At 69.2% G+C, this 45,326-nt stretch carries 34 protein-coding genes, 5 tRNA genes, 1 other RNA gene and 2 pseudogenes; 9 read left to right on the top strand and 33 right to left on the bottom strand.

Annotated elements, in window-relative coordinates; all coding sequences use genetic code 11:
* Nucleotides 1-105: 105 nt before the first annotated feature.
* The 14 genes from Q664_RS22290 to mglB all read right to left on the bottom strand — a co-directional run bounded on the left by Q664_RS22290 (nucleotide 106) and on the right by mglB (nucleotide 15,537).
* A complete protein-coding gene (locus tag Q664_RS22290; protein WP_043399086.1) occupies nucleotides 106-717 on the bottom strand; it encodes a polysaccharide biosynthesis/export family protein in 612 nt (203 codons plus the stop codon).
* 14 nt (nucleotides 718-731) lie between these two features.
* The gene (locus Q664_RS22285) at nucleotides 732-1,775 is read right to left on the bottom strand and encodes a porin family protein (protein WP_235216825.1); all 1,044 of its coding nucleotides are present in this window, start codon (nucleotides 1,773-1,775) and stop codon (nucleotides 732-734) included.
* Nucleotides 1,776-2,094: 319 nt separating this feature from the next.
* A complete protein-coding gene (locus Q664_RS22280) occupies nucleotides 2,095-2,652 on the bottom strand; it encodes a hypothetical protein (RefSeq protein WP_152622270.1) in 558 nt (185 codons plus the stop codon).
* A gap of 73 nt (nucleotides 2,653-2,725) precedes the next feature.
* On the bottom strand, nucleotides 2,726-3,175 hold the full coding sequence (locus Q664_RS22275) for a cyclic nucleotide-binding domain-containing protein (protein WP_043399082.1): 450 nt from the start codon (nucleotides 3,173-3,175) through the stop codon (nucleotides 2,726-2,728).
* Nucleotides 3,176-3,213: 38 nt separating this feature from the next.
* Nucleotides 3,214-4,575 carry an AgmX/PglI C-terminal domain-containing protein gene (locus Q664_RS22270; RefSeq protein WP_043399080.1) on the bottom strand — a complete coding sequence of 454 codons (1,362 nt, stop codon included), beginning with the start codon at nucleotides 4,573-4,575 and terminating at the stop codon, nucleotides 3,214-3,216.
* Nucleotides 4,576-4,599: 24 nt separating this feature from the next.
* The gene (locus tag Q664_RS22265) at nucleotides 4,600-4,869 is read right to left on the bottom strand and encodes a hypothetical protein (RefSeq protein ID WP_043399074.1); all 270 of its coding nucleotides are present in this window, start codon (nucleotides 4,867-4,869) and stop codon (nucleotides 4,600-4,602) included.
* Nucleotides 4,870-4,877: 8 nt separating this feature from the next.
* A complete protein-coding gene (locus Q664_RS22260) occupies nucleotides 4,878-6,155 on the bottom strand; it encodes a tetratricopeptide repeat protein (RefSeq protein WP_043399072.1) in 1,278 nt (425 codons plus the stop codon).
* On the bottom strand, nucleotides 6,152-9,427 hold the full coding sequence (locus Q664_RS22255) for a tetratricopeptide repeat protein (RefSeq protein ID WP_052518500.1): 3,276 nt from the start codon (nucleotides 9,425-9,427) through the stop codon (nucleotides 6,152-6,154). Before Q664_RS22255 ends, Q664_RS22260 begins: the two co-directional genes overlap by 4 nt.
* 106 nt (nucleotides 9,428-9,533) lie before the next feature.
* Entirely contained in the window at nucleotides 9,534-10,229 is a 696-nt protein-coding gene (locus Q664_RS57920; RefSeq protein WP_152622269.1) for a hypothetical protein, read from the bottom strand.
* Nucleotides 10,226-10,876, bottom strand: coding sequence for a hypothetical protein (locus tag Q664_RS22250; RefSeq protein WP_052518499.1), 651 nt, complete (start codon nucleotides 10,874-10,876; stop codon nucleotides 10,226-10,228). The genes Q664_RS57920 and Q664_RS22250 overlap by 4 nt, the downstream gene beginning before the upstream one ends.
* Before the next feature lie 458 nt (nucleotides 10,877-11,334).
* Nucleotides 11,335-13,698: a tetratricopeptide repeat protein gene (locus tag Q664_RS22245; protein WP_043399070.1), complete on the bottom strand. Its 2,364-nt coding sequence runs from the start codon at nucleotides 13,696-13,698 to the stop codon at nucleotides 11,335-11,337.
* Between the two features lie 10 nt (nucleotides 13,699-13,708).
* On the bottom strand, nucleotides 13,709-14,413 hold the full coding sequence (locus tag Q664_RS22240; protein WP_084610234.1) for a dihydrolipoamide acetyltransferase: 705 nt from the start codon (nucleotides 14,411-14,413) through the stop codon (nucleotides 13,709-13,711).
* Nucleotides 14,414-14,458: 45 nt separating this feature from the next.
* The gene (gene mglA, locus Q664_RS22235) at nucleotides 14,459-15,046 is read right to left on the bottom strand and encodes a gliding-motility regulator Ras-like GTPase MglA (protein ID WP_043399067.1); all 588 of its coding nucleotides are present in this window, start codon (nucleotides 15,044-15,046) and stop codon (nucleotides 14,459-14,461) included.
* Between the two features lie 11 nt (nucleotides 15,047-15,057).
* Complete coding sequence (gene mglB, locus Q664_RS22230; protein WP_002626753.1) at nucleotides 15,058-15,537, bottom strand: gliding-motility regulator GTPase-activating protein MglB; 480 nt, start codon at nucleotides 15,535-15,537, stop codon at nucleotides 15,058-15,060.
* 382 nt (nucleotides 15,538-15,919) lie between these two features.
* Between mglB and Q664_RS22225 the strand changes: the two genes are divergently transcribed.
* The 3 genes from Q664_RS22225 to Q664_RS22215 are packed head-to-tail and all read left to right on the top strand — an operon-like array spanning nucleotide 15,920 to nucleotide 21,172.
* Nucleotides 15,920-17,377, top strand: coding sequence for an MSCRAMM family protein (locus Q664_RS22225; RefSeq protein WP_235216823.1), 1,458 nt, complete (start codon nucleotides 15,920-15,922; stop codon nucleotides 17,375-17,377).
* A 20-nt stretch (nucleotides 17,378-17,397) separates the two neighbouring features.
* Complete coding sequence (locus tag Q664_RS22220; RefSeq protein WP_235216822.1) at nucleotides 17,398-19,350, top strand: FecR domain-containing protein; 1,953 nt, start codon at nucleotides 17,398-17,400, stop codon at nucleotides 19,348-19,350.
* A gap of 7 nt (nucleotides 19,351-19,357) precedes the next feature.
* A complete protein-coding gene (locus Q664_RS22215) occupies nucleotides 19,358-21,172 on the top strand; it encodes a protein kinase domain-containing protein (RefSeq protein WP_043399062.1) in 1,815 nt (604 codons plus the stop codon).
* Between the two features lie 10 nt (nucleotides 21,173-21,182).
* Here Q664_RS22215 and recR read toward each other — a convergent pair whose 3' ends face one another.
* From recR to dnaX, 4 genes are all read right to left on the bottom strand, one after another.
* Nucleotides 21,183-21,776, bottom strand: coding sequence for a recombination mediator RecR (gene recR / locus Q664_RS22210; protein WP_043399060.1), 594 nt, complete (start codon nucleotides 21,774-21,776; stop codon nucleotides 21,183-21,185).
* 7 nt (nucleotides 21,777-21,783) lie between these two features.
* Nucleotides 21,784-22,101: a YbaB/EbfC family nucleoid-associated protein gene (locus Q664_RS22205; protein ID WP_043399057.1), complete on the bottom strand. Its 318-nt coding sequence runs from the start codon at nucleotides 22,099-22,101 to the stop codon at nucleotides 21,784-21,786.
* Between the two features lie 88 nt (nucleotides 22,102-22,189).
* Nucleotides 22,190-23,110 carry a DNA polymerase III subunit gamma/tau gene (locus Q664_RS52485; RefSeq protein ID WP_235216821.1) on the bottom strand — a complete coding sequence of 307 codons (921 nt, stop codon included), beginning with the start codon at nucleotides 23,108-23,110 and terminating at the stop codon, nucleotides 22,190-22,192.
* Nucleotides 23,111-23,186: 76 nt separating this feature from the next.
* Nucleotides 23,187-24,404: a DNA polymerase III subunit gamma/tau gene (gene dnaX, locus Q664_RS22200; RefSeq protein ID WP_052518498.1), complete on the bottom strand. Its 1,218-nt coding sequence runs from the start codon at nucleotides 24,402-24,404 to the stop codon at nucleotides 23,187-23,189.
* Nucleotides 24,405-24,603: 199 nt separating this feature from the next.
* On the opposite strand from dnaX, the gene Q664_RS22195 reads away from it, so the two are divergent.
* The gene (locus tag Q664_RS22195; protein WP_043399055.1) at nucleotides 24,604-26,049 is read left to right on the top strand and encodes a glycosyltransferase family protein; all 1,446 of its coding nucleotides are present in this window, start codon (nucleotides 24,604-24,606) and stop codon (nucleotides 26,047-26,049) included.
* Between the two features lie 49 nt (nucleotides 26,050-26,098).
* On the opposite strand, the gene ffs is transcribed toward Q664_RS22195, so the two are convergent.
* From ffs to Q664_RS22155, 9 genes are all read right to left on the bottom strand, one after another.
* An RNA gene (ffs, locus tag Q664_RS54145) (signal recognition particle sRNA small type) lies at nucleotides 26,099-26,191 on the bottom strand.
* Between the two features lie 24 nt (nucleotides 26,192-26,215).
* A tRNA-Ser gene (locus Q664_RS22190) sits at nucleotides 26,216-26,302 on the bottom strand.
* Between the two features lie 15 nt (nucleotides 26,303-26,317).
* A tRNA-Ser gene (locus Q664_RS22185) sits at nucleotides 26,318-26,404 on the bottom strand.
* Nucleotides 26,405-26,409: 5 nt separating this feature from the next.
* On the bottom strand, nucleotides 26,410-26,877 hold the full coding sequence (gene tadA, locus Q664_RS22180) for a tRNA adenosine(34) deaminase TadA (protein WP_043399052.1): 468 nt from the start codon (nucleotides 26,875-26,877) through the stop codon (nucleotides 26,410-26,412).
* A gap of 25 nt (nucleotides 26,878-26,902) precedes the next feature.
* A tRNA-Arg gene (locus Q664_RS22175) sits at nucleotides 26,903-26,979 on the bottom strand.
* 80 nt (nucleotides 26,980-27,059) lie between these two features.
* Nucleotides 27,060-27,149, bottom strand: a tRNA-Ser gene (locus Q664_RS22170).
* Between the two features lie 43 nt (nucleotides 27,150-27,192).
* Nucleotides 27,193-27,279 (bottom strand) — tRNA-Ser (locus Q664_RS22165).
* Nucleotides 27,280-27,385: 106 nt separating this feature from the next.
* Nucleotides 27,386-28,666, bottom strand: a complete 1,281-nt coding sequence (gene serS, locus Q664_RS22160) for a serine--tRNA ligase (RefSeq protein WP_043399049.1) — start codon at nucleotides 28,664-28,666, stop codon at nucleotides 27,386-27,388.
* A gap of 89 nt (nucleotides 28,667-28,755) precedes the next feature.
* Entirely contained in the window at nucleotides 28,756-33,054 is a 4,299-nt protein-coding gene (locus Q664_RS22155; protein WP_043399046.1) for a tetratricopeptide repeat protein, read from the bottom strand.
* A gap of 219 nt (nucleotides 33,055-33,273) precedes the next feature.
* Here Q664_RS22155 and Q664_RS22150 point away from each other — a divergent pair, with 219 nt between their 5' ends.
* The 3 genes from Q664_RS22150 to Q664_RS22140 all read left to right on the top strand — a co-directional run bounded on the left by Q664_RS22150 (nucleotide 33,274) and on the right by Q664_RS22140 (nucleotide 36,328).
* Entirely contained in the window at nucleotides 33,274-34,587 is a 1,314-nt protein-coding gene (locus Q664_RS22150) for a protoporphyrinogen/coproporphyrinogen oxidase (protein ID WP_043399044.1), read from the top strand.
* A 72-nt stretch (nucleotides 34,588-34,659) separates the two neighbouring features.
* Nucleotides 34,660-35,373, top strand: coding sequence for a glycosyltransferase family 2 protein (locus tag Q664_RS22145; protein ID WP_043399041.1), 714 nt, complete (start codon nucleotides 34,660-34,662; stop codon nucleotides 35,371-35,373).
* A 10-nt stretch (nucleotides 35,374-35,383) separates the two neighbouring features.
* Nucleotides 35,384-36,328: a polysaccharide deacetylase family protein gene (locus tag Q664_RS22140; protein ID WP_043399039.1), complete on the top strand. Its 945-nt coding sequence runs from the start codon at nucleotides 35,384-35,386 to the stop codon at nucleotides 36,326-36,328.
* Between the two features lie 129 nt (nucleotides 36,329-36,457).
* Here Q664_RS22140 and Q664_RS22135 read toward each other — a convergent pair whose 3' ends face one another.
* Nucleotides 36,458-39,424, bottom strand: coding sequence for a serine/threonine-protein kinase (locus tag Q664_RS22135; RefSeq protein WP_052518497.1), 2,967 nt, complete (start codon nucleotides 39,422-39,424; stop codon nucleotides 36,458-36,460).
* Nucleotides 39,425-39,602: 178 nt separating this feature from the next.
* Between Q664_RS22135 and Q664_RS22130 the strand changes: the two genes are divergently transcribed.
* Entirely contained in the window at nucleotides 39,603-40,310 is a 708-nt protein-coding gene (locus Q664_RS22130) for a YcnI family copper-binding membrane protein (RefSeq protein ID WP_043399037.1), read from the top strand.
* A gap of 14 nt (nucleotides 40,311-40,324) precedes the next feature.
* The gene (locus Q664_RS22125) at nucleotides 40,325-40,516 is read left to right on the top strand and encodes a hypothetical protein (protein ID WP_043399035.1); all 192 of its coding nucleotides are present in this window, start codon (nucleotides 40,325-40,327) and stop codon (nucleotides 40,514-40,516) included.
* A gap of 389 nt (nucleotides 40,517-40,905) precedes the next feature.
* Here Q664_RS22125 and Q664_RS22120 read toward each other — a convergent pair whose 3' ends face one another.
* From Q664_RS22120 to Q664_RS57910, 5 genes and pseudogenes are all read right to left on the bottom strand, one after another.
* Entirely contained in the window at nucleotides 40,906-42,162 is a 1,257-nt protein-coding gene (locus Q664_RS22120) for an imm11 family protein (protein WP_043399033.1), read from the bottom strand.
* Between the two features lie 15 nt (nucleotides 42,163-42,177).
* Nucleotides 42,178-43,518, bottom strand: a complete 1,341-nt coding sequence (locus tag Q664_RS22115; RefSeq protein ID WP_052518496.1) for an AHH domain-containing protein — start codon at nucleotides 43,516-43,518, stop codon at nucleotides 42,178-42,180.
* Nucleotides 43,519-43,668: 150 nt separating this feature from the next.
* Nucleotides 43,669-44,232 (bottom strand): DUF2381 family protein, encoded by a 564-nt coding sequence (locus Q664_RS61120; protein WP_052518495.1) that lies wholly within the window; start codon nucleotides 44,230-44,232, stop codon nucleotides 43,669-43,671.
* A gap of 61 nt (nucleotides 44,233-44,293) precedes the next feature.
* Nucleotides 44,294-44,977 (bottom strand): annotated as a pseudogene (locus Q664_RS61115) (serine/threonine-protein kinase); the annotation flags it as partial.
* 41 nt (nucleotides 44,978-45,018) lie between these two features.
* Nucleotides 45,019-45,147: pseudogene (locus tag Q664_RS57910) on the bottom strand (helix-turn-helix domain-containing protein); the annotation flags it as partial.
* Between the last annotated feature and the right edge of the window lie 179 nt (nucleotides 45,148-45,326).

The following is a 45,326-nucleotide window of genomic DNA, read 5'->3' as shown; positions in this document are numbered from 1 at the left end:
TATCCGGGCCTGTTCTTCAATCCGTGGCCCCCAGTGTGGACAGAGGGTTCAACCCGGGATGCGTGGCACCCTCACCCCGTCCCTCTCCCGGAGGGCGAGGGGAAATTAGAAGAAACTCTCCGGCACGTAGACGATGTCACCTGGCCGCAGGGCGAAGTTCTTCTCCGCTCCGTCGCGGATGTCCTTCACCGGCACGCGGATCTTCATCTGCTGCCCCGCGTCCTGCCTCGCTACCTGTGTTCCGTTGGGCGAGGCCAGCTTCGTGAAGCCTCCCGCCATCGTCACCGCCTCGATGATGGTCATGCCCTCCTCGTAGGAGAACGTGCCCGGCTTCTGCACCTCGCCGAAGACGAAGACCTTCTTCGAGTTGTACTCGCGGATGGCGACGGACACCTCGGGGCGGCGCAGGTAGCGGGCAAGACACTCTCGCAGCGCGTCCGCGGCGGTGCCCGAGGTCCGTCCCGCCAGATGCACCTTCCCACACAGCGGGTAGTCGATGGTGCCCTCGGGGGACACGGCCCACACGCCCGAGTGGTCCGGCTCCTGGAAGACGCGCACGTCCACCAGGTCTCCCGGCCCGAGCGTCCGCTGGGTCTCGGAGATGGCGGAGGCGGGAGTCGCGGGCAGGGCCGAGGCGTCGATCGCCTGGGTGGGAGCGGTGGTGCGGCACGCGGTCACCGCACCGAGCAGCAGCACGAAGAGAAGGAAGGAGCGCATCACGGAGGGCCGTCTCAGTACGACACGGTCATCCGAACATACCCTTCGTGGCGCGAGTAGTTGATGCCCGTGCCCGGGGCCGTCGACGTCCGTGTATTGAGCAGGTAGCCAGCCCCGCCGACGAGCCACTTCTCGAACTGGTACTGGGGGCCCACGTCCAGCTTGAAGAGGGTGTCGCGCCGGTCCCCCTCGAAGCGCAGGAAGTCCATGGCGGTGGTGGCCCGCAGGGTGAGCCGCCCGCCGAGCAGGGCCTGTCCCTCCAGGTACCCGCGGTCATCCCGGAACTGGCCGAAGGCCGCCACGGGCTCCAGGGTCCGCGCATAGCCGGCCTTCACGGTCGTGGTCGGGCTCACCAGGTAGGTGCCCTCCACCTGGGAGATCAACGTGCCCCCCGAGGCGCCCTGGAAGTCCTGGCCCCAGCCCAGCGTGGCCGTGACGGCGATCTTCGGCGTCACCAGGCCCGCCAGGCCCGCCTTGCCCCGCAGCAGCAGGGCGTTGGGGCTGCCGCCGCGGCTGTAGGTGCGCAGGTTGAGGTCCACATCGACCACCACGGCCGTCTTCGGCAGGAAGCGCCAGCGGCCCTCGACGCCTGTCCGCAGATCGTCGTAGTCGAAGCGGTTCACCAGGGCCGGGTCGCACTCGGGGCCGTCGCAGCCAATCGGGGCCAGGGCGCCCATGGGATGGAAGCGCTCCAGCGCCCACCCCACCTGGGGTACCACCTCCAGGGCGCCACCTCCGGGCCGCAGCGGTACGCGCAGCTTCAGCTCGTTGTAGAGCGACAGCACGCCCGCGCCAATGGCCGCGCTGCGCGTCCGGTCCGAGCGCTGGAGGGTGTCCACCAGCTCCACCCCCACCTGCGCCTCCTTGTTGAAGGCGACATTCAGGTCCACCAGCGCCTGCACGTGCGAGGTGTTGGTCGAGCCGGGGGTGAAGAGGCCGGTGTAGTGGACGTAGTCGGCGTAGCCCTTCAGCTGCACGTCCACCTTCTTGCCGGGCAGCTCCAGCCTCAGCCCGGGGCGGATGTGCAGCAGGGCCTCCCCGGACAGCTGGTCCGACACCACGGTGGGGTCCGTATTACCCGGGGGGGGAAGTAGCCGGCGGCGCTGTCGTAACGCGTCTCGAAGTCGAAGGTGGCGTGCAGCCTGCCGTCGCCCACCTTGAGGCCGTTGCCACCCGGCGGAGCCTGGCCGGACGCTGGCCATGCCGCCACCATGGCCAGCAGGCACCAGGCCCTCCACTTGTTGGCAGGCTGCGTCATGAAACGGTCAACACCCCGGGCTCCCGGTCATAGCACGTGCCTCGTCCGTGCTCGAAATGACTTGGTTTTCTCCCCAACGGTCACGGCCGGCCGGGGAGCGGGGGGACAACCCGGTGCGCTCATTGCACCGCGCTGGCGGGCGGCGGACGGACGACGATCCCCTCCACGGGGGCCGGCTGGGTGGGGTCTCCCCCGGGCAGGTTCGTGGGCTCCTCCACCTCCACGGCCATGTTCTCGTCCGCCTGGAATGCCAGCTGCCCGATGCACTTCTCCACCTCGGTGCGCAGCTGGGCCACCTTCTGCTGGGCGATCATCACCTTGGTGTACTCGTGCGCACTGGAGGTGGGGTCCCGGGTGGACACGGCCTCCTGGAGCGACACGTCCGACTGCTCGGAGATGCGCAGCAGGCCCTTGATCTGCGTGAGCTTCTCGTTGACGCAGTTGAGCTTCACCACGTCCTTGGCGCGCCGGGCCTCCTCCAGCTTGGACAGCACGTCCCGGAGCACCTCGCGCATGGAGCCGATCGCCTTGCTGCTGCGCTCGAGCTTCTGCGTGTCCGGCACGTCGCTGGCCTTCTCCGCCGACAGGGCCACCGGGGCCGGGGGCGGACGGGGGGCCGTCTGTGCCAGGGCGAGCCCACTGGCGAGCACCATCACCAGCACTCCGATGTAGCGCATGTCCTCTCCAGGCCCGCGGTGCATGCCCCCGACGCTAGAGAGGCGGGCGGGGGGTGTCAACGCGCGGGGATGCTCAGGCCTGCCTGGCCGTGAGCCGGGCGTTGGCCTCGCGCACCCGGGCCGACAGGATGCGCGCGATGTTGATGACGACGAAGGTGAAGCCGTCGCGGTGCGTCTGGCGGAAGGTGGCCAGGTGCTGGGTGGTGAGCCGCAGCAGCACCGCCTCCGTGCGCGCCCGCACCGTGGCCGAGCGGTACTCCTTGTCGATGAGGCTCATCTCCCCGAAGAAGTCCGGGGCGGTGAGCACCGTGAGGGGCCGGGGGACTCCGCCGCTGTCGCGCCGCACCACCTCCACCTCCCCACGGACGATGACATAGAGGCTGTCGCCTGGCGCGCCCTCCTCGAAGACGGGCTCCCCGGCCTCGTAACGCTGTTGCTCGGCCAGCTCGGCCAGGTAGGCGAGCTCCGTGCTGGAGAGCATCTCGAACAGCGGCGAGGATGAAATGACGGCCAGCTTCTCCATGACCCCGACCCCCCGGGATGCAGGTTGCTGGCTCCAGTCTACCCCGCCGGGGTGAAGACGAACGGGTAGGCCACCGGGACTTCGTCATCTGGTTTGAAGGGGAACACCCAGCCGCGCACCACTGTCCGGATACAACTGCCCACCGCGTCGCTGCCCAGGGTGTTTTCCTCGATTTCGATGTCCCCGGTGCGGCCGGAGGGGAGGATGTTGAAGCGCACCATCACCTTGCCCTTGAGGCTGGGGTTGCGCTTGAGCTCCTTCTCGTAGCAGCCCTGGATGGCCTTGAGGCGGGTCTTGATGTAGCGGGCGAGCGCCTCACGGTCCACGTCGGAGCTGTCCACCTCGGGGGTGGCGGTGGAGACGCGGCCGGAGATCTCCACCTCCTTCTTGGAGCCGAGGTCCACCTTGCCGCCGCCGCTGGTGCCGAGGTCGCCGATGCCGGCCACCTTGCCGGAGCCACCGCCGCGGGGGCCGTTGGCGCCCACGGAGGCCTCGGTGGCGATGCCCACGCCGCCCGCGCCGGCCAGCGCCTGGGCGATGTCCCCGCCGCCGGTGCTGCCGCCGAGCACGTCCGAGAACGCGCCTCCACCACCGCCCGAGGAGCCGAGAATCTTGAGCAGGCCCTTGCCGGCGACCTTCTTGGCCACCGCGGCGCGCCGGGCGGCGGCCTCCTCGGGGGTGGAGGGCTTGGAGGCACTGTCCGAGGCGGGCTTGTCGTCCGCGTCGTTCGCCTTGGGCTTGTCCTTCTCGGTGTCGGCGGCGGCCTGGGCCGTGTCGGTGGCGGGCTTCTTGGGCTCCTCCACCTTGGGAGGCATGAGCACCCGGGCGAAGCGGTCATCCAACTGATCCAACTCCAGCTCGGGCTCGGGGGGAGGCTCGGAGGAGATGATGAGGGCGGCGCCGGAGAAGTGGAGCAGCAGCGAGGCGGCCAGGATGCCGAAGAACATCCGGTCCATGCTCCGCCACGAGCCGCCCTGGAGATCCGGCGGGAGCCGGGGCGCATCGGAGGGGAGCGGGGGCTGGATGAACTGGAAGAAGAGGCGGAGGCCCGTGTCGAGCTCCACCACGCCGCGGGCGCTCTCCTGCAGGGGCAGGACGTACTGGATGCCCCGCTCCATGGCCATGCCCTGCGTGCGCAGGGTGTGGAAGTCCACGTCCGAGGAGCCGAGGTTCACCCGGCCCTGCATGTCGTCGGTGAAGACGAGGTTGTACTGGCTGGCGCGGTACTCGAAGACGGGGAAGCTGGCGGGCAGCTCCGGCAGCGGCAGGACGAGGGAGTTCTTCGGATCCTGGCCGATGGTGAAGTCACCGGGCTTGTGGAGGTGGCGCTCCTCGAGGACGCGGGTGCCCTGGAGGAGGCCCACGCGGAGGATCCGGTTCTGCGGCGAGGGGGGAGCCATGGTCTTCTCGGAGCCCTTCCTACCCTAGAAGGGTTCCTTCTCCACGCTCTTGACGACCTGGGGCGTGAAGCTCTCGGCCTTGTTGAGCTCGTCGAAGTTCAGGTTGGAGCGCTGGAGGATGTAGAAGGCCTGGGGCTTCTGGATGTTGCCCTCGACGGTGATGGCGTCCAGGCGGATGACCTTGCGCTTCTTGCCGTCCTTCTGGGAGGCGTCCTTCTTGCTGGAGGCGGCGGTGTCCTGGGCGGACGCGGGCGCGGCGGCGAGCAGCAACACGAGGGCGAGGGCAGGGCGCATGGGCGGGCTCACTTCTTCTCCTCGGCGACTCTACCCGAGGTGGGAGACTCGCCGGAAGCAGGGGGCTCGGCCTGTTGGGCCTTGCGCAACTGCTCGCGTTTCTCGCGCTCGCGGCGGCGCTCCTCCTTCTCGATGCCCTTCCTGGCGTCCTTGACGTAGTCGTCCACGCGCTCGTCGCGGCCGCCCCGGGCGCGGTACTGCTCGAAGAAGGACAGGCAGGACTGCAGCCGTTCGAGCGTGTCCAGCTCCTTGGGCTCGGCGTCGAGGTGGAGGATGGCGAGGTTGAACCAGGTGTCGGGCAGGGCCGGGGCGAGGCGGAGCACCTGTTGGTACTCGGCGAGGGCGCGGGCGAAGTCCCCCTGGCCGCGCCAGGCGTTGCCGAGGTTGAGGCGGGCGGAGACGAAGTCGGGAGCGGCCTGGACGGCGGCCTGCAGCTCGAGGGCGGCGGCGGCGTGGTCCTGGGCCTCGTTGAGGAGGGCGCCGAGGTTGTTGCGGGCCTCGGCGAAGTCCGGCTTGAGCTCGGAGGCCTTCTTGAAGGACTCGAGGGCGGTGGGCTTGGAGCCGAGTGCGAGCAACACGAGCCCGAGGGCGTTGTGGGTGGCGGCCTCGTTGGGGGCGATGGTGCGGGCGTTCTCCAGCACCATGCGGGCCAGCTCGTACTTGCGCTCGCGGTAGTACACCTGGGAGAGCAGTTGCATGGCGCGCACGTTGCGCTCCTCGGCCTTGAGGACGCGCTTGGCCTGGAGGGTGGCCGCGTCGAGCTTCTTCTGGCACAGCAGCGCCTGCACGAGCGCGATGCGGGGAGCGAGGGCGTCTGGCTTCGCCTCGAGCAGCTCGCGCAGCGAGGACTCGGCCTGGGAGGCCTTGCCGGTGCGGCACTGGAGGCGGGTGAGGTTGTCCCAGGCGGTCTGCTGGGCGGGTGCGAGCTCCAGGGCCTGGCGGTAGGAGCGCTCGGCCTCGTCGTTCTTGCCCAGGCGCTCCTGGGTGATGCCGAGGTTCGTCCACGCCGCGTCATCCTTGGGGCGGCGCTCGGTCTGGGTCTTGTAGCTGGACTCGGCGGTGGTCAGCTCACCGCGCTGAGCCACGGACGCCGCGTCCGCGGAGGGCGGAGCGAGGGTGGCCTTCGTGGCATCCTGGGGAGCGGCCTTCTTCGCGGCGGTGTCCTGGGTGCCCGCGTCCGGAGTGGCGGCGATGGCCGTGGCGGCCGTGGCCTGCGGCTTGGGCGTGGTGGCGCAGGCGGAGGCGAGCAGCAGCAGGCCGGGGACGAGCAACCGGCGGGGGCTCATGGGTCACCTCCGACGAGGCCCTCGGGGTAGAGCTGGTCCGAGGCGATGGCGTCCTTGGGCTCCTTGAGCACCGGGTACTCCTTGGGCCGGAAGCGGTGGAGCGACTCGAGGGTCTTCTTGGTCCACTCGTTGGAGATGCGGTTCTTGCGCGCCTCCTGGAGGGTGGCGGCGTAGCTCTCGACGGCGGCGTCCTCGAGCGTGGCGGTCTGCTGGGCGAGCAGATCCTGGTAGGCCACCACGGCCTCCTCGCCGAGCCGCTTCACGTCGGGAGGGACGGGCGTCTCGATGATGGTGTTGGCGAAGCGCTCCAGGGCGTGGCCGCGGCGGTAGAGGGCGGCGAGCGTCCACTCCAGGCGCTTGTAGGGGAAGACGCGGGCGTAGGCCTCGTTGACGGACTTCACGCCGTTGCGCTTGGCGGTGAAGCTGCGCTCGAGCGCCTTGCCCTTGCCGCCGATCTTGAGCTTGTCGAAGGCGCGGAACCCGGCCTCGGCGAGCTGGAAGCGGCTGAAGGCGGCGGCAGCCGCGGCACGGGGCTGGGCCTCGGGCTGGAGCTTGCGGCGGTCGAACTCCTCGGCGGCGGCCGTGTAGGCGCGCAGGGCCTCCTTCTCGTTCTTGAGCTTCGCCCACGCATCGCCGATGCGGCGCCTGGCCTCCACCACGAGCTCCACCTGGGTGGGCTGGGAGGAGAACTTGCGCACGAAGGACTCCAGCGCGCGGATTTCGCCCTTCCAGTCCTCGCGTTTCTCGAGGATGAGGGCGGCGCGGAACTGGTTGCGGGGCGCGTCCTCGGCGGTGGGGAAGCGCTCGGCGTAGCGCTGGAAGGCGGCGGCGGCCTCGGCGTAGCGCTGCTGGCCCTCGAGCAGGGTGGCGGCGTTGAAGAGGGCGGCCTCGCGGTCCTTGGAAGCGGGGTAGTCCTTCACCAGCTTCTGGTAGCTCTCCACGGCCTTGTCGAAGTCGTAGGAGTTCTGCGCGTTGACGGCCACGCGGAAGAGGGCGCCATCGGCCAGGGGCGAGGAAGGGTACTCGCGGAAGATGCGCTCGTAGAGCTGGAGGGCCGAGTCGAAGCGCTGCGTCTTCTCGTAGGCCACGGCGGCGTTGTTGAGGGCCTTGTCGGCGAACTCGTGGCGTGGGGCCTCGTTGACGAGCTCGATGTACTTGGCGGCGGCCTCCTCGTACTTGCCTTCCGCGAGGAGCTGATCGGCGAGCTTGAAGCGGCCGGCGAGCTTGAAGCGGACGAGGTCCTTGTGGAGCTCGCTCTTGGGATCGATGACGTCCTTGTTGGAGGCGAGCTGGCCGCTGACCTCCTCGACGCTCTTCCAGTCCTGACTGATGAGGAAGGTCTCCACGATGAGGTTGGTGGAGAAGCGGGCCACCTCGTGCTGGGGGAACGCCTTGACGATGGCCTCGAAGCGGCGGCGGGCCTCGGGGAAGTCGTCGTGGGCGTAGTACAGCTCTGCGGCCTTGTAGGCGATGCCCGGGGAGCGCTCGCTCTGGGGGAGCTTCGCCACGTGGGCGTCCGAGGCGGCCACGAGCTTCGCCTCCAGCGCGGTGAGGGGCGAGGGCTGGATGGGCTGACCCTCGGGCCGCTCGCTGGAGCGCAGCGGGGTGGGGGCGGGCTGCTTGCCGGCCTTGATGTCCACCTCGAGCTGCTTCTGCCAGGAGAGCACGGCGCTGAAGGCGGACTCGGCGAAGTACTTGTTGCCCAGGGTGGAGTCGCGCACCCGCTCGTAGTGCTTCGCGGCCCCGCCGAACTGCAGCGAGTTGTAGAGACACTCGGCGGCGTAGAACTCGAGCTCGTAGGAGTTCTTGCTGCGCGGGAAGCGCTCCAGGTACTTGGAGTAGCCGGAGGCGGCGAGCTCGAAGCTGGCCTTGGCCTGGTCGAACTTGCCCTCCTGCTTGAACACGAGGGCCTGCTGGTGGTGGTAGATGGCGCTGGAGTAGAGGCTCTTCTCGGTGAGGTCGTCGGCGGTGGCCAGCACGTCGGGGTCGCGCTGGTGGGCCTGGTACCACGGGGAGCCGGGCGAGTAGAGCTCGGAGAGCTTCTGGGCCTCGGCGGAGGACTCGGTCAGCTTGCGGTCCCGCTCGTACGCCTGGACGATCTTCTGCTGCAGCAGGGGCGCGTCCGGGGAGAGCGGAGCCTTCTGTAGCACCAGCGTGTAGGCATCGATGGCCGCCGCGTGCTGGGTCTGGTCGAAGAAGACATCACCCAGGCGGCGGTACACCTCGGGCTCGTAGGGGCGGGGGCCGATCCTCGCGAAGTACGCCTTGGCCTTCTCGAGGCCGCCCCAGGTGTCATCGGAGAAGGAGATGGCGGTGTACTGGAGGGCCTCGTCGCGCAGGTCACCGCTGCCGGCCTCGTCGCCCCGGGTGGCACGCCAGGATTCGTAGAGGTCCACGAGGGTGATGAACCGGTCGACGGCTTCGTCGTAGCGGTCCATGCGGTAGTACGTCCACCCGAGCTTGTAGAGGGCCTTGTCGTAGAGCGGGTGCGAGGTGTCGCGGATGGCGGCCTCGTAGGCCTGGGCGGCCTTGGAGAGGGCGTCGGGATCGCTGTACGCGTCGAAGAAGTACTCGCCGATGCGCACCCACGCCTCGGTGGCGAAGCGGCTGGTGGGGTAGCGGGTGATGAGCTGCTGGTAGGAGGCGAGGCCCTCCTCGAAGGCGTTCTGCTTCTCCAGACAGTAGCCGAGCAGGTACTGCGCGCCGTCGTTGAGCCGGTAGTCCGGGAAGCGCGAGAGGAGCTGCCGGTAGAGCGAGATGGACGGGTTGAAGTCCGGCTGTGGCTCGGGAGGGGGCTCGGCGCCCTCGGGGAGGGTGCGCAGCTTCTCCTCCTGCTCGCGCATGGCCACGAGGTGCGTGTCGCTGGAGCGCTCGTAGTACAGCTCCGCCAGACGGAACATGACGTCCGGGGTGTAGCGGGGCTCGTCGGGGTAGCGCCGGAGGAACTCCTCGAAGCGCGCGATGGCGTCCAGCCGCTCCTGACGTTCCTGGCTCTCCATGCTGGAGATGGCCTTCTCGTACGATGCCCCCAGCCCGTCGCGCCTGTCCCGATACTTCTTCTCGATGAGGCGCTGGATCTCCTGCTTGTACTCGCGGGATTCCTCCTCGTAGCGCTGGACGGCCTCGCTCAGCTCCTCCAGCAGCTTCTCCTGCTCGGGCGTGCGGCCGAGTCCCGAGAAGCGCGAGGCGGCCGGCTGCGGACGTGCCTCGTCCTGCGCGGTGGCGCGCACGGAGGCCAGCGTCAGCAGGGCGAGCAGCAGGGGGCGGCGCATCGAATCCGCCGCATCCTAGCCAACGCGACGGAGGGCCCCCAAGGACTGTCGGGCGGGGCCAGGCAGGCGAGCGGCCAGGCAAGAGGCCCGGGCCGGCCCTTTCCGCTCAACCCGCGTCGGGAGGGGAAGGTGGGGGCGGGACTCCCGGTGAACCACCGTCCGGCGTCTGAACGCCGCCGTCCGGTGCCGGTGAACCGGCGTCGGGCAAGCCAGGGGCGGGAGGTGGAGTGGATGGTGATTCCGGGGTCGGACTGCGGGTGCCTCCGTCGAACCATGACGAAGGGAGGTTTGGGTCTGGCTTGCCCCAGACGCCGCCCACTTGTGAGTCGGGAAAAGGAGTGCCCTGCGACTCCTGCTCCGCGGTCTCGGAAGCCGGGCTCAAATCCTCGGGCTCACCGTCGAACAAGCGACGGAGGATGCGCCCATCCATGCTGATGGCGTACTTCGCTCCGCCGTCTAGTGGGAGGACCGCGGGTTTGCAGGCTTTGGGGTCTGAGCCAATCTCCACGAAAATGATTTCATCCCGCCGGATGACCCGGTAGCGGTGGGCTTCTTGTTTCTCCCAACACTGCCGCTCCCTTCCATTGGGAGGGATGAAGTCATTGGCGGCGATGGTGATGGCTCGAAGTGTGGCACCGTCCAGCTCGTACGGTTTGCCTTGCTCGCCAATTGTTGTCGCGAAGTGCTCGTGGAAGTCGGGGAACTTGATGGAGGTGTCTTCTTGCCGTGGCGCGGGTTTCTGGAACAGCGCACAGCTCGAGAGAATGACGGTCAGCGTGAGGGGCAGGTTTCTCAGTCTCATGGCGCGCCCTCGGCGGAGTTCTGGCAGGGAGCCGTTTTCTTCTCGATGCGATAGTCTACGTCATTGAGCCATTTGATGGTGCCGGTTTGCTGGCAGCGCCATTCGCCTCGTGTGTGGGTCCACTTCCTCAGTTGGCCCGCGAGCGGAATGTATTGGAAGAAACCGTCGCACGTAGGGTGTTCGGGATCGCTTGAGTTCGAGAAGAACGCGATGATGGCGAGTTTGATCGACTGATTCCCGAGCGGTCCATTCCGGCCCTGGAACTCGAAGTCGTGAATCCGTCCCTTCGCGACGATGGCCCGGATGTCGTCATCGGAGAGTGCGGCCGCATAGGGATGATTGTGGAGCGCGAAGACGTACTTGAGGCTGTCTGGCGGGTATCGCTGGTCATCCACGACGGAAGGAAGGGCACAGCTCCTCTTCCTATCCAGGTCGTCGGGCTTCGATTGGTCCGTCAGGTTGCTCATCTCGTACTTGTGGTCTGGCGTGTAATAAAGCCAGGCACAGTATTCGCGTGAGATGCGCCAACGCAGTGGGAAGTCCTGGTCCTGAACGCGGCCCGCGGTCGCATTGGGTTTGGAGAGGATGGTCGGGCACGCGGCGAGCACAGCATCCGAGTAGGAATCGAAGGGTCCAAAGCCCGGCATCGGACCTGGGAGACTCTCCAGAAGAGGCTCTCCTGGCTTGGGACGCACGACCCCTTCGATGGCTTGAGGCGTTGAACATCCCGAGGCCATCAGGGCAGAAGCCAGTAGGGCCCCTGGCAACCATCTGCGTGGATTCTCGTACGCCATGGATTCCTTCCGGTGGCCGGGATTCGTTCCCAGTTCTTGTGCGCCCTTGTTCTCGCTCGTCCTCCCCATCCAGCCCCAACAGCACGTACCAGGAATTTCCAGTCAGAACGTGGAAGTCCCCTATACCCGGAGAGAGTAACAGTCCCTGCGCGCATTGCGCAATATCCAGGTCAAGGACCCTACCGGACACGACTTCAAAAGTCATGTGATATGATGTGACTGTAGAGTCCCCGATGCCTCACGAAACGCGCGCAATCATTGGGGATGCGCTGTGAGCGCGCACACATCCGGGAGTCTCGAAGGGAGACTTCCTAGTTCTCGTCCTTGAGGACTTCCTCGAACTCCTTCTCGAGGTCGCGCAGGTCTTTGTCTTTCTGCGCGGAGAGCTTTTGAATCTCCGATGTCTTGTCCTGCTTGCGCGTGAAAGCGACGTCCACCAGTCCCACGTCCGCCTTGAGGACGAGGTCGTAGAACTGCTTGCGCACCTTCTGGATGCTCTCGAAGGCGATGCGGCCCACCAGGTTGCGCGCGTCGCCGGTCACGCTGGCCACTTCCTGGTGGTAGTCCTGGAGCAACTGCTGCTCGGCCAACACCTTGCCCTTGATGGCCGCGCCGCGCCGCTCCACCTGGGCGCGCAGCACCTGCCGGGCCGTGTCCACCCGGGCGCGCAGGAGCTCCGAGTTCCGGCGCGTCTCGTGCGTCCGAGCCACCAGCGCCGCGTCCTCTCCGGACAGCCGCTGCTCGGCGGCGGCCATCAGTGCATGCTCGTGATGGAGGGTCTCGCGGTACTGCATGCGCAGGATGTCCTCTCCCGACACGAAGGCGCTCGCGGATGCACGCTCGTCCGCCAGGCGCGAGCGCAGCAGTTTCAGCTCGGCCTCCAGCGCCTCCACCGTCTGCTCCTCGTTGCGCAACTGGGTGAGGAACTCCCGCTCGTCCGTCGGGGGGGGGGTGCGCTCGGCGCGCGTGTCGTCCAACCACTTGCGCACCGCGGTGGAGATGGCCTCCATGCTCCGCAGCTCGAAGCCCAGTTGGAACGCGCCGCGGTCCAGCTCGTCCACCTTGGTCTGCATCCGCTCCCGCCGCGCCTCCAGCTCCTGGGGGTTGGTGGGCAGGGTGGCCAGCCGCGCGCCCAGGGCCTCTCGCTCGCGGCGCACACCTTCCAACAAGGTGAGTTCCTCGGGCCGCAGCCGTCCCCGCAGCACGTCCCCCTCCACCTGCACCAGGTCCTGCTCCGTGCGCACCAGTGCGCTGTCCACCGCGTCCGCCCGCTGGTAGCCCTCCTGCAGCTCGGGGAACACCTGGAGGCCGCGCTCGTCCAGGGCCCGGAGGATGCGGGTGGCGATGGTCTTCGACTCGTCCACGCCCTCGCGGCTGCTGTCGAGGTCCTTCTGCATCGCCACCGCCTTCGTCACCTCTTCCTGGGTGGTGGCGAACTGGAGCGCCATCGGCGGCAACAGCGTGGTGACATCCAGGGTGCGCTCGTTGCGCGCCAGCAGCTTGTCGAAATACGCGACGGGGTCCTGGTTCGTCTTCAGCAGTGCGTCCAACTGGTCCCGCACCGGCTTGTAGGTGCCGACGACCTCCTCGTACGTGGCGGTGGCCTCGTCGTACTTGTGCAGCTTGAGCTGCAGGTGCCCCTGGAGCAGGCGCGCATCGGGGGCGATGGGGGCCTCGGGTCCCACCAGCAGGAGGATGTCCGTGGCGTTCTTCGCCTTCTCGAAGTCCGCCTTCTTCACGTGCACCCAGGCCATTTCATAGAGCGAATCCACGAAGGACTCGCTCCCGCGCGGAATCCGCGCGTACTGGTCGAGCGCCTCGTCCAGGCGTCCCAGCTCGTAGAGCAGCCGCCCCAGTGACAGACTCGCCAGCTCCTCGAGCCGCTGAAGCTCCGGCTCCTGCGCCTCCTCGGCGGCCAGGAGGCGGAACTGTTCCACGGCTCCCGCGTAGTCTCCCGCCTGCACGGACAGCACGCCGAGGAAGTACGCGCTCTGTCTCTGGAAGCGTCCGCCGGCGGTGGTGGCCAGGGGCTGGAAGGCCGCGCGGGTGCGCTGGCGCCGCTCCGCTTCCGGCAGGTCCGTCCGCTTGAAGAGCCACTTGGCGTAGACGTACTCGAGCTCCGGGGGAAGCTGGCCGCCCGACAGGCGCCGCGCCCGCTCCATGTACTCGTCGATGCCGGAGAGCTGGTTGAGCCGGCCGGCGATCTCCAGGTAGCGCGCGAGCGCGTCCCGGTAGTGCTTCGTGTCGCTCCGCGTGAGCAGCTCGCGCAGGTAGATGCGCGCGCCCACGTAGTTCTGCTGCCGGTAGAGCGAGTCCCCCAGGTAGAAGAGCGCGTCCGGGTAGCGCCCCTGCTCGCGGAACCGCGGGTCGCCCACCAGATCGTAGAAGAGCACCGACGCCGCGGCCCAGTCCTCCAGCAGGTACTGAATCTCTCCGTCGGAGAAGCGGCGCAGCAACAGCTCGTCCTCGCCGGGCTCGGGGCGCTGGGTGAACTGCGTCTCGACGAAGCGGAGGTCCTTCTCGGCGGCCTCGAGCCGCACGGACACCTGCTCCAGCCGCGAGGCCAGCTCTTGAGCGGTGGGCGGTGGGGCAGGGGCCTCGGCGGCGCGCGCGGAGCCGGGTGCCACGAGCGTGGCCGCCGTGAGCAGCAGGGCGTGGAGGCGCGACGTGCTCAAGTCCGGCCCTCTACTTCGATTCGGAGGCCGCGGCGGGAGGCGGCGGAGCGGCATCCGGGGTCGGCTTCGGCTTCTCGGGCTCGCGTGACGACTCGATGTCGTAGCGCACGGCCGGCCGGTCCTGCAGGTCCGTGGTCACTCCTCCCTTTTCGAAGCCCACCACGCGCACCGTCGTCACCTTCCCCGGTTCCGCGTTGAAGGTGTAGCTGGACTGCACCTTGAACCGGTAGCCCTCGAGGTAGCTGAACACCCCGAAGCCATGGCCGCGGTAGACGAGCCGCACGGCCACCTGGTGCTGGCCCGGCACGAGGCGGCCGCTGAAGATCTCGAACTCCCGGCTCTTGGACAGCTCCTCGGTCTCGTCCGTGCGGGTGTAGATGGGAGCGCCGTCCAGCGCGTACACCACCGACTCCAGCACGAACGAGTCACCCATCTCGTTGCGGTGCACGAGCACCGCGCGCGCCCCGGTGGAGAGCTCTCCGCCCAGCACCGTCTCCTGCAGCAACTGCAGGCGGGCCTTGGAGCGGTAGATCTTCTCCTTCAGGTCGACGACCTGCTCCTCCAGCGTGCGCACCCGGGTGTTGAAGGCCTCGTCCGCCGTGCGGGCCTGCGACGCGGCGGGAGCCTGCGCCGGAGCGGCGGGCGGAGCGGCCTCCGTGGGGGCGGGCGTGGGGACGGCGGAAGGGCCCTGCTGCCCGAAGGCAGGGGCCCACATGGCCGTGAACGCCACGGCCAGCACGCGAGCGGCCCGCCACACGGCCTAGCCGCCCTTCTTCAGCTCCGTCAGCACCAGCTTGGCCACCGCCTTGAGCGTGTCGAACACGCCGACGCCGGTGGGCGCCACCGCCTGGTACTCGGGGATGTTGCGCTGGTTGAGCGACTTGCGCATCTCCTCCACCGTCACCGCGTTGGGCAGGTCCCGCTTGTTGTACTGCATCACGTACGGGAGCTTGTTCAGATCGTAGCCCTGCTCGGCCAGGTTGATGCGGAGGTTCTCCAACGACTCCATGTTGGCCTCCATGCGCTCGACCTGGCTGTCGGCGACGAACACCACGCCGTCCACGCCCTTGAGGATGAGCTTGCGGCTGGCGTCGTAGAAGACCTGGCCCGGCACCGTGTACAGGTGGAAGCGCGTCTTGAAGCCGCGGATCTCACCGAGCGACAGCGGGAGGAAGTCGAAGAAGAGCGTGCGATCCGTCTCGGTGGAGAGCGAGATGAGCTTGCCCTTCGTCTCCGCGGCGGTCTTGTTGTAGATGTACTGCAGGTTCGTCGTCTTCCCGCACAACCCGGGACCGTAGTAGACGATCTTGCAGTTGATTTCGCGAGACGAGTAGTTGATGAAGGACATGGCTTCTCGGGTTACTCGCTGAAGAGGTTGTCGATATCGTCGTCGGAAATCTCGGCGAACGGCGAGCCGACCCCGGGACCATCCGTCTTCTTCACGAGGCTCTCGAAGATCTTGGTCAGCTCGTCACTGGCCTTCTTGATGCGCAAGCGCACCAGGCCGAGGCTGGTCCGGTTGTCGAAGATGACGACCAGCACCACCCGGCTCCCGACGATGGTCATGTACAACGAGTCCTTGGCCCCTTCGTGGAATTGATGGGGGAACTCGTTTTCGCCAATCAGCTTCGCGAGACCGCCCATCGCCGCCACGTTACCGGCCGTCAGCGAGGCCAGTGAGGTGGTGTCGATGTTCTGCGTCTGTCCCGCGGAAGAGATGAGTTGCCCGTTCTTGTCGACGAGGAACACCACCTTCGCGTTCGCGTCCTTGGTAAGCCGGTCGCAAACCGCGTTGATCTTGGTGAACTCCTCTTCGTACATCACCAGTTGCGTGCCCATGGGCGTTTACGCTCCTAAGCGTCTCGCTCGACCTTGACTCCCGCGGCCCCCGAAGGTTTCCGGAATGAATTTCGGAGGTTAGGTGCGGCGCTCCCGACCGGGGGAGCTTTAGCAAAGCCCTTCCAACCCGGCAAGAAGCCACCTCTATCCCTGGAACCAGGTGCTCCCGGGGCTGGCGTGCAGGCACGTGCCCACAGAGGTTGCCTGCTCGGGGCCAGCGGGAGGGGGATGGGGCTCATGCGGGGGCATCTTCCGAGGTAGGAAGGCGAGGTGGAAGCCCGGTCGCTTCCAGTTTCGAGGGGACCTGTCGAGTCTTCACTATACTCCGGCCGTGCCGTTCCGCTCCCTTCCCTTTTTCGCCATTCTCCTACTTGCGCTCACCTTGGGAGCGCCGATCAGCGCGTGGGCCCAGGGGGAGGCCGCGGAGTGGGCCTCGGTGCGGTTGCGCTACGGGCTGGCCTTCCGGGAGGGGGCCCAGGAGGCGGGCCCGGCGGTGTCGTACTCGGGCATGACGCCCAATGACGTGGCGCTGGGGCTCTCCGCGTTCGGCGGGGGCTGGTGGGGTGGGTGGGCCCGTGTGCAGCGCGAGGGCTTCCGTCTCTCACTGGGCTCGGAGTCCGTGACGGGGGGCGCGTTGGTGAGGGCCTCGGTGGGGCCGGCGGCGCGCGTCTTCCTGGGGCCGGTGCGCGCGGAGTTGAGCGCGGGTTACGGCTTCGCGCAGTTGCCGGTCTTCTCCTCCAGTGCGGGACAGGTGCAGCTCGTGCCCACGGCGCGCCATGCCGCGCTGGTGGGGGCCCGCGTGGTGGTGCCGCTGCCCTGGCGCCTGCGCGCGGAGGTGCGCGGGGAGCTGCCGGTGTTGGCCATCGGCGCCTCGTCGACTGGCTTCGCGGCCGGAGGGGCGCTGCTCGTCCCGGTGCTGCGGCGAGGCGGGTGGGGCGGGGCGCTGGTGCTGGATTACCAGTACGTGCGTGACGCGCTGACGACGGCGGATGGCGTGGTGTCGAGCCAGACCATCAGCCGCGCGGGCGTGGCGTTCGAGCTCTCCCTGGGAGGAGCGGAGACGGAGCGGCGGCCGGAGACGGGCGAGCTCTTGCTGACGGTGGTGGACGCGGACACCGGCCTGCCGCTCCCCGAGGCCCGGGTGGTGCTGACGGCGGGCGGAGTGGAGCAGGCGCCCCGGGTGGCGGGCGTGGACGGGCGGTTGTCGGACGTGGTGCTGCCGCCGGGAGAGGTGCTCGCGCGGGTGAGCGCGGGGGGCTACCAGCCCGCGGAGGAGCGCGTCACCGTGGCAGCCGGCGAGCGTGCGGAGTTGGTGGTGCGGGCGCGTCCTGAGCCGCGCGTGGGAACCCTGCGGGTGACGGTGGTGGATGCGCGCGGTGGCAAGCCCCTGCCGGGCGTGGCCGTGTTCGTGGGCTCCCGCGAGCTCCGCACCGACGCGACAGGTCAGGTTCGCCTGGAGGGGCTGCCGCCTGGTCCCTTGGAGGTGAAAGTATCAGCCGAGGGCTTCAGGACGGCGCAGGAGGCGGTGGTCATCGCCGTGGGGACGGAGACGGAGCTGCCCGTCACGTTGGTGTCCGGGCGGCAGGGAGCGCTCGCCACCCTGTCCGGGCAGGTGCGCAGTGTGCGGAAGGGCAAGCCCCTGAAGGCCCTGGTGGTCATCCCCGAGGCGAAGATTCGCCGCCGCACCGACGCCCGGGGGTCTTTCCAGGTCCAACTCAAGCAAGGTAGGTATCGTCTCGTCTTCTCGGCTCCCGGACATCTGTCCCAGACCAAGGTCGTCACCGTTCGCGACGGCGAACAAGCCATCTTCAACGTCGATCTCTTCCCCAAATCCCGGTGAGCTCCCTCCGTCCACGTCTCGTGTCCGCTCTGTGTCTGCTGCTGGCCACCGCCTGCGGAGACGAGGAGCCCGTACCCGCGCCCGTGCCCGCGCCACCTCCTCCCGCCGCCGTGGAGCAGAAGCCGGTGGCGGTGCCGGAGGCGAAGGCCGTGGAGCTCGCGCGGCTCGAGAGCGTGAAAGGCGAGGCGCGGCTGGAGCGCGGGGGCAAGCAGTCGCCAGCGGTGCGGGGCCCCCTGTCGCGGGGTGACGCGGTGGAGACGGGCGCGGACGGAAGCGTCACGGTGCGCTTCGCCGACGGGCGCACGGTGGAGGTGGGGCCGGACGCGCGCTTCGTGCTGGAGGAGGACTCGAGCGGCGTGGTGATGGCGGTGTCGCGTGGCTTCGTGCTGTCGCGAGTGCCGGCGGACCAGCCGAAGGGGCCCGCGGGCCCGAAGGTGCAGCTCACCCTGCTCACCCCATTTGGTCTCACGCGCGTGGGCTCGGACGGCAGCGCGGTGAAGGTGGACGTGGGCCCGGACGAGGGCCGCGTGGAAGTGCTGCTGGGCACCGTGGAGGTGGTGGCGAAGAACGGGCAGACGGTGAAGGCCGAGCAGGGCCAGGTGGCGTCGGTGAAGGTGGGGGGCGTGACGACGCGTGTGCTGGAGCTGGCGCCCGTCGAGGTGACGGTGCATGCCGGGACGGGCCGCGCCGAGTGGCGCCAGAAGGGCAGTGCCCGGTGGCGCGGGGTGGACCGGGATGGCGAGTCGCTCAAGGCCGGTGACAGCGTGCGCGTGCGCCGGGGCACGGCGCTGCTGAAGCTGGAGGGCTCGGAGTCCACGCTCTCGCTGGGTGCTGGGGGCGAGCTGGTGGTGGAGGACGTGTCCCGGGCGGGCTCGACGGACGAGGCGCGGTTGGACCTGCGCAAGGGCGAGCTGGGGCTGATGCTGGCCTCGGGGCGCGCCAGCCGGGTGGTGTTGCCGGGACTGTCGCTGGAGAGCAGCGGGGCGGCCCGGCTCGAGGTGCGGCGTACCGGGGATGGCTTCACCGTGGATTCTCGCGCGGGTGACGTGACGCTGGTGCGTGGTGGGGCTCGCGAGCCGCTGCACGCGGGCGAGCGCGCCACCGTGGCGGGCGAGGCCACCGCGAAGGTCGAGGCGCTGGCGCGGGCACCGCTCGCGCTGCCCTCCGTCGAGGGCCAGCAGGTGTTCCAGCGGCGCCTGCCGGAGGTGTCCCTCACGTGGGAGGAGGCGGGCGAGGTGCGGGTGGAGGTGGCCTCGGATGCGGACTTCAAGAAGCCGGTGCTGGCGGGTGCGGCCCGGAATGGCTTCGTCAACGTGACGCCTCCGGCGCGGGGCTCGCTGTTCTGGCGGGTGCGGCGGCTGGACGGCTCGGTGGTGGCGCGGGGCAATGCGTCCTTCGGGCCGGAGCGCTCCACGAAGGGCGAGCTGGACCGGTTGCGCAACCGGGTACCCGAGGGGCCGGAGAAGACGACCATCTTCTTCCAGGACAAGCCACCGGCCGTCACCTTCACCTGTGAGGCGGTGCAGGGCGCGGCGTCCTACCGGGTGGCGGTGTACCGGACCGGCGAGCTGCGCCAGCCCGTGGCGGAGCGGACTGCCTCCGCGCCCCAGGTGCCGCTCGAGGCCGGTATCCTGAAAGAGGGCAGCTTCCTCTGGTCCGTCACCCCTGTGGCTCCGAGCGGTCAGCCCATCCGCGGCGGGCGGATGAACAAGCTGGAGCTCGTCTTCGACAACTCGGTGCCCACGCTCGTCATCAACGCCCCCCGGGAGGGCCAGCGCGCGGGGCCTCGCGTGCGCGTGACGGGAGTGGCCCCGGTGGATTCGAAGCTCTCCGTGAACGGACGGCCGGTGAATCTCGACTCGAAACACCGGTTCAACACCTGGGTGGTGCCGGAGGGACGGCCACCCCTCGTGGTATTCAAGCTGTCACGTCCCCGCGCACCGGATGTGTATACGGTGCGCACCCTGAAGTGAGGCCCGCATGACGACGCCCGACGCTGGAAAGGTCGCTGGAGGCAGTCCCGACGCTCAGCTCCGGGCCTATGGCCAGTACGTGCTGGTGCGCAAGCTGGCCGAGGGCGGCATGGCGGAGATCTTCCTCGCCAAGCGGGTGGGCGCGGACGGCTTCGAGCGCAACGTCGTCATCAAGCGGATGCTGGCCCATCTCTCGGGCCTGCCCGAGTTCGTGGACATGTTCCGCGACGAGGCCCGGCTGGCGGCGAAGCTGTCGCACCCGAACATCGTCCAGATTCAAGACCTGGGCTTCGCGGACGGCTGCTACTACATCTGCATGGAGTACCTGCCGGGGGAGGACTTCTCCACCACGGTGCGCACGGCGAGCTTCCGGGGCGAGTACGTCCCGGTGCCGCTGGTGATGCGGGTGCTGGCGGACGCGGCGCGGGGTCTGCACTACGCCCACGAGTTCGCCGATGAGGCGGGACGGCGGCTGAACATCGTCCACCGCGACATCTCGCCCTCGAACCTGTACGTGACGTACGAGGGCCAGGTGAAGGTGCTGGACTTCGGCATCTCCAAGTACGAGTCGCGCCAGGCCCAGACGCGCACCGGTGTGGTGAAGGGCAAGTACATCTACATGGCGCCGGAGCAGGCGCGGGGAGCCCAGGTGGACCAGCGCGCGGACGTCTTCGCGCTGGGCGTGAGCCTCTACGAGGCGCTCACCCACGTGCGGCCCTTCGCCCGGGACAACGACCTGGCGGTGCTCAACGCGTTGCTGGAGGGCGAGTACCAGCCGCCCCGGGAATTGCGGCCCGACCTGTCCCCGGAGCTGGAGATGGTGGTGCTCCGGGCGATGGCCTACGACCCCGAGGAGCGCTACGCCACCGCCGCGGAGTTCGCGGACGACCTGGAGCACCTCCTGTCGAAGGAGTCCCAGCGGACGACGGGCTCCCAGCTGGCCGCGTACCTGCGCACCAGCTTCGGCGAGGAGCGCTACGCGGAGAAGACGCGCATCCCGACGATCACGACGCTGAGGCAGTCCGGGCTCTCCATTCCGGAGACGGTCGCCGGGTCCTCGATGCGGCTGTCGGGCTCCATGTCCTCTGTTTCCTCCGAGGCACAGACGGGAGCCGTTCCCTCCCAGCCCGGCACGAACGGTGCGGTGGCCGGGTCCTCGCGCTGGCGTGGCGTCGTCGCGGGTGTCGTGGCGGGCTGCCTGCTGCTGGCGGGAGGAGCGTTCGTGGTGGGGCGCAAGGTCGGGACGGCTCCCTCGGAGCCGGTGGCACAGCCGGCGCCTCAGCCCGTGGTCCAGGCCGCTCCGCCCTCGGCGCCCGAGTCCCCACCGCCGGCCCCCACGGAGACCGCTCCCGCGTCACTGGAAGCCGCGGTGCCGGGGAGCGTCGTGGCCGCCGTCGCCGAGGCCGCTCCTTCTTCCGCCCAGGTTTCGCCCGCCCAGACGGCGCTGGCCGCCGCGCCGGAGTCCACCGTGGCTCCACCCGCCGAGCAGGCCGAGCCCCCCGTCACGAAGGTGTCGTCGCGGACGCAGAAGCGCGTGACGCTGGAGGCCGCGGACATCCAGAAGGTGGTATCGCGCAACCGGGCGCGCATCATGTCGTGCTTCGAGCAGTACAAGCGCGACCTGCCCTCGGACGAGGGCAACGTGCAGGTGCGCTTCACCATCATCTCCTCGGGCAAGGCGAACGCGACCACGCAGGGGCCGCTGGCGACGCGGCCCGTGGGCAAGTGCCTGGAGAAGCAGGTGGAGCGCCTGCGCTTCCCGGCCCATCGCGACAAGGAAGTGACGGTGGTGCTGCCCTTCGGCTACCGCGTGACGCGGTAGCCGGGGCGGCTCACAGCTCGCGCCGGGCGCTGAGCGCCTTGGCCAGCGTGGCCTGGTCGGCGTACTCGAGGTCGCCGCCCATGGGCAGGCCCTGGGCGATGCGGCTCACCCGGATGCCCATCGGCTTGAGCAGCCGCGTGAGGTAGAGCGCGGTGGCCTCTCCCTCCACGTCCGGGTTGGTGGCGAGGATGATCTCCTCGACATGGCCGTCCCCCAGACGCGTGAGCAGCTCCTTGATGCGCAGCTGCTCGGGGCCCACGCCGTCCAGCGGCGAGAGCACACCGTGCAGCACGTGGTAGCGCCCCTTGAACTCGCGGGTGCGCTCCAGGGCCATCAGGTCCGCGAACGTCTCCACGACGCACAGCGTGCGCTCATCGCGCCGGTTGTCCCGGCAGAAGCCGCACAGCTCCGAGTCCGTCAGGGAGAAGCAGCGGGCGCACAGGTGCACCTTCTCCTTCACCTCGCGGATGGCCTGGGAGAGCTCCTGGGCGTACTCGCCCGGAGCGCGGAGGATGTGGAACGCCAGCCGCTGCGCGGTCTTCTCTCCGATGCCGGGGAGCTTCGCGAGCTGGGCGACCAGCCGATTGAGCGGATCCGGAGTCATTCGCCAATCAAGTAATGCCGGGGATCTTCACGCCGCCCGAGATCTTTCCGAGCTCGCGCTGCATCTTCTCACGGCTGCTCGCCAGGGCGGCGTTGACGCCGGCGGTGACCAGGTCCTCGAGCATGCCCAGGTCGTTGGGGTCCACGAGGGACTTGTCGATCTTGATGCTCTTGATCTCCTGGACGCAGTTGGCGACCACGGTGACACGGCCGTCGCCGGCCTTGGCCTCGACGGTCTCCTCGGCCAGCTCCTTCTTGCGCTGTTCGATCTTCTCCGTGAGCTTGTTGGCCTGACGGATGAAGTAGTTCAAGTCGATGCCGGGCATGCGCTTCCTCGTAGGACATGCGAGCGGGCGTCGGAAGACCGCTCGGTGTAGTGCGGAACGCGCACCCTAGCGTCGGGCGAGCCGGTTGTCAGGGGCTCTCGTCGGGGAGGTCGTTCGTCGGGGCGGCTACCGGGCGCGCGGGCTGGTCGTACACCTGGATGTGTTCGATTTCGCCCCCCAGGAACTTCAGGGTGGCGCGGATGGCGGGGTGGCTGCGCACACGGCCCTCGGTGCTCTTCTCGTAGGCGGCGCGCTCCTGGGCGTCCTCCTGGGCGATGCTGATGAGGCTCGAGCCAGTGCTCTGCTGGGCCTCGTTCTCGGAGATGTCCTGCACCAGGAGCTTCGTGGGGCGGCCGAAGTGCTCGGAGAGGGCCTTCTCGACGATGGCGCGCCCGGCGCCTCCGGCCACGGTCGTCTTGTGGAAGCCGTCCTTGGGCGTGTAGGCGATCGCCACCTCGCCCTCGCGGATCCACAGCAGGCGGCCGCAGGCGAGCGACTTGGCGTGCCGGCCGGAGGCATCGCGCACGGTGTCCACCGCCGAGCGCCACCGGTCCTGGAGCGGCTTCCGGGGGTTGTCGCGGCCCGAGGCGGCCATGGGAACCGCGGCGCGCCCCGCGTGGTGGACGTCGAAGGGCCGGACGGACTCGGCCTCTGGTTCCGGCTCGGCGAGGGGAACGGGTGGCGCGTCCGGCAGGCACTCACCGGAGGCACAGCCCTCGGGAGAGGCCTCCTCGGGGAAGTAGCGCTCGTCGTCGACTGGAGGAGGGGGCTGTGGCGGCTGCGGGGGCAGGCGCACGTTCGTCACGCGCACCACGGGCTGCGTGGGCGCGGGAGCCTCGGGAGCTCGCGCGACGGGCGCGGGGCCGCCCCGGGACATGCCAAAAGGCGGCGAGGCCGGAGCCATCGCGGGCTGGACGGGCTCGGAGGCCTGGACAGGAGGTGCCGGGGCTCGCGGGGCCGAAGCCACGGGAGCCGGACCCCGGGCCTCCAGCGGACGCGACGGGGCCATGGCCGCCGCGGGAGGTGCGGTGGGCTCGGGCGCGCGAGGCGGTGGGGCCGGGGCCCGGGCGGGCTCCGGGGGACGCTCAGTGGGAGCGAAAGTTGGCGGGACTGGAGCGACCTCCGGGCGCCCCAGCAGCTACCTTGCGCGCGTCCTCGGTGGGACCGAGGCCGGAAGCGAGACGATCCACCCGGGCGAGCAGCTCCGGGATGGAGCCGACCGGCGAGAGCTGGATGGCCTTGAGCAACGCCATCTCCAGGGCGAGCCGGGGATGGGCCGCGCGAGACACCTCCCACACGCACCCGTGCACCACATCGAAGAGGCGGGAGATCTGCGCCGGGTCCGCCTCCTTGGCCAGGGTGGTGAGCGCGTTGCGCTCGGACTCGGCGAGCTCCGCAGGGGCCTCGCCCAGCGTCTTGGCGACGAAGAGGTGGCGCAGCTGCAGCGCGAGCTCCTCGGTGAGGCGCTTGAGGTCCGTGCCGCGGTTGAAGACCTCCTCCACGCGCTCGAGCACGCCCTTCGCGTCCTTGCGCACCAGCGCCTCGGCGAAGCCCTGCACCACCGTGCGATCGATGGTCCCCAGCGCATCGGCGATGTCCTCGTCCTTGGGCTCGGGGCCGCAGGCGGAGAAGATCTGATCCAGGAGGCTGAGCGCGTCGCGCATGCCGCCCTCGGACTGGCGCACCACCATGGAGAGCGCCCGCTCGGAGATGGCGACCTTTTCCTGCTCGCAGATGTACTTGAGCCGCTGGAGCATCACGGCCGCGGAGATGCGGCGGAAGTTGTGACGCTGGCAGCGCGAGAGGATGGTGTCCGGGAGCTTGTGGGCCTCGGTGGTCGCGAAGATGAACTTCACGTGCCCGGGCGGCTCCTCGAGCGTCTTCAGGAGCGCGTTGAACGCGGCTCCCGTGAGCATGTGGACCTCGTCGATGATGTAGATCTTGTGCCGGTCGCGCTGCGGCAGGTACTTGGCGTTCTCGCGGATCTCGCGGACGTTCTCCACGCCGTTGTTGGAGGCACCGTCGATCTCCGCCACGTCCACCGACGTGCCCGCGGCGATCTCCGTGCAGGCCTGGCACTTGCCACAGGGCTCGGGGGTGGGGCCGTGCTCACAGTTGAGGGCCTTGGCGAGCAGGCGGGCGGCGGTCGTCTTGCCCACGCCTCGAGGGCCGCAGAACAGGTAGGCGTGCGCCACCCGGTTCATCTTGATGGCGTTGGCGACCGTCCGGACCACGTGCTCCTGGCCGGTCATGTCGTCGAAGGTCTGCGGGCGCCATTTACGGGCGAGGACGAGGTAGCTCATGGGGGCGGTGAATCTAAACACGGAGAACACCCCAGCGCACAACTTCCATGCACCGCCCGCTCTACTTTTCCAGTCCTGCCCGGAAGTCCATGAATGGGACGCATGAGGTCGGGTGTGGTTCACTCCTCGTCCAGGGGCCCGCTTCGTCTCCTGGCTTGCGCTTCCACGAGAGGGCGGGGAGAGTCGCGAGGCCCTTCCCATGACCGTGTCCGCGCCCGTCTCCGCTCCTCCGCCCTCCGCTGTTCCGGTTTCCGAGGTGCCGCGCTCCGGGGGGCGTCCGGGGTGGCCGCTCGTGGTGCTGCTGGGCGGGGTCGGGCTGTTGCCCGCGCTCATCGCGGTGGCGCAGCTCGGGCGCATCCACCCGGACGAGGTGTACCAGCTGCTCGAGCCGGCCTGGTTTCGCGCCCATGGCTATGGGGTGCTGGCCTGGGAGTGGCGCACGGGTCTGCGCAACTGGGCGATGCCGGGACTGGCCTCGTGGCTGTTGCGGCTGGCGGACGTGCTGGGACTCACGCACCCGGTGGCGTACCGGGCGCTGATCGCCGTGCCGCAGGTGGCGCTGCACGGGTGGATGTTGTGGGCCACATACCGCTACGCCGAGCGCCGTGCGGGACGCTCGGGAGGCCTCTTCGCGCTGCTCGCCGTGGGCCTCTACGGGCCGGTGCTCGTCTTCGCGGGCCGCACGTTGGGCGAGTCGCTTTCCACCGCCTTCCTCGTGGTGGCCCTGGAGGCGCTCGACCGCACCGAGCACCCGATGCGCGCCGGCCTGGTGGGCGGACTGGCGCTGGGACTGGCGGTGGTGGCGCGGTACGGCTCGGCGGTGGTGGTGCTGGCGGCGCTCGTCTGGCTGGCGGCGGCCTGGCGATGGCGGGTGCTCGCCTTCGCCTGCCTCGGGGGACTCGTCGTCGCGCTGGGCCTGGGGGCTCTCGATTGGGCGACGTGGGGCAAGCCCTTCCACTCCTTCTTCGCCTACGTGGACTTCAACGTCCTCTCCGGGCAGGCCGCGAGGCAGTTCGGCGCTTCACCGCCGGGCTTCTACCTGTGGCCCTTCCTCTCCGGGTTGCCCCTCTGGCTCTGGGCCATGGTGCCCCAGGGGCTCACCTCCCTGCGCCAGCGGTTCGCCATTCCCCTCCCGCTCTTCTGCGCGGTGGCCTACCTCCTCGCCATCACCACCACGGCCCATAAGGAGGAGCGATTCCTCTACCCGGCGCTGGTGCTCCTGACGCTGGCCGCGGCTCCGGCCCTGGCCGCCCTCGTCCTAGGCCGCGAGAGTGCCCGCTCGAAGTGGGGGTTGGGAGCGGTGGCCCTGGCCACCACGCTGCTGGCGGGGTTCTTCTTCCCGCCGGTGGACCTGCGAGGAGACCAGTTCCGCGCCATCGTCAGGGCCACGCGAGGGGAGGGCGCTCGCGGACTGCTCATCGTCAACGAGGGCCTGTGGGGAGCGGGAGGCTTCTTCTACATCGGGAAGAACATCCCCTGGTTCACCTGTGACTGGCCCCATGACGCCAACTTCCAGGCGGCCATGCGGGACAGGCGCTTCAACCGCGCCGTCACCTTCGAGGGCCGGGCCCTGGCGGAGCTCCAGTCGGCCGGCTTCCACGTGGTGGGCCGGGTGGGCCGCGAGACGGTGCTCGCGCGGGACTGAGGGCAAAAAAAGAAGGAGCCGAATCCTCTTTCGAAGATTCGGCTCCTTCACAAGAACGGCCGGGACACACGCGGAGGTGCGCTACCGTTGCTTCCTTCCGGACCTGGCGGGGTTCACGTCCCCACGTTGTCCCGACCACAAGCTCTTGCTACCGCGAAACAGACTACGGAGAGGGTGGGATTCGAACCCACGATACCCTTTCAGATATACACGCGTTCCAGGCGTGCGCCTTCAACCGCTCGGCCACCTCTCCATGAGAGACACTCTGCGGAGAGCGTAGGATTCGAACCTACGATACCGTTCCCGGTATGCCTGATTTCGAGTCAGGTGCCTTCGACCACTCGGCCAGCTCTCCAATATTCACTTGTCGCGTTTCTTCTCGCGCAGTCGCTCGAAGAAATCCTTCAGCATCTGGCGGCTCTCGTCCGCCAATATACCACTCATCACCTGGAGCCGGTGGTTGTGCCGGGGCTCCTCGGCGAGGTTGTAGAGCGAACCAACGGCTCCGGCTTTCGGGTCCATCGTTCCGAAAACCAGCCGCGTGACCCTCGACTGAACCAGCGCTCCGGCGCACATCGCACACGGCTCCAGCGTCACATACAGGGTGACACCCGTGAGCCGCCATGCTCCTAGCGCCTTGGCTGCTGCGTCCAGCGCGAAGATCTCCGCGTGGGCCAGGGGATTCCGGTCGATTTCCCTGCGATTGAAGCCGACGCCGATGACCTTACCATCGTGTACGGCCACCGCACCGACAGGGACTTCCCCGAGTCCAGCGGCTTCCCGCGCGAGCGCGAGCGCCTGCTGCATGAAAGCTTCGTCCAGACTCATGAGGGAATGAGATGAGGGGAAAGGTTGGCGCTCCCTGGAGGATTCGAACCTCCGGCCTTCGGATTCGTAGTCCGACGCTCTATCCAGCTGAGCTAAGGGAGCTTGCCGTTTCCTTCACCGCATCTACCACAACCGCGACCTCTGTACCACAACCACTTTCGCGCTACCACAACCAAGATGAGTGGCGGAGAGAGAGGGATTCGAACCCTCGATACCCTTTCGAGTATGCAGGTTTAGCAAACCTGTGCCTTCAGCCTCTCGGCCATCTCTCCACTGCCTTTACTGTCAAAGAACCGCACACAGCAACAACAAAAACGGAGGAGGTAGGATTCGAACCTACGGGAAGCTTGCGCCACCTGCGGTTTTCAAGACCGCTGCCTTCAGCCGCTCGGCCACTCCTCCACTGCTTGGAGCCGCGCGGGCCACCGAACTGCGTGGGCCGCCCTTCTACATCATCCGGGGCCCATTGCAACAACGTTATCGGGCCCCGGAAGCTGACAGCCGAAGACTACATCGGCCGGAGTTCCTTGAGCCCTCCCATGTAGGGCACCAACGCCTCGGGGATGGCGATGCTTCCGTCCTCGCGCTGGTAGTTCTCGAGGATGGCGATGGTCGTCCGCCCCACGGCCAGGCCACTGCCATTGAGCGTGTGGAGGAGCTGGGGCTTGTCCCCCTTCTGGGCGCGGTAGCGGATTTTCGCCCGGCGCGCCTGGAAGTCACCGCAGTCCGAGCAGGAGGAGATCTCCCGGTACGTCCCCTGGCCGGGCAGCCAGACCTCGATGTCGTAGGTCTTCCGGGCGCCGAAGCCCATGTCCCCGGTGCACAGCAACATCACCCGGTGGTGCAGCCCGAGGCGCCGGAGGATGTCGCACGCGTCGTCCGTCATCTTCTCCAGCTCGTCGAGGCTGGTGTCCGGCGTGGCGAACTTCACCAGCTCCACCTTGTGGAACTGGTGCTGGCGGATGAGGCCGCGGGTGTCCTTGCCGGCCGAGCCCGCCTCGGCGCGGAAGCACGGGCTGAAGGCGCAGTACTTCCGGGGCAGCTGGTCCCCGTCCAGAATCTCGTCCGCGTGGTAGTTGGTGACGGGCACCTCGGAGGTGGGGATGAGGAAGCGCTCGGGCTCGCCCACCGTCTTGAAGGCGTCCTCCTCGAACTTGGGCAGCTGGCCGGTGCCCATCATCGTCTCGCGCAGCACCAGGTAGGGCGGCAGCATCTCGACGTACCCCTTGGGGGTGTGCACGTCGATCATGAAGCTCACCAGGGCGCGCTCCAGCCGGGCGAGCGCTCCCTTGTAGAAGGCGAAGCGCGAGCCGGACACCTTCGCGGCACGCTCGAAGTCCAGCATGCCCAGCTTCTCACCCAGCTCGAAGTGCTGCTTGGGGGTGAAGGGGAGGTTGGGCTTCTCGCCCCAGCTGCGCACCTGGACGTTGTCCTCGGCGCCGCCACCCACGGGCACGGACTCGTGGGGGATGTTGGGGATGACCAGCAGGATGCGGCTGAGCTCCTCCTCCACTTCCTTGAGGCGGGCCTCCTTCTCCTTGATGGTCTGCGAGACGGTGCGCATCTCCCCGCGCAGGGCCTCGAGCGCGGCCGGATCCTCCTTGGCCTTGCGCTTCATCTCCTCGTTGGCCGTGTTGCGGCGCGCGGAGAGTGACTCCATGGCCACGTAGAGGTCGCGCCGTTCCGACACGAGGCTCTTGAAGGGGCCGAGGTCCAGGCTGCCGCCCCGGGACTGCAACCGGGCGACCACCGCATCGAAGTTCTGCGCGACGTACTTGAGATCCAGCATGGCGGGGCGGTTGTAGTCACCCCGCGCGGGCCGGGCAAGGCAGGAAGTACCCGGGCGCCCGGAAACGGACGCCCGGGGAGTCCGGCGGGCTACTCGAGGAAGGTGATCTCGTCCGCGACTTCCTTGCGCTCCACCGCGTCTTCCTTGCTGTTGGTCATGTACTCCTGGAAGGCCTTGACGGCGTCCTTCTTCTTGCCCTTCTCCTTGTAGGCGTAGCCCAGGTGGTACCAGATGTCGGCCCGCTGGGGCTCGGCCTTGGCGGCCTTCACGTAGAAGTCGATGGCCTTGGCGTACTGGTTCAGCTCGCTCCAGGCGCGGCCCATCTTGAAGTAGACGGCCGTCTGGCCCGGGTCCGCCTTGAGGGCCTGCTCGTAGGAGCGGATGGCCTCGCGCCAGCGCGCGGCGGCGAAGTGCGTGTTGCCAATGGAGGCGATCACCCCGGTGTTCTTGGGCTCCACCTTGAGCGCCGCCTGGAAGGCATCGAGGGCTTCGTCGAACTCGTTGCGCTCCAGGTGGGCCTGGCCGAGGGCCACGAGGGCGCTGATCATCTTCGGCTCGAGCGCCACGGCCTCCTGCCACTCCTTGATGGCCTCGGGCAGCTGCTTGGCGTCCTGGTAGAGGAGACCGGAGGCGTAGCGGTAGTCGGCCCGCTTGGGCGCGCGCTCCACCGCGGCCCTCATGCTCTCGATGGCCGGGCTGTAGTCGCCGCCCGGCACCGCCGACAGATCCACGTTGTCCTTGAGGGCCTTGGCGCGAGCCGCGGTCTTCAACTGGGCCACCAGCACCTGGGCCATGTAGAAGTTGGCCTCGGGGTTGGAGGGCTCGCTCTTGAGGGCCAGGGTCAGGTTGACCTCGGCCTCCTTGAAGCTGTTGGTGGCCTCCGTCTCCTTGCCCTCGGGGGCGGCCTTGCCCTTGTCGAGCTGGACGGCGGCCAGGGTGATGAGCGTGCCCGCCGAGCGCGGCTCGGCCTTCTTGGCCTGGTCCAGCTCGGCCAGGGCCTCGTCCAGCTTGCCCTGACGCCACAGCACGGTGCCGCGATGCAGGCGGGCGCCCCGGAGCGTGTACGGATCCAACTCCAGCGCGCGGTCCGCCTCCTGCTGGGCCTTGTCCAGGTCCCCGGAGAGCAGCGCCAGTCGCGAGAGCGCGAGGTGCGCATCCGCGAGGTTGGCGTCGATCGAGACCGCGCGCTCGAGGGCCTCCTGGGCCCGGGCGGCGTCGTCCTCGGCGAGCGCCAGCTCACCCAGGCCCAGCTGCACCCAGGCGTTGTCGGCCGCCAGGGCGGCGGCCGCCTCGAAGGAGGTCTTGGCCTGCTCGTTGTGGCGCAGGCGCAGGTGGAAGCGGCCCAGGGCCACGTGGGCCTCGACGAGCTTCTCGTCGGCCTTGAGGGCGCGCGTGTAGTGCTGCTCGGCGGTGGTGTTGCTGTCACGCGCCTCGTCGATGCGGCCGTTGAGGTACTCGAGGCGGGCGTTGTTCTTGAAGCGCTTGTGGGCGTCCTCCACCTGCTTCTGCGCGTCCTGCACCCTGCCGAGCGCCACCAGGGTGGAGATGTAGCCATCCGTGGCCTCGAGGTTCTGCGGCTCGGCCTTGGCCACCTCCTCGTAGAAGGGCAGGGCGTCCTGGAACTTGCGCTGCGCCTGCAGCACGCGCGCCAGGTTGCTCTTGAGGAGCAGGGATTTGGCGTCCTTCTCCATCGCCGCGCGCATTTCCTTCTCGGCGTCCTCGAGCTTGCCGAGCTGGAAGAGGGCGATGCCCTTGAAGGTGCGGGCGCGCGACAGATCCCTCGGGCTCATCTTCGCCTGGCTCTTCTCTTCGAGCGCGCGCTCGGTGGCCTCGAGGCCCTTCTGCGCGTCCTTGCGCAGCATCAGCTCCACCGAGGCCAGCTCCACCGCGGAGATGAGGTGGGTCTCATCCGTCTTGAGCGCGGCCTCGTAGGCCTTGGCGGCCTCCTCCGCCTTGCCGGCGGCCTGGTAGACGTTGCCGAGCGCGTGGTGGGCACGGGTCAGCTCGGGCTGCGCCTTCAGCACCCGGTTGAGCGTGTCGATGGCCTCCGTGCTGTCCTTCTTCTTGGCCGTCTGGGCCTCGGCGAGCAGCAGGCCCAGCTCGGCATCGGCCTGGTTGCCGTCGCGGCTCCAGGCGTCCTTGGCCAGCTGGATGGCCGTGCCGGGCTCACTCGCGATGAGGGCCTTGCCCACCAGGTACTTGGTGTACTCGAGGTTCTTCTCCCCCAGCAGCTCCAGGTTGCCGGCCTCCTCCTCGGAGCGGCAGCGGGTCACCTCGTTGCCGTTGGCGGCCCAGAAACGGCGCTGGAGGTGGAAGACGGCCTGGCACCAGATGGCGCGCACCTCGGGGTACTCGTCCCCGGCCAGCACCTTCGCCGTCAGCGCGTAGGCCTGCTTGTAGTCCTCGAAGGAGCCCTTGAGCATCGCCTTGCGCGCTGTCTCCACGTCCGCGTGCTGCGAGGTGCCGGGCTTCACCTTGGCGGGCAGGAACTTCTTCAACCCGAAGGCGCCGTAGCGCGTGGCGCTGAAGCTGAAGCCCACGATGAGCACCAGCAGCGCCGCCGCGACGGAGACGACCAGCTTCAGGCGCTGCTTCACCTTGCCGAGGAAGATCTCCAGCTTGGTGGTGCTGTCCGTCACCGCCACCGGCGCCATGCGGCCGCCGTACATCTGCTGCAGCTTCTCCATGTTGGCGGCGGAGTTGGCGTTGGCCTTGGAGCCGGGCTCGGCGGCGGCCTGGGGCGGCGCGGCGGCGACGGCGGGAGTCCCCGGCCCCTCCATCAGCTTCTGGATGGCCGCGGCGAAGGTGGGCACCGTGCCGATGGGCGTCCAGGAGTCTCCGTCGTTGGAGACGTCCTCGTTGCCCAGGAGCTGGCCGTCCTCGAGCATCTTGACGACGACGCCCTCCTCGAACGGGCCGAACACCTTGCCGGAGCGGCGGCGCACGTGGAAGCGGCGCACGTTGGACTTCGCCTTGTTGGCGCCGCTGTCCTTGGCCGCGTCGTCGATGAAGCTCAGCATCTCCAGGCCGTCCGCCGTGCCCGGGTTGGTGAGCGGCGGCAGCGGCGCGGAGAGGTCGGCCTCGAGGTCATCCCCGGCAATGGCGGGCGCGGAGGGATCGAACTCGAGCGCGTCGGGGATGGAGGCGTCGGCGGACGCCATGGGCGCCGCGGGCGGAGGCTCCGAGAAGTCCATGCCCACGTCCACCGTGGAGGGCGCGGGCTCCGCGAAGCCCATGCCCGCGGGCGCGGACGGGGCGGGAGGCAGGGCGAAGGGATCCTCGTCGGCGAAGGGATCCGCCGAGGGCGCCGGAGCGGGAGGCATGGCGAACGGATCGGCCTCCTCCACGACGTCAGCGGCGGGCAGGCCGAACGGGTCGTCCGCACCGGAATCCGCGGCGAACGGATCCCCGGCGGGCGGGGGAGGCAGGGCGAAGGGATCGGCCTCCTCGGGGGCGACGGGAGCGGGAGGCAGGCCGAAGGGATCCTCGGCGCCACCGGCGGCGTACGGATCCGCGGCGGGCGGAGGCGGCAGATCGAACGTGTCCACCTCGGCCGTGTTCGGCTGGTGCGTCGCCAGGAACGAGTCATCGGCGGAGGCGTACGGGTTGTCCGCGGGCGGAGGCGGCAGCGCGATGGCTCCCGCGGGCGTGGCGGCGTACGGGTAGGGCTCGTCGGCGCTGGGAGGCGGCGGCAGGGCGATGGCGTCTTCCATCGGGGGCGCGGCGGCGTAGGGATCCGCGGCATACGGATCGCCGTACGGGTTGCCGGCCGGAGGCGGCGGCAGGGCGATGGCGTCTCCCTGCGGGGGCGCGGCGGCGTACGGATCCTCGGCGTAGTCGTAGCCGCCCGAGCTGTCCGCGTAGCCATCGGAGGCGCCGGGCAGGGGCACGGCGTCGCCCTGCGCGCCCGCGTACGGATCATCGCCGTACGGGTTGCTCGCGTACGGATCGCTCGCGCCGGGCAGTGGGATGGCGCCGCCCTGGGACACGCTCACGTCATAGCCGGCCGCCGATTGGGACGGATCGTAGCCCTGCGCGGGGTCGGAGTAGTCCGCGGAGGGCATGGCGGCACCGGGCAGCGGGATGGCCTGCGAGGTGCTGGGATCGCGGTAGGCCGCGCTCGGCACGGGCATCGAGACGACGCGCGTGGTCTCGGCCTCGGGGGGCCGCTGGAAGTCATCGTAGGCCGCGTACGGATCCGGCTGGGGCGCGGCGGCACCGGGCAGCGGGATGGCGGCGGGAGCGGGAGGCGGCGCGCTGACCGGCTCCTCGGCCTTGATGGGGAAGGTGTTCTGGCACCGGGCACACTTGAGCTTCGCGCCGCCCGGCGGGATCCGCTTGTCATCGATGTTGTAATTCGTCTGGCAAGACGGGCAGGAGACTTTCATGGGTTTCCTTCAGCGGGGGCTGGACGGTCGCGAGCGGCCGCGCTCCCGCGGCGGGCGAAGGTTATCAGAGGCATTTTCCGGGCGGCAAAGAACGAGACGTCTCCCCGGGGACATCGCCCCGGCGGCAGGGCAGGCGGGCAGGGGACCCCCCACCCGGGCGCTCCCGGTGACGCTCCTGTTGCCCGGAGTGGCGCCGAAGGTGGTAGACCCGGATTTTCCATGGACCCCATCGTCATCCTCGGCGCGGGCCTCGCGGGGCTGTCCGCCGCTCATTTCCTGCAGCGCCCCTGGCGCCTCATCGAGAAGTCCGAGCGGGTTGGTGGCCTCATCAAGACCGAGGTCATCGAGGGGTGCGCCTTCGATCCCACCGGCCACTGGTTGCACCTGAGAGACCCGGAGATCAAGGAACTGGTGAACACCCGCTGGCTGCCGGGGCAACTGGTCACCATCCAGCGCAAGGCGGCCATCTACTCGCGGGGTGTCTTCACGCGCTTTCCGTACCAGGTGAACACGCACGGGCTGCCCGCGGAGGTCGTGGCGGAGAACCTCATCGGCTACGTGGAGGCCGTCTACGGGGAGAAGGGCCGGGAGCTGCGCGAGCGGGAGCCGCGTGACTTCGCCGAGTTCATCCTGCGCTACATGGGGGAGGGGTTCGCGAAGAACTTCATGTTCCCCTACAACAAGAAGCTGTGGACGGTGGACCCCTCCGAGTTGTCCGCCGCCTGGGTGGGCCGTTTCGTGCCTCGTCCCACCTTGAAGGAGGTGGTGGACGGGGCACTGGGCGTGGGGAGCGATGCGCTGGGCTACAACGCCTCCTTCGTCTACCCGCGCGAGGGCGGCATCGAGAGCCTCGCGCGGGGGATCCTCGCCCACCTGAAGGGGGGAGAGCTGAGCGTCAACACCGAGCCCACCGCCATCGATTGGAAGGCCCGGAAGGTGACGCTGTCGGACGGGCGCGTGCTCGGTTACTCGGAGCTGCTCTCCACCATCTCCCTGCCGGGGCTGGTGCGGCTGGTGGCGAAGGGGGCCTCCGGCGTGCCCGACGAGGTGCTCGCCGCCGCCGGACGTCTGCGCGCCACCACGGTGACGTACGTGTGCGTGGCCGCCCGTGGGAAGAATCCGCGGCCGTGGCATTGGATCTACCTGCCCGAGCCCGAGTTCAAGACGTACCGCATCGGCTCGCCCTCGGCGGTGTACGCGCCCCTGGCGCCCCCGGACACCTCCACCTTCTATGTGGAGTACAGCCACCACGGCGAGCTCTCCATGGCCCAGGCCGAGGCGTACGCGGTGGAGGACCTGGTGCGTTCGCGGATGGTGGACTCGGCGGACGACATCCTCTTCGCCCGGGCGCGCGAGATTCCCCATGCGTATGTCCTCTATGACGACGCCTATGGGCCGGCGAAGGCGGAGATCCTCCGCTTCCTGGAGCACGCGGGCATCCTCACCGCGGGGCGGTACGGGCAGTGGGAGTACTCGTCCATGGAGGACGCCATCCTGGGCGGACGGGCCTGCGCGCGCCGGTTGAACGGCTGACGGTGCGCGGGGCGCGGCGATAGTTGTGCATCGACGGGGCCCGCGGGGGCATGTTAGGTCGCACCTCCGCCCATGGCCCCCCCGTACCTCTCCATCGTCATCCCCGTCTACAACGAGGCGTCCATCGTCGCCTCCGCCGCGGCGGAGCTCGCCCAGGGCCTGGATGCGCGCGGTTGGGACTACGAGATCATCTTCGCGGAGAACGGCTCGCGCGACGCCACGCCCCGGATTCTGGAGGACATGTGCGCGAAGAACCCGCGCCTGCGCTGGTTCCACTCGGAGCGGCCCAACTATGGCGTGGCGCTGAAGGCGGGCATCGAGAAGGCCCGGGGCACCTACGTCTTCTGCGATGAGATCGACCTGTGCGACCTGAGCTTCTACGACGCCGCGCTGCCGCTGCTGGAGAAGGGCGGGGTGGACATGGTGGTGGGCTCGAAGGCGGCCAAGGGGGCGAGTGATCAGCGGCCCCTGGTGCGGCGCGTGGCCACGCGGGTGCACAACAAGCTGCTGCGGGTGGCGCTGGGCTTCCAGGGCACGGACACACACGGGCTGAAGGCCTTCCAGCGCGAGGCGTTGCTGCCAGTGGTGGCCCGGTGCGTGGTGGACATGGACGTGTTCGCCAGCGAGTTCGTCATCCGCGCCTGGCGAGAGGGGCTGCGGGTGGTGGAAATCCCCATCCAGCTCCACGAGAAGCGCCAGCCCTCCATCCACCTCTTCAAGCGCGTGCCCAACGTGCTGAGGAACGTGGGCAAGCTCGTCTACGTCATCCGCATCCGCGGCACCTGAGGAGGCCCGGGTGGCGCGGCGGCTCGCATCCATCTCCGTCGACCTGGACTCGCTGCCGCACTACTGCCGCATCCACGGGCTGCCCGAGTCACTGCTGGACGCCCGGGCCCGGGGGCTCGTCTACACCACGGCGGTGCCCCGGTTGAGGCAACTGCTGGCGGAGGTGGGCGTGCCGGGGACGTTCTTCGCCATCGGCGAGGACGTGGCGGGGGACTCGGGAGCCGCGGCGGCCTTGCGCTCGGCGCACGAGGCGGGCGTGGAGGTGGCGAGCCACAGCTTCTCGCATGACTACGCGCTGACGCGGCGCCCGCCCGAGCGCATCCGCGAGGACCTGCGGCGCGCGGACGAGGTGCTCGAGGCGGCCACGGGCGTGCGCCCGGTGGGCTTCCGCGCGCCGGGCTATACGCTCAACGCCGCCCTGTACGCGGCGACGGTGGAGCGCGGCTACCGCTATGGCTCCTCCGCCTTTCCCGCCGTGCCGTACTACACCGCCAAAGCGGCGGTGATGGGCTCGCTGGCCCTGCTGGGACGTCCCTCGCGGGCGGTGCTGGACTCGCCCCGGGTGTTGCTCGCGCCCCGCACGCCGTACCGGCCGGATCCGGCCCGGCCCTACCAACGGGGTTCGGGGGCCGTGCTGGAACTGCCCATGGCGGTGACACCCGGCGTGCGCTTCCCGTTCATCGGCACCTTCGCCCTCACGCTGCCCCTGTCGGCCATCCGGGCCGCGTACCGCTCACTCCGGGGCGACACGTTCTTCAACCTCGAGCTGCACGCGGCGGACGTGCTGGACGCCCAGGACGGCATTCCGCCCGAGCTGGTGCGCCAGCAGAGGGATCTGCGGGTGCCCGTCACGCACAAGCTGGAGCGGTTGAGGACCCTCTTCGGCTGGCTGAAATCCGACTACGACGTGGTGACCCTGCGCGACGCGGCCTCCCACCTCGCCCTCACGGTTTGAGCCAGCGGAAGCAGGTTCCTTCAGGGGTGCTCTTGCCGCGAAGCACGGAGCGCCTTCCGGGCGCGCTGCGTGCCAACTGGTCCAACAGTCGGACCAGTTGCTCCCCATCGCCGCCGGAACCTCCCTCGCTCAAGGGATGGGCACCGCGAGGCGGATCTCCTCGCCCTTCTTGCCGGTGCCTCCAGGGTGTGTCCGCTCCAGCGTCCGGGCCAGCGTGTCGCGCGATTCCGCCACCAGGGGGTGTCCAGGCCCCAGCGCCTTCTCGCGCAGGGCCAGTGCCCGCTCATACCGTGTTCGTGCCTCGTCGTACTTCCCCACGTCCCACGCCACGTTGCCCAGGCCGTTGAGCGAGATGGCGAGGTCGGGGTGTCCGGGCTCCAGAGTCTTCTCCTGGATGGCCAGCGCGCGTTGGTGCCGCGCCCGCGCCTCGGCGGGCTTCTTCATGAGCCGCAACACGTCGCCCAGGTCGTTGAGCGTGATGGCCACGTCCGGGTGGTCCGCGCCCAGCACCTTCTCGCGCAGGGCCAGCGCACGCTCGATGCGCCGCCGTGCCTCCTCGTAACGGCCCAGTCCCCGGAGCGCGCTGCCCAGGTTGTTGAGGGTGTTGGCGATGTCGGGATGCTCCGGCTTCAGCACCTTCTCACGCAGGGCCAGCGCGTCCTCGAGCAGCTTCAGCGCCTCCTCGTAGCGGCCCAGGTCATTGAGAGCGACGGCCAGGTTGTTGCGGGAGGTGGCCACGTCGGGGTGCTCGAGCCCCAGGGCGTTCTTGCGGATGGCCAGTGCGTGCTCGTACAGCTCGCGGGCCTTCTCGTGATTCCCCAGCTGTCCGAACGCCGTACCCAGGTTGCTGTAGGAGTTGGCGACGAGCGGGTTGTCCGGCCCCAGCATCTTGCGCCGGAGCTCCAGCGCCTGCTCGTACCGGGCCCGCGCCTCCTCGTACTTCCCCAGCGCCCCGAGCGCGACGCCCAGGTTGTTGAGCGCCATGACCACTTTCGGGTGCTCGGGGCTCAGCACCTTGCGCCGGATCTCCAGCACGCGCTCGTATGCGGCCCGGGCCTCCTCGTAGCGGCCCATCTCCTGGAAGGCGATGGCCTGGTCGTTGAGCGAGTCCGAGCGCGTCTCGTCGTCATCCGCGACCTCCACGGCCGACTCCATGGCCAGCGTCATCCCTTGCGCCTCCGGGTAGCGCGCCTGCCTCCACCCCACCTCCCGGAAGAGCAGGGACCAGGCCTTGGCGACCAGCACCAGGGCCTTGCTCCTGGCGGCCACGGTGATGGCCCGCCGCGCCAGCGCCTCGGCGGCGGCGTAATCCCCGGTCAGGTCCTTCAGCGAGGCGACTTCGTACAGCGTCTGCGCCACGAGGGGCCCGTAGCCCACCTGCTCCACCCGGGGGAGCAGCTCCTCGCCGGGGGCCAGCGCTTCGCGGTACCGGCCGGCCAGCCGCAGCGTTTCCAGCCGGTCCACCTGTGCCCGCAGCGCCTCCACCGTGGCCCGCAGGGAGGGCTCATCCGGGAGGGGCACCGTGGCCGTCAGTGCCTTGGCGTCCGCGCAGGCCCCCAGGGGCGGCAGCGACTGCACCACCTGCACGGCCTTGGACAGGTTGTCGCGGTCGGGAGCGCGGGAGAACAGGTCCGTCAGCTCGCGCAGCTGGGCACGCCGCCGCTCCAGGCAGTCCACCTTCAGCACGTCGAGCTTCCCGGGCGAGGGCTGTTGCATGGCCTCGCACGCCTCGGTCCGCATCCGCAACCACGTGCCCGTATAGCCGTCGAGCAGCGAGGCCGTGCGCGTGAAGGTGTCCTGTGCATACGGCAGCCGGGTGCCCAGGAATGCCCGCTTCATCCGCGCCTTCACCGTCTCGTCCCAGGTGCCGGTGAGCCTGCGCTCCAGGCCGGAGCACCCCGGCTTCTGCTCCCGGTACAGCATCCCGCTCCAGAGCGTCAGGCCCGCCAGGCACGTCACCAACGCCACCAGGGCCGCCTTGCGCCGCCGGGCCCGCCGCCGCGCATCGAGGTCCACCTCCAGCGCCGCGACCAGCTTCCGCATGGACGCGGGGCGTTGCGTGGGATCCGCCCGCAGGCCCCGCACCAGCATGCGCTCCACCCACCCGGGCACGTCCGTGTTGGCGGGAGGCGGCTTCACCCGGCCCTCGAGCTGGGCCTGCGTGGACTCGGCCTGGGTGGCGCCGGAGAAGGGGTGCTGCCGGTAGAGGGCCTCGTAGAGGGCCACGCAGAAGGCGAACAGATCGCTTCGCGCATCGGCGGGGCCGGCCCGCAGCAGCTCGGGCGCCATGTAGCGGGGCGTGCCCAGCAGGGTGCCCTGCAGGGTGAGGGGGCTGTCCAGGGCGCCCGGTGGCAGGGGCAGGGGCGTAGTCGTGGGCACCCCCGGTGAGGCGGTACCGGCACGCGCCAGGCCGAAGTCCGTCACCCGCACCCGTCCGTCCCTGCCCACCAGGACGTTCTCGGGCTTGAAGTCGCGGTGGACGAGGCCCGCCTCGTGCGCGGCCGCCAGCCCGCGCCCCGCTTCCAGGTACACGTCCAGCGTCTCCCGCCAGGTGCGCGGGGCCTGCTCGCTCCAGCGCCGCAGCGTCTGCCCCTCCACCATCTCCATGGCGATGAAGATGGCGCCATCCTCGAGGGTCCCCACGTCGTAGATGGCCACCACGTTGGGGTGCGAGAGGCGCGCCATGGCCTGGGCCTCGCGCAGCATGCGCGTCTCCAGGTCGTGCTGGGACAGGCCAGGGTCCCAATCGCGGCGCAGCAGCTTGAGGGCCACGCGCCGGTCGAGCCGCGAGTCATAGACGGCCACCACCTCGCCCATGCCGCCCTGGCCGAGCCGGTTGAGCACCGTGTAGCGGCCGGCCAGCGTCTGTCCCGGCGCGGTGGACACGGGGCCGCTCCGCGGTGGGCCGGGGGTGGATGGGCCCGTGGGGAACAGCGGCGTGGCGATGCTGCGGACCTGGGTGGCGGCCTCTCCCAACTCATCCGCGTCCAGCCGCGTCCGGGCCGTCGGGGAGGGCTGGGGGCGCACCACCGTGGCGCCTTCCTCCAGGGGGCCGGTGCCCGAGTCTCCCTTCGCCCGTGGCTCCTCCTCGCTCATGTGCGTGCCTCCCCCTGGGTGATTGCCTCCAATGGGGCAGTCATATCCTGGACCTGACGGCCAGTGTAGCGGTCACCTCCAGCGCCTCTGGAGCGGGTGCGACAACGTGTCCCATTCCTCGTGCCTCGTCCCCGCTCTACAAGCCTGCTCGACCCGTCACTTATTTGGAGGAAAACGGATGAAGGCTCCCTCGAGCACGCTGTTCGCCGTCGCCACCGTCCTGCTGTGCCATACCGCCCAGGCCCACATCTCCGTGACCTCGGGCCCCGCGTTCGCGGCCAAGAGCCAGGAGCTCACGTTCAAGGTCGGCCACGGCTGCAACGGCGCGGACACCTACCGCGTGGAGATCCGCATCCCGGATGGCGTCGGCGGCGTGCGCCCGCTGGACTCGACCTTTGGCAAGGCGGTCGTGTCGAAGGATGGGACGGGGAAGATCACCTCGGTGACCTGGACGAAGGCCGCCGCGGACGTGCTTCCCAGCGACACCCAGCTCTACAAGTTCACGCTGAACGCCGCGCTGCCGGACACGCCCTTCACCCCGCTGTTCTTCCCGACCATCCAGACCTGCCGGGCCGCGGACGGCACCGAGTCCACCACCGAGTGGGTGGGCACCTCGACGGAGCACAACCACCTCCGGCCCGAGGACTCCTCGGCATACCCGGCTCCGTATGTCTTCCTCCTGCCCGCGCGCACGCCCGGCTGGAACAAGTACACGGTGGAGCAGCACGTGCATGACCTGTCCGTCTTCGCCGACGCGCAGATCGTCTGGGCGGGCAGTGCCGCCTACAGTGCCAACCCGTCCACGCTCCAGCTCATCGAGAAGGAGCCCAACACCCAGGTGCTCAGCGCCATCCATCCCGGCACCGAGATCTGGGTCAAGTACTGAGCGAGGACTCCGCGATGCGTCACTTCCCGCTGCTCGCCGCGCTGACACTCTTGTGCGCCTGTCCCACCAATCCCCCGCCGGAGAAGCCGGCGGAGGTGCCTCCCACCTCCGGGCTTCCCGCGGAGCTGAAGCCCCCGACCTCCGTGGAGCGTCCTCCCGCCACGGGCTCGGGGCTGCCGGGTGATTTGAAGCCACCGGGGCAGTGAACCGGAAGGGCCCGCGCGCGGCGCAATCAAGATCGCGCGCATGCGCCCGGTCCAGGTGTAGATATCTACACTTGGCCATCTCAGAATTCGGAAGGTCTGCCCAGCTCGTGGACACATCCGAAGCCTGAGACGTGCCTGAGTCCACGGAATGAGATGGGTTCGCCGTTGGCTCGCCTCACGCAGGCGATCCAGGAGGGCATGGATGCCGAGCCCACCCTCGCGCTGACGCAGAAGCCGGTCGCTGCGTGAGGTGAAGTCACCGGGCGGGGAGGGACGTCAGCCGGGCAAGGCCGGTGCTCCCTCCCCGCTTTTCTTTTCAGAGGATGCGTATTCCGGAGAAGTGGAACACTCCCGCCAGCTTCACCCGAAAGTGTTTGCCAGCGGGCCCACTACACCACTGCTTGCCGATTGGCGCGCGAGAGGTGCTCCTCCCCGTTTCCAGCGAAGCGCTGTGCCAGTTCGGCCACGCCCTGCGCGCCACGCTTCGAGGCGTACTCCAACTCGGCGGGCAGCAGGGCCTTGACGGTGACGAGCCGCACGTCGCCGAAGGGCGAGGGGAACAGCCGGGGCAGTGAGCGCGACTCCTGGCCGAGCAGCACCCCCACGCGCCCCTCAGCGCTCACGAGAGACGCGGGCATGCCCTTCCCCGCCACCTCCAGCACGAGCAGGCCCGCCTTGGCCCGCGCTCTCTCGTGCTCCTGGGCCACCACCTCCTTTGAGACTCGCTCCAGCAGCACGTAGGGCCAGCTTCCCTCGATGGCATCGAGGGGCAGCTCCGCCAGCTCCGTCTCCAGGGCGAGCTCCAAGCCGAAACCCACGGAGGGCTCCAAGCGAGCGATGAACGGGTCCGAGAGGCCCTCGGAGACGAGGAGGATGCGCCCTGGCTCCCGATGGATGATGGCCCAGTCCTGCCGGTGGCCCGGCCATTCGTAGCAGATGGCCTTGGGAGTGCCCGCCAATTTGTCCCACAAGCCGAGAGATTTCCATGCTGCGCGTCGGGCCGCTGGGGGGGGCTCCAGAAGCTCGCGGCACTTGCGCTTGTAGGCGCGCTCCTCGTCGTTGATGGGACTAGGGCCGGTGACCTCCCTGAAATCCAGGCCCGAGGCCCCGGTACGCTCGAGCGCCTCCTTCACGTCCTCGGCGACGAGAAGGGTTCTTGGAAACCCCCTGGTTCGGAAGATTCTGGCATCGCCTACCTTGGAGGTGTCGATACGCATGCCGTAAACGGCCCGGTACTGCCCAAGCTTGTCGGGGCGGTTATCCTCCGGCTTCCAATACAAGACCTCGGCGCATGCTTCGTCGTCGATGCAGCTCACCTGGCGTGCGACATTGACGAGGAAGTAGGGTTCCGGCCGCGAGTCCACCTCGGCGGGATAGAGTTGCACGTCGTCAGGAGCCAGTTCGGCGAGGGTGCTGGCGACCTTTTCGGTGACCACGGGGAAATCCCCGCCATCCGCGAGTGAGAAGTCGAGCGGACTTCCAGGATGGAGAATGGGAACGCGCAGGCGACCGTCGAAACGAGTGGGTGCCTCGTTGAGGTACAGCCGCGCTCCCACTGGCTTTCCCTGGGCATCCAAGGCGTCGTCCAGCACCCAACGCTCCGGGCTGCTCATGTCCTCATACAGTTCGAAGTACCGTTTCGTCATGGCGCTCTCCTAACCTCACTGGGTCCGGGTGACGAGCTTGTTGAGTTCTGAGCCCACGCGTTTGAGTTCTTCGGCCAGCTTCCCCAATTCCTGAGTGAGCGCCTCGCGACACTGCGCCGTGGTTTCGCAGCGCTTGACTGCATCATCAAGGCGCCTGAAGACCTCCTCGTGGTACTCCCTGGGGTGCGGCCCCTTGTGGCCCGGGACGCGAACCTTGTTGATTGGGTCCTCCATGGACAGGCCAGCCTTGTCAAAGAGCTTCTTGAGCCTCGGCGTCCACGGCCCGCCCCGGGCAGGGGACTTCCCGTTCTCCACGGTGGCGATGTGGTGGATGTCGCCCTCCTCCTGCATATAGAGGACAGCAGCCGAGCTGGCGGGAAGCGTGAGAACGAGCCGTCCTCCTCGCACGGACACGGACGTCGCCTCGGCAGCCGCCGTGGGCAGGTGAACCCCGCCCGCGGAAGCGGCGTTGTGCACCGCCTGGGGGAAACCGGGCAGTCCGCTGCCCGTCATGGCCTCCTTGCCCTTGGCCCCTGCCTTCCACGTCGCCAGGAGGATGAGCACGCGCACGGTGTTGGGTCCGAGCACCCGGGCGTAGCGCTCGCTCGCGCCGCGCAACTCCTGGAACGTGCTGGCCGCCTCCGCCGCGTCCCAGAGGTCCTCCGTGGCGGAAATCAACTCCCATAGCTCCACGCCCAGGTAGCCCCAGAGAAAAGCGGTCATCGCCAGGGCGAGGCTTTTGGAGATGGGCTCGGGTGCCATGAGGACCACGAGGTACAAGGAGAGGCCGGTGAGCAGGGCCGTCATGGCGTGCGCGGAGTAGTCACGGAGCACGCCCGTGGCGGCCTCCAGCGCCGGGGTGAGGGCCAGGCTGAGGGCCAGCATGAACCTGTCGGGGTGGCTGAGGCGGGTGTCGTGCGGGCCGTCCCCCAGCAGCCAGAAACAGTCCCCCGGAGCGCCACGCTTCTCGCACAGGCGCGCGTAGCCCCCTTCGACACTGGAGTCCCCTGCGCCCCCCGCCGGCCAGGAGGCAAGCACCAGGCGGCCGGACAGCGGCCTGGAGGGGCCAGTGGCCAGTTTCAGGGGCGTCTCCAGGAGCAACTGGCTGAAGGCCTCGCGCAGCTGCGTGTCCGACACCTGGACGGGCGCGAAGTCACTGCTGGGCGTGAGGGTGACGTACTCCTGGGGAGCCGGAGGGGGCGTGAGCGAGTTGTAGCGGTAGCCCACGAGAAAGCTGCCCCGTGGGGTGCCCGTGACACAGGCGGACTGGAGGAAGAGGAGGACGAGAAACCAGCCGCCCAGCAGGGGGCGCAGCCGAGCGCCAGGAGGGCGCGAGCCAGGAAGACGGGTGGGCACGGCGCACCTCCGGTAGCGACGTGGAGTGCGAGCCGTCGCTCCGGAATTACACGGAAGCGCGGGTGTGTCCGTCAAGCCAGTGGGTTGGGTAAGGGATGGAGGATGTAACAGGTGGGTTTCAGGCGTTGCGCCACCAGTCGCGGAGCGGCGCTATGGGAACGTCACGTTCTCCAGGATGATGGAGCGCCCGTCCGCGTCCCACAGCGTCAGGGTGTATGCCCCCTGGGCCTGCATCGTGGTGGCCTCGAACTCCACCATGATGCGGCCAGGGGCCCCAGGCAGGATGGAAACGGGGTTTCCCTCCGCAAGCGGTGTCAGCTCTTCACCCTTCGCTCCGCGCAGCACGGCCCCCGCGAGCGTCCAGGGCTTCGTCCCCGGGTTCCTCAACTCCAATTCCACCGCGACTCGGCCCTTGTCGTGCCCTCCGGCGCGGGAGGACCACGCTTGTTCCAGTGCCAGCGCAGCCCGCGGCCTCGTTTTGACGTATTCGGTGATGTCTTTGACGGCGACGCCGAGTCTCTCGTTCAGAAGGCCCGCCGCGCGCAGGCCTCGGAGTCCACCCGGCCCGCCCTGCTCGTCCTCGAGGCGAGCCTTCTCCTCCTCGCAGCGCTGGGCCCTCGAGTCCGCCTCCCACGCCTTCTGCTTGTAGAAGTCCACCGGGCGCGTCTTGCGGAGGACGTCCACCTGCCGTGCGGCCCGGGCGGGGTGCACCACCAGGAGAAACGTGAGGCTCGCCGGGGCCGCTCCATCCGCGAAGTAGATCCTCGCACGTGCCGTGGCGCGCCTCCCGCTGCTTCTCCAGCATGCGCTGGCACAGCTCGCCCAGCGCCCGGGGCACGCGCGGGTTCACCTCGTGCGGGGCCTTGGGCCGCTGCGTGAGGATGCGCTCGTTGAGCGGCTGGCCCCGCTGGGAGGCAGGCCCGAAGGGCAGCATGTCCGTGAGCAGCCAGTAGAGGATGACGCCCAGCGCCCACAGCTCGTCCCCCGCGTCCGCCACGTAGCGCGCCTGCCCGCCGGTGTGCGCGCGCGCGAAGCGCAGCGCCTCGGGGCTGCGGTACTCGGCGGTGCATGGCGGCAGCGGGCCATGGGTGAGCGGGGGCTCTTCCGCCAGCCAGCCGATTCCGAAGTCCACCAGCACCGGCACCCCGTCCGAGGTGCGCAGCAGGATGTTCTCCAGCTTGAGGTCGCGGTGCAGCACGCCCCGGGCGTGGATGTGCGCCAGCGCCCGCGCCAGTTCCAGCAGCACGCGTGCCACGCAGCGCGCGCACGGGTTGTCCTCCAGGGCCCACTGCTCCAGCGTCCGGCCCTCGACGAAGTCCATGACGAAGTAGAGCGGGCCGTGCACCGGGTGTGGCCACCTGCCGCATGCGTGGAAGCCCACCACGTTGGGGTGCTTGATGCGCCGCAGGATGCTGATTTCCCGCTGCCCCCGGGCCTCCAGGCTCCGGCCGCGCAGCACAGTCTGCACAGCGTGGGGACGGCGGGCATCATGTGGCCCCGCTCGATGCGGCCATACACATTGGGGGCAATTCCCAGCTGCCGCGCGACCTGGGCCTGGGTGAGTCCCAGCCTCTCGCGGGCAGCCCGGGCCACCTCTCCCAGGGCCTTGGTGAGCTGTCCGGTTTCCATTCGTTGCGTCTTCCTGACTCGAGTGTGCCGGGCGGAACGGTGGGGCCGCTCAGCGGTGCGATTCCAGGTCCGCCAGTTCCACCAGCTTGCGGAGCAGCACCAGACGCTCACGGGACCAGCCGCGCAGCAGGCGGACGATGCGGCTCACCTCGGGCGGCTCGTCCGGAACGGGCCGGGGG

The sequence above is a fragment of the Archangium violaceum Cb vi76 genome, assembly GCF_000733295.1.
GTDB lineage: Bacteria > Myxococcota > Myxococcia > Myxococcales > Myxococcaceae > Archangium > Archangium violaceum.
This window is presented reverse-complemented; position numbering and strand designations above follow the sequence as displayed.

Excerpts from the sequence above, each read along its gene's own strand:
- Q664_RS22290 (WP_043399086.1), bottom strand. The coding sequence starts at position 717 with ATGCGCTCCTTCCTTCTCTTCGTGCTGCTGCTCGGTGCGGTGACCGCG.
- Q664_RS22280 (WP_152622270.1), bottom strand. The coding sequence starts at position 2,652 with ATGCGCTACATCGGAGTGCTGGTGATGGTGCTCGCCAGTGGGCTCGCC.
- Q664_RS22275 (WP_043399082.1), bottom strand. The coding sequence starts at position 3,175 with ATGGAGAAGCTGGCCGTCATTTCATCCTCGCCGCTGTTCGAGATGCTC.
- Q664_RS22270 (WP_043399080.1), bottom strand. The coding sequence starts at position 4,575 with ATGGCTCCCCCCTCGCCGCAGAACCGGATCCTCCGCGTGGGCCTCCTC.
- Q664_RS22265 (WP_043399074.1), bottom strand. The coding sequence starts at position 4,869 with ATGCGCCCTGCCCTCGCCCTCGTGTTGCTGCTCGCCGCCGCGCCCGCG.
- Q664_RS22260 (WP_043399072.1), bottom strand. The coding sequence starts at position 6,155 with ATGAGCCCCCGCCGGTTGCTCGTCCCCGGCCTGCTGCTGCTCGCCTCC.
- Q664_RS22255 (WP_052518500.1), bottom strand. The coding sequence starts at position 9,427 with ATGCGCCGCCCCCTGCTGCTCGCCCTGCTGACGCTGGCCTCCGTGCGC.
- Q664_RS57920 (WP_152622269.1), bottom strand. The coding sequence starts at position 10,229 with ATGAGACTGAGAAACCTGCCCCTCACGCTGACCGTCATTCTCTCGAGC.
- Q664_RS22250 (WP_052518499.1), bottom strand. The coding sequence starts at position 10,876 with ATGCCGGGCTTTGGACCCTTCGATTCCTACTCGGATGCTGTGCTCGCC.
- Q664_RS22240 (WP_084610234.1), bottom strand. The coding sequence starts at position 14,413 with ATGTGGGCCCCTGCCTTCGGGCAGCAGGGCCCTTCCGCCGTCCCCACG.
- mglA (WP_043399067.1), bottom strand. The coding sequence starts at position 15,046 with ATGTCCTTCATCAACTACTCGTCTCGCGAAATCAACTGCAAGATCGTC.
- mglB (WP_002626753.1), bottom strand. The coding sequence starts at position 15,537 with ATGGGCACGCAACTGGTGATGTACGAAGAGGAGTTCACCAAGATCAAC.
- Q664_RS22215 (WP_043399062.1), top strand. The coding sequence starts at position 19,358 with ATGACGACGCCCGACGCTGGAAAGGTCGCTGGAGGCAGTCCCGACGCT.
- recR (WP_043399060.1), bottom strand. The coding sequence starts at position 21,776 with ATGACTCCGGATCCGCTCAATCGGCTGGTCGCCCAGCTCGCGAAGCTC.
- Q664_RS22205 (WP_043399057.1), bottom strand. The coding sequence starts at position 22,101 with ATGCCCGGCATCGACTTGAACTACTTCATCCGTCAGGCCAACAAGCTC.
- Q664_RS52485 (WP_235216821.1), bottom strand. The coding sequence starts at position 23,110 with ATGGCCCCGTCGCGTCCGCTGGAGGCCCGGGGTCCGGCTCCCGTGGCT.
- dnaX (WP_052518498.1), bottom strand. The coding sequence starts at position 24,404 with ATGAGCTACCTCGTCCTCGCCCGTAAATGGCGCCCGCAGACCTTCGAC.
- Q664_RS22195 (WP_043399055.1), top strand. The coding sequence starts at position 24,604 with ATGACCGTGTCCGCGCCCGTCTCCGCTCCTCCGCCCTCCGCTGTTCCG.
- tadA (WP_043399052.1), bottom strand. The coding sequence starts at position 26,877 with ATGAGTCTGGACGAAGCTTTCATGCAGCAGGCGCTCGCGCTCGCGCGG.
- serS (WP_043399049.1), bottom strand. The coding sequence starts at position 28,666 with ATGCTGGATCTCAAGTACGTCGCGCAGAACTTCGATGCGGTGGTCGCC.
- Q664_RS22155 (WP_043399046.1), bottom strand. The coding sequence starts at position 33,054 with ATGAAAGTCTCCTGCCCGTCTTGCCAGACGAATTACAACATCGATGAC.
- Q664_RS22150 (WP_043399044.1), top strand. The coding sequence starts at position 33,274 with ATGGACCCCATCGTCATCCTCGGCGCGGGCCTCGCGGGGCTGTCCGCC.
- Q664_RS22145 (WP_043399041.1), top strand. The coding sequence starts at position 34,660 with ATGGCCCCCCCGTACCTCTCCATCGTCATCCCCGTCTACAACGAGGCG.
- Q664_RS22135 (WP_052518497.1), bottom strand. The coding sequence starts at position 39,424 with ATGAGCGAGGAGGAGCCACGGGCGAAGGGAGACTCGGGCACCGGCCCC.
- Q664_RS22130 (WP_043399037.1), top strand. The coding sequence starts at position 39,603 with ATGAAGGCTCCCTCGAGCACGCTGTTCGCCGTCGCCACCGTCCTGCTG.
- Q664_RS22125 (WP_043399035.1), top strand. The coding sequence starts at position 40,325 with ATGCGTCACTTCCCGCTGCTCGCCGCGCTGACACTCTTGTGCGCCTGT.
- Q664_RS22120 (WP_043399033.1), bottom strand. The coding sequence starts at position 42,162 with ATGACGAAACGGTACTTCGAACTGTATGAGGACATGAGCAGCCCGGAG.